The following is a 57,157-nucleotide window of genomic DNA, read 5'->3' on the forward strand; positions in this document are numbered from 1 at the left end:
TGATCGAGTTGCGGTCGCGCGCTCGCGAGCCGAGCAGCCCGATCAGCAGCGCCGCGACCAGCGAGCCGACGATCGAGCCCTGCACCACGCCGACGCCGAGCAGCAGCCCGGCCGAGGCGCCTGCGAAGGACAGCTCGCTGATCCCGTGCACGGCGAAGGCCATGTCCCGCGACATCACGAAGACGCCGATCAGCCCGCCGACGACGCCGAGGACGGCGCCCGCGATCACGGAGTTCAGCAGCAGCGCGAGCAGCGCGCCGTAGTCGGAGAAGTCGAAGATCTGCGACCAGACGTCGTCGGTCATGCGCGCTCCTCCTCGTGCTCGTGCACGTGCGAGTGGTCGGGGGCGCCGACCACGATGACGCGGCCGCGCGCGCGGATCACGTCGACCGGCGCGTCGTAGAGCTCGCTGAGCACCTCGGAGCGCAGCACCTCGTCGGGGGTGCCGATCCGGAAGCGGCCGCCGGCCAGGTAGAGCACCCGGTCGACCATCCCGAGCACGGGATTCACGTCGTGGGTGACGAAGAGGACGCCGAGGTTCCGCTCGCGCCGGTGCCGATCGATCAGCTCGCTGACCGCGCGCTGGTGCGCGAGGTCGAGGGCGATCAGCGGCTCGTCGCAGAGCAGCAGGGCCGGGTCGCCGGCGAGGGCCTGGCCGACCCGGACGCGCTGCTGCTCGCCGCCGGAGAGGCTGCCGATCGGCGCATCGGCGTAGTCGGTGGCGCCGACGGCGGCGAGCAGGGCGTCGACCTGCGCGCGACGCGAGCGCGAGGGCAGCGGCAGGCCGAAGCGGTGGCCGTCGATGCCGAGGCCGATCAGGTCGCGGGCGCGCAGCGGGGTCCCCTCGTCGGCGAGCTTCTGCTGCGGGATGTAGCCGATGCGGCGGTTGCCGCGGTGCACCGGCTCGCCGAGGACGCGCAGCTCGCCGCTGCTGAGCGGCTGCTGGCCGAGGACCGCGCGGAGGAGGCTGGTCTTGCCGGAGCCGTTGGCGCCGAGCACCGCGACGAACTCGCCGGCCCGCACGTCGAGGTCGACGCCGCCCCAGAGCTCGCGGTCGCCGAAGCGCAGACCGGCGCCGCGCAGCTGCAGCACGGACGCCGAAAGGCCCGCCTCCGAGGAGGCGGGCGCTGACGACGGACCGGACGGGGTCGAGGAGGGTGGTGTCACGACGAGAGGGCTCCCTCGAGGGCGTCGAGGTTGGCGGTCATCCAGCCGACGTAATCGTCGCCCTCGGGCAGCGTCTCGGTGACGCCGACGGTCGGGACGCCGGCCGACTCCGCCGCGTCGAGCACGGCCTGGGTCTGCGAGCTCTCGGTCTGCTCGTTGAAGACGAGCGCGTCGACGGTGCCGTCGGAGAAGAGGGCGAGCGTCTCCTGCAGAGTGGTCGCGGGGACGTCGGTGCCCTCCTCGACCGCCTCGCTGAACGCCTCCGGAGTCGCGTTGACGAGCCCGAGCGCATCGGTCAGGTAGAGCGGGACGGGCTCGGTGATGGCGATCGAGCGGCCGCCGAGCGTGCCCTTCAGCTCCGCCTCGCGGTCGATCAGGGCGTCGAGGGAGCCGCCGAGGGTCTCGGCGTTCGCGGCGTAGGTCGCGGCGTTGTCCGCGTCGATCGTGGACAGCTCGTCGGCGATCGACGCGACCGTCTCCCGGACGGCGGACAGGTCGTACCAGACGTGCTCGTTGTACTCGGCGTGCTCGTGGCCGGCCTCGTCGTGATCGGCGTCGGCGCCCTCGTCCTCGTGGTCGTGCTCCTCCTCGAGCCCGGCGACGACGGTGGCGGTGATCACGGGGGCGGTCGAGCCGGAGGCGTCGATCATGGTGTCGACGAAGGAGTCGTAGCCGCCGCCGTTCTCGATCACGAGCGCCGCGTTCGAGAGGGCGAGCTGGTCGCGGGCCGTCGCCTCGTACTCGTGCGGGTCCTTGTCCGGGCTGTCGATGATGCTCGTGACGTCGACCAGATCGCCGCCGATGCTGCGGACCAGGTCGCCGTAGACGTCGGTCGACGCGACGACGGCGACCCTCCCCCTGTCGGCGGAGGCGCCGGTCGAGGAGGCCGTGCCGGAGCAGGCCGAGAGGGCGAGCGCGGTGCTGCCGAGCAGCGCGACGAGGGCGAGGGAGCGGGTCTTCACGGGTGAGCCGATCTGGGTCTGGAGCGGGGCGGTCGGGATGCTGACACGGTAGCGACTATTGATAACGATTGTCAAAGTCACTGCGGAGTACCTGCGTCGCGAGGAGTCGCCCGGGTCGCGTCGCGCGGAGTCACACGCGGTCACGGGTCGTCGCAATCCGGGAGGGCACCCGCCGCGGCTGCCACAGTCGCCGCAGCACCCCGCGATCGCCGCCTCCGCGGCGATCGCCCGCACCGGAAGGAACCACCGTGAGCAGCACCGTCTCGACCCCGAAGCTCGACAGCCGACTCCCGCTCGACAGCCCGCCCCCGACCGATCGCTGGGCCCGCTCCTCGCGCCCCGCCACTCCTGGTGAGTGGCTCGCCCGCGCCGAGGAGACCGCCGCGGTCCTCGCCGTCGACGCGCTCGAGCGCGACCGCGCCGGCGCCGCGCCTGTCGCCGAGGTCGCCCTGCTGAAGAGCGCGGGCCTGGTCACCCTGCTCGGCCCGCTCGAGCACGGCGGCGGCGGCCAGGAGTGGAGCGTCGCCCTCCGCGTGATCCGCACGATCGCTCGCGCCGACGGCTCGATCGGCCAGCTGCTCGGCTACCACTACCTCTGGGCCTGGGCGGCCCGGCTGGTCGGCACGCCCGAGCAGATCGCAGCCGTCGAGCAGCAGGCGACCGAGGGGAACCTGCTCTACGGCGGCGCGGTGAACCCGCGCGACTCCGATCTCACGGTCCGCGAGGAGGGCGACGAGCTGGTCTTCACCGGCCGGAAGTCGTTCTCGACCGGCGGAGTCGTCAGCGACCTGACCGTGCTCGAGGGCGTCCTCGAGGGGACGGACACCCACGTCTTCGCGATCGTGCCGACCGCGCAGGACGGCATCGTCTTCGGCCGCGACTGGAACAGCCTCGGGCAGCGCCTCACCGAGTCGGGCTCGGTCGAGATCCGCGGCGTGCGGGTGCCGTGGGCCGCGGCGGCGGGCTTCGTCGACCGGGTGTTCCAGCCGCTGGTCTACAACACCCTCAACGTGCCGACGATCCAGCAGGTGTTCGCCGAGTTCTACCTCGGCATCGCGCAGGGCGCACTCGAGCGGGCGGCGCAGTACACCCGCGAGTCGACGCGGGCGTGGCCGTACGGCGGCGACGACAAGGCCCGCGCGAGCGAGGAGTGGTACATCCTCGAGGGCTACGGCGACCTGCAGTCGCGCCTCTGGGCCGACGAGGCGCTGATCGACGCGACTGGCGCCGCCCTCTCGGCCGCGCTGCACGCGCCGCGCGAGGAGCTGACCCCGCGCCGCCGCGGCGAGATCGCCGTGCGGATCGCGGCCGCGAAGGCGCGCATCGTCGAGGACGGCCTGGCCGCCGCCACCCGCGTCTTCGAGCTGACCGGCGCCCGGGCCTCCTCGAGCTCGGTCGGCCTCGACCTCTACTGGCGCAACCTGCGGACCCACTCGCTGCACGACCCGCTGCCCTACAAGCGCCGCGAGGTCGGCGTCTACACGCTGCTCAACGAGGTGCCGGAGCCGAGCTGGTACACCTGATCCGCGGCGGCGGCGCGGACGGCGTCAGAGCAGGCCGTGCCGTCGGAACGCCGCCAGGACGCCGTCCTCACGCACGGAGGCGGTGACCTCGTCGGCGGCGGCGAGGGCCCCGGCGGAGGCGTTCCCCATCGCGATGCCCAGGCCCGCCGCGGCCAGCATCTCGACGTCGTTCGAGCTGTCGCCGATCGCCATCGTGTCCGCCAGCGGGTGGCCGAGGCGCTCGGCCAGGCGCACCAGCGCACTGCCCTTGTCGACGCCGCGGACGCTGACCTCGCCGCCGGCGTCGCCGAGGGACGGGATCGTGCCGGTGATCACGTGGAAGCGGTCGCCGAGGCCGTCGCGGACGAGGGCGAAGGCGGTGCCGTCCTCGCCGAAGAAGGTCGCCTTGGCGATGCCCTCCGTCGGGACGGTGCCGTAGCCGCCGCCCACCCCGCCGCTCGTGAAGACGTCGTCGTAGGACTGCAGCGAGTAAGCGATCCGGTGCGCCTCGAAGAAGCCGGCGATCGCCTCGACGTCCTCGGGCGCCATCGTCCGCGACTCGAGCAGGACGCCGTCGAGCTCGACGAAGCCGCCGGCCGCCGAGACGACCCCGTCGAAGCCGAGGTCGAGGACCTGCTGCGGGATCTCGGGACGCGAGCGGCCGGTCGCGACGAGGACGAGGTGGCCGTTGCTCCGGGCGCCGGTGATCGCCTCGCGCACCGACGGCGCGACGACCCCCTCGTCCAGGAGCGTGCCGTCGACGTCGAGCAGGACCAGTCGGGTGCGTGTCACCCGCGGAGCCTACCGGCCGGGTCCGACGCCCTCGCCGGCCGGCCCGCGTCCCGGGATCAGCCGAGCGTGCGCGGCGCCCGCCACTCCCAGGAGCGGTCCTCGTCGCCGATCGGCCGCAGCACCCGCGCCGGCACGCCGCCCGCGACCACCATCGGCGGCACGCTCGCCGTGACGACCGCGCCCGCCGCCACCACGGAGCCCGCGCCGATCACCACGCCGGGCAGCAGGATCGCGCCCGCGCCGATCCAGACGTCGTCCTCGATCACGACGGGCGCCGAGAACTGCGTGCCGTCGCGGCGCAGCTCCGGATGCACGGGGTGCCCGGTGGTGCTGATCGTGACGTTCGGCGCGATCATCACCCGGTCGCCGATGACGACCTCGACGTCGTCGACCAGCGTCAGCCCGAAGTTCACGTAGACGTCCGCGCCCAGGCGGACCCGGTTGCCGTAGGCGACGTGCAGCGGCGGCTCGACCCAGGCGCCCTCGCCGACCGCCTCGAACAGCTCGTGCAGCAGGCGCCGGCGCTCGTCGACCTCGCGGGGGCCGGTCGCGTTGTAGGCGTGGGCGAGCTCCTTGCCGCGGATCCGCTCCTCCTCGAGCGCCTCGAGGCCCTCGCCGGCGTCGACGTACAGCTCGTGGGCGTCCATCCGCCGGCGGACCTCGTGCTCGCGCGCGTCCATCGCGTCCCCTCTCGTCGTCACCAGCCTGGCACGGGGCGCCGACGGCCCCGGGTGCGCGGCGATGGGAGGAGGGACGGGGCATGCAGGGAGGAACGGGGGCGCTCACGAGGCGCGAGGTCGCCCGCGCCGCGTCAGCAGGCGCAGATCTCCCGGCGGATCCAGTCGCCGGCCTCGGCGACCGGCAGCTCGCCGCGCCGCAGCAGCCGGCTCCACTCGACCGCGCGCCCGGTGAGGCGGTCGTCCGCGGTGCCGCGGTGATCGCCGCCGGCCGTGCGCATCAGGAGGTGCGCGATCGGGCCGCCGAGGCGCAGCGTCGCGCCGGCCACCCCGGCGAAGTGCCGGGCCTGGCCGCGGGTGTCGTCGTCGTAGGGCTGGGCGAAGCCGCGGCCGCGGATCCGGTTGCTGCCGCCGGAGGCGAGGTCGATCAGCCCGAGCGGCCAGGGACGGATCCCGGCGACCTCGCGCGCGACCGCGGCGATCAGGACGCGGGGGCGGGGCGAGGTGGCGGCGAGGGCGTCGACGCGGTCGGCGAGGGCGGAGCAGGCGTCGTCGGAGGCGGGCACCCGCCCAGTGGAGCACAGGACGACTGGGCGGCGGCGGAGAGCAGCGGCCTTGACACCCGCGGCTCGCGCCAGCACCATCGACGGTACAACGTTAGAAACAGCGGGCGGCGATCGCCGACGATCACCCCGTCCGGCCCGGCCGGAGCCCGCCGACGCCTCGGAAGGGCCCCGAATGACCGACTCCTCCGCCACCTCCTCCCCCGCCGCCGCCGCCGCCGCGCGCGTCTTCCTCGATCCGGCCGCGGTGGTCGCTCCCGTGAATCCGCGGCTGTTCGGCTCGTTCGTCGAGCACCTGGGCCGCTGCGTGTACGACGGGATCTACGAGCCCGGGCACCCGACCGCGAACGAGGACGGCTTCCGCCTGGACGTCGTCGAGCTGGTCAAGGAGCTCGGTTCGACCACCGTCCGCTACCCCGGCGGGAACTTCGTCTCCGGCTACCGCTGGGAGGACGGCGTCGGACCGCGCGAGGACCGCCCGCGCCGCCGCGACCTGGCCTGGCACTCCCTCGAGACCAACGAGGTGGGCCTGGATGATTTCGCGAAGTGGGCGAAGCTGACCGGCAGCGAGATCATGTACGCCGTGAACCTCGGCACCCGCGGCGTCCTCGAGGCCCTCGACGTCCTCGAGTACGCCAACGGCAAGGCCGGCACGTTCCTCGCCGACCAGCGGATCGCGAACGGGTCGCCGGAGCCGCACGACATCCGCATGTGGTGCCTGGGCAACGAGATGGACGGCCCCTGGCAGGTCGGCCACATGAACGCCGACGACTACGGCAAGCTCGCCTCCCGCACCGCCAAGGCCCTGAAGATCGCCGACCCGTCCCTCGAGCTCGTGATCTGCGGCTCGTCCGGATCCTCGATGCCGACCTTCGGCGAATGGGAGCGCGTCGTCCTCGAGCACGCCTACGACGACGTCGAGTACGTCTCCTGCCACGCCTACTACCAGGAGTACGACGGCGACCTCGGCTCCTTCCTCGCGTCCTCCGTCGAGATGGAGTACTTCATCGCGACCGTCGCGGCCACCGTCGACCACGTCAAGCACAAGCTCCGCAAGACCAAGGACATCAAGCTCTCCTTCGACGAGTGGAACGTCTGGTACCTCCAGGAGTGGACCGAGAAGGAGAAGGCGGACGCCGAGGGCGACCAGAGCACCCGCGAGTGGGCCTACGCGCCGCGCCTGCTCGAGGACGTCTACTCCGTCGCCGACGCCGTCGTGCTCGGCAACCTGATGATCACGCTGCTGAAGAACTCCGACCGGGTCACCTCGGCGTCGCTCGCGCAGCTCGTCAACGTCATCGCGCCGATCATGACCGAGCCGGGCGGAGCCGCCTGGCGGCAGACCACGTTCTTCCCGTTCTCCACCACCGCGCGCCTCGCGTCGGGCTCGGTCCTGAAGCCGCGGATCGAGGTCGGGTCCTACTCCACCGCGCGGCACGGCGACGCGCCGCTGGTCGATTCCGTCGCGACGCTCGACGACGGCCGCGCGGCCGTGTTCCTGGTGAACCGCTCGACGACCGACGCCCTAGAGGTCACGGTCGACGTGAACGGCCTCGGCGTCTCCACCGTCGCCGAGGCGGTCGCCCTCTTCGACGAGGACGTCTACGCGAAGAACACCAAGGACGACCAGAACCGCGTCGGCCTCAAGCCCGTCGACGCCGACCTGGCGGACGGCGTGCTGACGCTGACGCTGCCCCCGGTCTCCTGGACGGCCGTCGCCCTGACGGCGTAGCGCCCGGACCGGGTGGGTCTCGATACGCGGGCCTTCGACCCGCTACTCGACCAGCATGGAAGGCGAGCTGCGCTCCCTGTTCTCCACGGGCGCGGGCGCTCCCTGTTCTCCAAGGGCGCGGGCGCTCCATGCTGATCGAGTAGCCCGCGCAGCGGGCGTATCGAGATCCACCCACGTCAGCACGGAGGCCTGCAGACCGGGACTGCTGAGCACGGCGGGTCTCGATACGCCGCTCCGCAGCTACTCGACCAGCATGATGGGGAGAGCTGCGCTCCCTGCACTCCGCGGGCGTGGCGCAGGCCCTCCCTGCTGATCGAGTAGCCCGCACCGCGGGCGTATCGAGATCCCCCACCGCCGACGCCCTCAGCGCAGCAGCGCCTCGAGGTCCGCGACACCGCGCCCGGCGAGCGTCGGCCAGAGCGTGCGGTCCGCGCCCGGCGCGAGCTCCGCATCGTGCGGCACCCCGACCGCGCACGCCCCGGACGCCACGGCCGCCGCGAGTCCCGTCGGCGAGTCCTCGATCGCGACACAGTGCGCGATGTCGACGCCGAGCGTCGCGGCCGCCAGCAGGTACGGCTCCGGATCCGGCTTGCCGCGCGACACGTCGTCGCCGGTGACGAGCGCGGCGAGCGGCACCTCCGCCGCCAGCGCATCGACGACGACCTGCGCCATCACGCGTGACGACGTGGTCACGATCGCCTGCCGCACCCCCGCCCGGTGCACGTCGCGCAGCAGCTCGCGCGCCCCCGGCCGCCACACCAGCCCGCGGTGCATCTCCGCGAGCACGTCGCGCTCGAGCGCCGCCTCCACCTCGGCGTCCGGCAGCTCGACCCCGGCGGCCTGCAGCGCCCGCACCGTCTGCTCCATCGTGCTGCCGATCAGCGCGAGCGCGTCGGCACGCGTCCACTCGCGGCCGAAGCGCCCGGCGAGCACCTCCTGCGCCCGCACCCACGCGGGCTCCGAGTCGACGATCGTGCCGTCCATGTCCCAGAGCACCGCCTCCAGGCCGGTCGCACCCTCCGGGCCGGGCACTGCCTCGAGCCCGGTCACGACGCGGCCCCCGCCGTGCGGCTCCGACCGAGGACCCCGGCGAGCAGCACCGCCACGACCCCCGCGATCGGCACCACCAGGAGCCCCACCCGCAGCCCCGCGCCGTCGGCGACCAGCCCGACGATCGGCGGCGAGAGCAGGAAGCCGAGCCGCATCAGCCACGAGACGATCGTGACTCCGGTGCCCGCGCGCAGCCCCCGGATCTCGTCGGCCTCGTGCATCGCCGCGGGGACCGTCGTCGCGAGCCCGAAGCCGGCGGCCGCGAATCCGGCGATCGTGCCCGGAACGGACGGGAACGCCAGCGCCGCCCCCATCCCGAGCGCCGCGATCGCCCCGCCGATCCGCAGCACGGTGCGCTGGCCGAAGCGGTCGACCAGCCGGTCGCCGAGGATGCGCCCGACGAACTGCGCGCCGACCAGCGCGACGAAGCCGTACGCCGCCACCGCCGCGGTCGCCCCGAGCGAGCCGCCCAGGTAGACGGCGGCCCAGGTCGACGCCGCGTCCTCGACGAGGGTGCCCGCGATCGCCACCGCGACCATGGCCGCGAGCAGCAGCACCACCCGCGGGCGGACGCGAGCCCGCACGACCCGCGCGGCCCCCGGCTCGGCCGCGGTCTCGTCGTCGCGACCCCGCAGGAGGAAGCGCAGCGCGGTCAGCGCGACCACCGCGAAGAGCACCCCCGAGATGCTCAGGTGCACGGCGCGGGGCAGGCCGAGCGCGATCGCCCCGGCCGCCATCGAGCCGCCGAGGACCGCGCCGATCGACCAGATCGCGTGGAAGGAGTTGATGATCGAGCGCCCGTAGCGGCGCTGTACCCGCAGACCGTGGCTGTTCTGCGCGACGTCGGTGATCGCATCGGTCGCGCCGGCGAAGGCGAGAGCCCCGGCGAAGACCAGCAGCGACGGCGAGAAGCCGGCCAGCACCGTCCCGATCGCGGTGAGGATCGTGCCGAGCACCGCGGCGCGGCCGCTGCCGAGCCGCCGGATCACGACGGCCGCGGCGAGCCCGGCGACGACCGCGCCGGCCGGGAACGCGGCGATCGCGACCCCGTAGGCCGCGTTGTCGAGCGCCAGGTCGGCCTTGATCTCGGGGAAGCGCGGGACGAGGTTGGCGAAGAGCGCGCCGTTGGTGAGGAAGAGCGCGGCGACGGCGGTGCGGGCGCGGCGCGACTCGGTGGACGGCGGCGCGAGGGCGGTGGACATGCGTACGACCGTACACGCAGTGTGTACGATCGTGCACATGGACAGCACCGACCACGTCGCCGCCGAGCATGTCGCCGACGAGCATTTCGCCGCCGACCACTTCGCCGGCGACGAGCGCAGCAACCGCGAGCGGATGCTCGCCGGCGACCTCTACATCGCCGACGACCCGGAGAGCACGCGCCTCGCGCAGCGCGCCGCGCGACTCGCCGACGCCTACCACCGCGCCGCTCTCGCCGACGAGGCGGCCGCCCGCCCGCTGCTCGAGGAGCTGCTCGGCTCCCTCGGCGAGGGCGCGTTCGTGAAGCCGCCGCTGTTCGTCGACTACGGCGAGAACATCACGATCGGCCCGCGCACCTTCGTCAACTACCACCTGACCGCGCTCGACGTCGCGGCGATCACCATCGGCGCCGACTGCCAGATCGGCCCGAACGTCCAGCTGCTCACGCCGACGCACCCGGTGGAGCCCGGTCCGCGCCGCGACAAGCTCGAGGCCGCGCGGCCGATCACGATCGGCGACAACGTCTGGCTCGGCGGCGGCGTGATCGTCTGTCCCGGGGTGAGCATCGGCGACGACAGCGTGATCGGAGCGGGTGCCGTCGTCACCCGCGACATCCCGGCCGGCGTCGTCGCCGTCGGCACTCCGGCACGCGTGATCCGGAGCGTCACCGAGTGACCGAGACCGCTGAGAGCGCGCCCGTCCCGCGCGCACCACGCCGCACCGACCCGCACCGGCGCGACCGCATCATCGACGCCTGCCTCGACGTCATCGCGGAGGAGGGGGTCGCCGGCACCTCGCACCGCCGCGTGGCCGCCGCCGCCGACGTGCCGCTCGGCTCGATGAGCTACCACTTCGCCGGGATGGACGAGCTGCTGCACGAGGCGTTCACCCGCTTCGCCGACTCCGTCGCCGAGCAGACCCTGCGGCGGATGACCGACGCCCGCACCCCCGACGAGGCGCGCGAGGCCGTCGTCGACGTCGTCCTGCACGACATCTTCGGCAGCCGCCGCGAGCTCGTGATCACCCACGAGCTCTACACCCTCGCCGCCCGACGTCCGGAGTACCGCAGCATCACGCACACCTGGATGGCCCGCTCCCGCGCCGCCCTCGAGCGCCACGTCGACCCGATGACCGCCCGCATGCTCGACGCCCTGATGGAGGGCCTGACCATCCACCGCGCCCTCGACGAGGAGCCCGCCGACGACGCCGTCGTCCGCGAGGCCGTCCGCCGCATCCTCGGCTGACCCGTCCCTCCCCTCCCCCTCCGCGAGATGCCACTTGTGCACGCTTCTCACGGCGTGTCGCGTGCACAAGTGGCATCTCGCGGAGGGGTCAGGCGGGGGTGGCAGGGTGGAGGGATGGCTTCTCCCCAGGACTTCGACCTCGACGAGCTGCGGGGGCGCGTGCTGGAGGAACGCGGCGGGGAGGTGGACGACAGCATCCCGGAGCTCGCGGCGGCCGACCCGGAGCTGTGCGGGATCGCGCTCGCGCTGCCGGACGGCACCGTGCGCTCGAGCGCGCAGGCGGACGTGCCGTTCAGCATCCAGTCGGCGGTCAAGCCGTTCCTCTTCGCGCTCGCGCTGCTCGACACCGACGGCGACGCGCTCGACCGCGTCGGCATCGAGCCGACCGGCGAGGCGTTCGACGCCCTCAAGCTCGAGAGCGGCACCGGCCGCCCGCCGAACCCGATGGTCAACGCGGGCGCCCTGCTGACCGCTGCACTCGTCGACGGCGGCGACGCGGAGGGCCGCGGCGAGCGCATCCTCCGCGGTCTCTCCGCCTTCGCCGGCCGCTCGCTGGAGGTCGACGAGAGCGTCGCCTCGAACGAGCACCTGCTCGGCGACCGCAACCACGCCCTCGCGCACCTCATGCGCGCGGAGGGGACGCTGCAGCTCGGCGCCGACGACGCGGTCGCCGCCTACGCCCGCGCCTGCGCCGTGCTCGTCGACGCGGAGGCCCTCGCGGTGATGGGCGCGACCCTCGCGCTCGGCGGCGTGAATCCCGCGACCGGCGAGCGCGTCGTGCCGGCCCGCGTCGCCCGCGACGTCGTCTCCGTGATGGCCACCTGCGGCGTCTACGACGGCTCCGGCCGCTGGATGCGCGCCGTCGGCGTCCCCGCCAAGTCGAGCGTCTCCGGCGCGATCGTCCTCTCCGCCCCCGGCCGCCTCGGTGCCGCCGTCGTCAGCCCGCCCCTCGACTCCCAGGGCACCAGCGTCCGCGGCGCCGCCGCGAGCACCCTCCTGTCGGCCGAGCTCGCCCTGCACTCCTTCGACCCGACCCCCCGCTGATGCTGATGCTGATCGAGTAGCGCCCGCAGGGCGCGTATCGAGATCCGCCCGCACTGAACACGTGGGTCTCGATACGCCGCTCCGCGGCTGCTCGACCAGCATGGGTGGGCCGCTCCGCGGCTACTCGACCAGCGGGGTGGACCGCTCCGCGGCTGCTCGACCAGCGGGGTGGACCGCTCCGCGGCTACTCGACCAGCAAGGAGGGGCCGCTCTGCGGCTACCTGACCAGCGTGGAGGGGCCGCCGCGCGAGACCCGCGACCGCGAAGCGGAGCCCCTCCGAACAAGCACGCCCTGCCTGCTGATCGAGTAGCGCCCGCAGGGCGCGTATCGAGATCCGCCCGCATGGAGCACGTGGGTCTCGATACGCCGCTCCGCGGCTACTCGACCAGCATGGGTGGGCCGCTCCGCGAGAGCCGCGACCGCGAAGCGGAGCCCACAACACGAGCCCGCCACTGCCCGCGAAAGGCCGAGGTCACCGGCGAATCGCGTGCTAGCGATTCGTCGTAGCGGTAGGCGAGACGCTCTGCGGTACCCGGCCACGCACCCCAGCCGACTGCGGAGCGCGTGACGACGAAGGAGGAACGTGCTCGTTCAAGCACCGCCCGCTCAATCGAGCAACAGCGCAGGCTCCTCCAGCACGCTCGCGACGTCGGCGACGAAGCGGCTGACGACGTCGCCGTCGACGACGCGGTGGTCGAAGGAGCCGCCGACGGTGGTGACGAAGCGGGGGCGGACCTCGCCGTCGACGACCCAGGGCTTCTGCTTGATGGTGCCGAGGGCGATGATCGCGACCTCGCCGGGGTTGAGGATCGGGGTGCCGGTGTCCATGCCGAACACGCCGATGTTGGTGATGGTGATGGTGCCGTTCTGCATGTCGGCGGCGGAGGTCTTGCCGTCGCGGGCGTCGAGGGTGAGCTTCTCGAGGGCCTGGGCGAGCTCGAGGAGGCTCATCGACTGGGCGTCCTTGACGTTGGGCACGAGCAGGCCGCGCGGGGTCGCCGCGGCGATGCCGAGGTTGACGTAGTGGCGGACGAGGATGTCCGTGTCGGTCCAGGCGGAGTTGACCGTCGGGTTCCGCCTCACCGCCCAGATGATGGCCTTGGCCATGATCAGCAGCGGCGAGACCTTGACGCCGGCGAAGTCGGGCGAGTTCTTCAGGCGCTTGACGAACTCCATCGTGCGGGTCGCGTCGACGTCCACGAAGACGCTGACGTGCGGCGCGGTGAAGGCGCTGCGCGACATCGCCGAGGCGATGGCCTTGCGGACGCCGCGGACGGGGATGCGGTCCTCGCGGGAGTCGCCCCAGGCGGGGGTCTGGATGTTGCGGAAGACACTGGCCTGGGAGGCGTGGCGGATGACGTCGTCGCGGGTGACCTCGCCGGCGAGGCCGGTGGCCTGCACCTCGAGCAGGTCGACGTCGAGGTCCTTGGCGAGCTTGCGGATCGGCGGCTTCGCGATGACGGGCAGCGCCGACGAGGCGGGCACCGAGGTCGGTCGCGGCGGCGACGCCGGGCGGGCCGGCTTCTCCGGAGCGGCGCCCGCGGCCGGACGGCGACGGCGGGTGGCGACGTGGCCGCCGGCGGTGCCATAGCCGACGAGTGCGGCGCCGGAGCCCTCCCCTGGCTCGGTGGTCGAGGGTGCGGGCGGGGCGGCGGGCGGCGCGGCCTGCGCGGGCATCGCCGGGATCTCGGAGCCGGCCGAGCCCGCGCCCTGCACGGTGATGATCGGCGTGCCGACGTCGACCGTCTGGCCCTCGTCGACGAGCACGTCGACGACGGTGCCGCTGAACGGCGAGGGCAGCTCGACGAGCGACTTGGCGGTCTCGATCTCGACGAGGACCTGGTTGACGCTCACCTCGTCGCCGACCTTGACCCGCCAGGAGACGATCTCGGCCTCGGTGAGGCCCTCGCCGACGTCGGGGAGGAGGAAGTGCTCTGTCATCGTCGGGACTCCTGGCTGTGCCGGTTCTGCATGAGGGAAGGGGGCGCGTGGGGACGCCGGGGCGTCGGCCGGTGCGTCAGTACGCGAGCGAGCGGTCGACGGCCTCGAGCACGCGGTCGACGTCGGGGAGGAAGAGCTTCTCGACCTTGGCGGGCGGGAAGGGCGTGTCGAAGCCCGCGACGCGGAGCACCGGCGCCTCGAGCGAGTAGAACGCCTTCTCGGTGACGGTCGCGGCGATCTCGGAGCCGAGGCTCACGTTCGCGGACGCCTCCTGGGCGACCACGAGCCGGCCGGTCCTGCGGACCGAGGCGAGCAGCGGCTCCCAGTCGATCGGCGAGAGCGAGCGCAGGTCGACGACCTCGACGCTGGTCCCCTCCTCGCCGGCGAGCTCGGCGGCCTGGAGCAGCACGGAGACCATCGGCCCCCAGCCCACGACCGTGACCTCGTCGCCCTGGCGCACGACGCGGGTCGCGTGCAGCGGGGCGGCGGACGCGCGGAGGTCGACGTCGCCCTTGGGCCAGTAGCGGCTCTTGGGCTCGAAGAACATCACCGGGTCGTCCGAGGCGATGGCCTCCTGGATCATCCAGTAGGCGTCGTTCGGGGTCGACGGGCTGACCGCGCGGAGGCCCGCGGTGTGCGCGAAGTAGGCCTCGTTGCTCTCCTGGTGGTGCTCCACCGCTCCGATGTGCCCGCCGTAGGGCACGCGGATGACGACGGGCATCGTGAGCGAGCCCTCGTGCCGGTTGGTCATCTTCGCGAGCTGCGAGGTGATCTGGTCGAAGGCCGGGTAGATGAAGCCGTCGAACTGGATCTCGCAGACCGGGCGGAAGCCGCGCATCGCGAGGCCGATCGCGGTGCCGACGATGCCGGACTCGGCGAGCGGGGTGTCGAGCACGCGCTGCGGCCCGAACTCGGCGTGCAGGCCCTCGGTGATGCGGAAGACGCCGCCGAGCGGTCCGATGTCCTCGCCCATCAGCAGGACGCGGTCGTTCTCGGTCATGGCGCGGCGGAGCCCGGCGTTCAGCGCCTTCGCCATCGACATGGACTCCAGCTGCGTGTCGCTCAGCGGCGGCTGGACGGTGGTGCTCGTGTCGATCGTCATCGCGGGTCGCCTCCCAGCGCGTCCTCGTAGCCCTGAAGCCACGCCTTCTGCTCCGCCACCTGCTGGTGCGGCTCCGAGTACACGTGGTCGAACATCACGTCGACGGGCGGCGCCTCGAGCGCGAGCAGGCGCTGCCGGATGTCCGCGGCGAAGTCCTTCGCCTCCTCGTCCACCTCGTCGAAGAACGACTGCGGGGCGCCGAGACCGCGCAGGTACGCGGCAAAGCGGGTGATCGGGTCCTTCGCGACCCACGAGGCGAGCTCGTCGTCGGTCCGGTACTTCGTGGGGTCGTCGCTCGAGGTGTGTGCGCCGATGCGGTAGGTGAGCGCCTCGATGAACTGGGGGCCGCCGCCGGAGCGGGCGTCGGCGAGGTGCTTCGCAGTGACGGCGTAGCTGGCGAGCACGTCGTTGCCGTCGATCTGCACGCCCGGGATGCCGAAGCCGGAGGAGCGGAGGTAGAGCGGGCTGCGCGACTGCGTGGCGACGGGCACCGAGATCGCGTAGTGGTTGTTCTGCAGGAAGAACACCTCGGGCGTCTGGTAGCTCGCGGCGAAGACCATGGCCTCGCTCACGTCGCCCTGGCTGGAGGCTCCGTCGCCGAAGTAGACGATGACCGCCGCGTCCTTCTCGGGGTCGCTCGTGCCGGTCGCGCCGTCGAAGGTGAGGCCCATCGCGTAGCCGGTCGCGTGCAGCGCCTGCGAGCCGAGGACCAGCGTGTAGAGGTGGAAGTTGCCGTGCGCGGGGTCGGCCGGGTCCCAGCCGCCGTGCGTCACGCCGCGCAGCAGCGCGAGGACTCGGAGCAGGTCGACGCCGCGGACCTTGGCGACGACGTGCTCGCGGTAGGAGGGGAAGACGTGGTCCTGCGGGCGCAGCGCGAACGCGGAGCCGACCTGCGCCGCCTCCTGCCCGTGGCTCGGCACCCAGAGTCCGAGCTGCCCCTGACGCTGCAGGTTCGCCGCCTCGATGTCGAACCGGCGGACGACCGCCATCTCGCGGTAGAAGGAGCGGTGCTGCGCCTCGTCGATCCCGTCGAGGAGGGGGGCGTACTGCTCGGCCGCGGGGGTCGGCGCGAACCGGCCGTCCGCGGTGAGGAACTGGACCGTCGGCGTCTCGCTGGTGGCTGCCACCCGACTAACCTATCCGCCTCGCGGGATGCCCCTTCGGGAGGGTCCCGACAATCTCCGCCGCCGCCGTGAGGAGCTTGTCGACAGAACTCGCCTCGCCGACCGACACCCGGATGCCCTCGGGCGGGAAGGCGCGGACGACCACGCCGGCCCGCTCGAAGACCGCCGCGGCCGCCTCCGTCTGCTCGCGGGTGTCGAACCAGAGGAAGTTGGCCTCCGACTTCGGGATGGTCCAGCCCTGGTCGAGCAGCGCCTCCCAGAGGTGGTCGCGCAGCTGGGCGATGCGGCCGACGCGCTCGAGCAGCTCCTCGCGGTGCTCGAGCGAGGCGACCGCCGCGGTCTCCGCGAAGCGGGTGACCGAGAGGGGGATGGCGGTCGAGCGGGCGGCGTCGAGGATCCGCGGGTGCCCGATCGCGTAGCCGACGCGCAGCCCCGCCAGTCCGTAGGCCTTGGAGAAGGTGCGGGCGACGACGAGGTTGGGGTGGCGGCCGAGGAGGGTCGCGCCGTCCACCGCGCGCTCGTCCCCGACGAACTCGGCGTAGGCCTCGTCGAGCAGGACGAGGACGTCGGCCGGCACCTTCTCGAGGAAGGCCGCCACGTCATCCGCGGTGGCGACGGTCCCGGTGGGGTTGTTGGGGCTGCAGACGATCACCAGACGGGTGCGCTCGGTGATCGCCTGCGCCATCGCGTCGAGGTCGTGCGTGTCGTCGGCGCGCAGGGGGATGCGCACGCCGGTGGCGCCGGCGGTGGTGATGAGGGAGGGGTAGGCCTCGAAGGAGCGCCAGGCGTGCACGACCTCGTCGCCCGGCCCTGCGGCGGCGGTGATCAGCTGGGCGATGACGGCGACGGAGCCCGCTCCGACGATCACCTCCTCGATCCCGACGCCGTAGCTCTCGGCGAGCGCCGTCCGGAGCGCCGTGGCCGCGGCGTCCGGGTAGCGGTTGAAGTCGGTGATCGCCTGCACCCGCTCGAGCACCGAGGGCAGCGGATCGAACGGGTTCTCGTTGGAGGAGAGCTTGAACGCGTCCGCGGAGGCGGCGCGGCCCTGGCGGTAGGCCGGCAGAGCGAGGATCTCGGGGCGGAGGCGGACGGGTGGCTCCTGCTGATCGGTCACCCGGACCATGCTATTCGGGCGGCGGCCGGGCGAGCCGCGCGAGGCACCCTTCCCCGCCGCAGGTGCGCCCGGGTGGAGGCGGGCTGCGCCAGAGTGGAGGCATGCGCAGACTCCTCCTCGGCCTCGCCACCAACGCCGTCGCCCTCTGGCTGACCACGCTCGTCGTCGCGGGCGTCCGCGTCGATCCGTACGAGCAGGGGCCGACCGCCGCGGTGCTCACGTACCTCCTCGTCGCAGTGATCTTCGGCGTCGTCAACTCCGTGGTCGGCGGGGTGGTCCGCGTCGTGGCCTTCCCGCTGTACGTGCTGACGCTCGGTCTCGTCTCCTTCCTGGTGAACGGCCTGCTCCTGCTGCTGACGGCCTGGATCAGCGGCCTCTTCGGCTTCGGCCTGGTCGTGGACGGCTTCTGGTGGGGCGTCCTCGGCGCCCTGGTGCTCGCGATCGTCAACTGGTTCATCGGGCTGCTCCTGCGCCCCTTCGCTCGCGACCGCCGCCGGGACTGACCGGCACGGTCGTCAGCCGGGCGGCGACGCGCGAGTCCGGCGCTCCCCGCCAGAGCGGGAACAGGGCGGCCCCTGTCGCCGCGAGCCGGGGGTCGGCCGCCGCATCGAGGGCGTGCCCGGTCGCGACGTAGGCGTCGAGGGCGTGCGCGGGCACCGGAGTGTCGCGCACGATCCCCGCCGGGGAGTCGCGCTCGACCAGCACGACCCCCGGCTCCTCCGCCGCCGTCCGGCTGAAGCCGCTGAGCGCCGGCACCAGGTCGTCGGAGTGCTCGATCGAGAGCGAGCGCGTCCCCTCCGGCAGGTCCAGCCCGCGCACCGGACTGCCGAAGGTGACGACGTCGTGCACGTCGTAGCGCCCCGACTGCGCCACCCGGAGGGCGACCAGACCGCCCTGCGAGTGCGCGGCGATCGTGACGGGGGCCCCGGCGGGGATCCCGGCCGCCGCCATCGCCGCGAGCGCTCCCTCGACGGAGGCGGCGCGCCCGCCCGCCATCGCCTGCAGGTTCGACGGAGCCCCGAAGGCCTGCTCCGGGTCGGCGCTCCAGTCGGTGGTGCCGGAGAGCGTGACGAGCCACTCCCCTCCGTAGCGCTCGATCACCACCTGCGGACCGTCGGGATCGCTCGGCGGGATCCGCGCCGCGAGCTCCCCCCAGCCCGTCGGCGCGGCGAGCGGGTCCACCGGCGGCGGCACCCGCTCCACCCGCAGCTCCCGCTCACCCGGCGCCGGCAGCACGCCGAACACCGTCCCCAGGATGACGAGCGCCCCCGCGGCCGACTGCACCCCGTTCCCGATCACCTGCTCGGACGTCGGTCGCCCCACCGCGTCGGCCAGCGGCGGCGGGAGCAGCAGCACCCCGATCTCGGTGCCGAGGCCGATCGAGGAGATCACCCCGCGCAGGCCCTCGATCAGGAGAGGGTCGCCCAGCAGTGCCCGGACGAGGTCCTCTCCCTCCTCCTTCAGGTCGGCCTCGGCACCCTCGTCCCCCGCGAGGGCTCGCGCCGCCGCCGAGACCGACCCGAACGCGGCGTCGGTGACCGCCCTGACCAGCACCGCGGCGTCCTCGACGGCGCCGGGAAGCCGCCGCGCGAGGGACTCGCCCGCACGCCGCTCGAAGAGCGCGACGGCGGTCCGCGGTCCGAGGATCCCCGGCATCCCCGGCACCGCGTCCTCCTCCGCCCGCTCGTACTCCGCCGCCGCCGCGGCGAGCGCCTCCCGGAGCGCCACCGCGTCGGCCTCGAGCAGGCGGAGCCGATCGCCGAGCGCCGCCGGCTCACCCGCCCGGGCCGGCGCCGCGAGCATCACCGCGGGGACGAGCCCGTCGCCGAGCACCGCGCACTCGGCCAGCCCCGCCGCGAGCCCCTCGAGCGTCCGCCGGCGCTCGTCGAGCTCGGCCGTCTCCACCCGCACCGGGGACGGCGCCCTCATCCGCCCGCCCCCACAGCCAGCCCGCGCGCCGCCGCCTCCGCCGTCGCGAGCCCGGCCAGCAGCTCGGCCGCCCGCTCGGCGTACTCCCGCGCCGCCGCCCCCTCCCAGTCGGCGTCGGGCAGGAGTCCGCCCGCCTCCCCGCGGAGCACCCCGATCCGCTCGGCGAGCGCCGCCACCGCCGTGCTCGGCCACGGCGCCGCCGCGCCCGTCCCTCCCCCTGCAGCCGCCTCGACGCCCATCCGCCACCTCCCTTCTCTCGATGCCCGCGGCCAGCCTCGGGCACCGCGGTCGGCCGCGGGCGGGCGCTCCCCGGAACGGTGGAGAGGTTGAGAATCCGCCCGCTGTGGAGGACCGCCGGTGCGCCATGATGGGCGGGTGACCCCCTCTTCCGCGCCGTCGGCGTTCGCCGTGTGCTTCGTCTGCACCGGCAACATCTGCCGGTCGCCGATGGCGGAGGTGGTGCTGCGCTCCCTCGCCGAGCAGGCCGGGCTCGGCTCGGTCATCACGATCACCTCCGCCGGCACCGGCGAGTGGCACCTCGGCGAGCACGCCGACCACCGTGCCCTCGAGGCGCTCGATCGCCGCGGGCTCGACGGCGCCCCGCACCGCGCGCGGCTCTTCGACCCCGCGCTCTTCGAGGAGTTCGACCTCGTCGTCGCCCTCGATCACGGCCATGAGCGGGCACTGCGCTCCTGGGCGCGCACCGACGTCGACCGGCAGAAGATCCGGCGCCTGCTCGCCTTCGAGCCGGGCCTCTCGGCGCAGGGCGACGTCCCCGACCCCTACTATTCCGATGCGGCGGCGTTCGACTCGGTGCTCGCGCTGATCGAGCGCGCGTGCCGGGCGCTCTTCGCCCAGATCGAACCGGGACTGCGCGGCAACCGCACGGTCCGCACCGACCCGCGATCGAGCCTCCAGACCGCGCGGGACCCCCGAGAACCGGAAGGCACCACCGCATGACCTCGCTCCCTCCCCAGCCGCTCAGCCCGCTCGACGGCCGCTACAGCGCCGCCGTCTCCGCCCTCGGCGAGCACCTGTCGGAGGCCGGGCTGAATCGCGCCCGCGTGCACGTGGAGGTGGAGTGGCTGGTCGCCCTCACCGACCGCCGCCTCTTCGGCTCCGAACCGGTCGAGGCCGCCGCCGCCGAGGAGCTCCGCCGCCGCGCCCGCGACTTCGGCCAGCCCGAGATCGACCGCCTGGCCGAGCTCGAGGCCGTCACCCGCCACGACGTGAAGGCGGTCGAGTACCTGGTGCGCCAGTGGCTGGCCGAGCTGGGCCTGGACCGCATCGCCGAGCTCACCCACTTCGCCGCGACCAGCGAGGACATCAACAACCTCTCCTACGCGCTCGTCGTCCGCCGGGCCATCGAGGACGTCTGGCTGCCGAAGCTGCGCACGGTCGTCGCCTCCCTGCGCGAGCTCGCCGTCCGCTACCGCGACGAGTCGATGCTCAGCCGCACCCACGGCCAGCCCGCGACGCCGACGACGATGGGCAAGGAGTTCGCCGTCTACGCCTTCCGCCTCGAGCGGGTCGTCGTGCAGCTCGAGGCCACGGAGTACCTCGGCAAGTTCAGCGGAGCGACGGGCACCTTCGCGGCGCACCTCGCCGCGGATCCGGACACCGACTGGGCGGCCCTCGCGGCGGAGTTCGTCGGCTCCCTCGGCCTCGTCTTCAACCCGCTGACCACCCAGATCGAGTCGCACGACTGGCAGGCCGAGCTCTACGGCAAGGCCGCGCACGCGAACCGGATCCTGCACAACATCTGCACCGACGTCTGGACCTACATCTCGCTCGGCTACTTCCGGCAGATCCCGCAGGCCGGCGCGACCGGTTCGTCGACGATGCCGCACAAGATCAACCCGATCCGGTTCGAGAACGCCGAGGCGAACCTCGAGCTCTCCAGCGCGCTGCTCGACTCGCTCGCGCAGACCCTGGTCACCTCGCGGCTGCAGCGCGACCTCACCGACTCGACGACCCAGCGCAACATCGGCGTCGCGTTCGGCCACTCCCTCCTCGCGCTCGACAACATCGCCCGCGGCCTGCTCGAGATCGACCTCGACCCGCGCGCCCTCGCCGCCGACCTCGACACCAACTGGGAGGTGCTCGCGGAGGCGATCCAGACCGTCATCCGCGCCGAGGTCGTCGCGGGACGCTCCTCGATCACGGACCCGTACGCGATGCTCAAGGACCTCACCCGCGGCAAGCGCCTCGGCGCCGAGGACCTCGCGGTCTTCGTCGACGGCCTCGACATCGGCGCTGCCGCGAAGGCCCGTCTGCTCGCGCTGACGCCCGCCGGCTACACCGGGCTGGCCTCGGAGCTGGTCGACCGCCTGAGCTGAGACGCCGTCGAGCTCGCCTGCGGGGGAGCTCGATGGAGACGGCCCCCGGCGCGGATGTCGGGGGTCGTGCCTAGGGTCGGAGCATGTCCCCCGATGCGGTCCCCCCGGACTGCGCCCTCGACGGCTGCCGCACGGCCGCCGAGTCAGGCGCGCCGGTGGCGCTCTGCAGCGCGCACCTCGGGCTGGCGCACGACTGGGTGGCGCGCGAGGACGGCGTCGTCGACGCCCTCCCCTCGCCGTGCCTCGTCTGCGGCTCGCGACTGGGCGTCCGGCACCCGTCGGGCTGGCTCTGCGCGGCCTGCGAGTGGCGGCTCGGCGACGCGCCCGACGGCGAGCTGCCGCCACCGCGGGTCGAGGTCGTCTACTACATCCGCTTCGCCGGGCGGATCAAGATCGGCACCAGCGGGAACCCCCGGCAGCGCCTGCACCGCCTGCGGCACGAGGAACTGCTCGCCTTCGAACGCGGCGGGCGGGCACTGGAGCAGCACCGCCACGCGCAGTTCGCCGTCGAGCGGCTGGAGCGGACGGAGTGGTTCACCCGCAGCGCCGCGCTCGACCGGCACGTCGAGGCGGTGCGGGCGGGCGAGCCCGACCCGTGGGCCCTGTACCGACGCTGGTGCAGCGAGGCGCTCGCGCTGCGGACCTGACCCGCCGCGGGGTCGCGCGGCCGGCCGGCACGCCCCTCCGACCGGGCAGCGGGTCCAGGCGCCCGGTCAGCGCGTCCAGGCGTCGACGAGCAGCGACCCGCGGATCTCGCGCAGCTCGTCGAGCAGCCGGTCGACGAGCCCCGCCGAGACGCCCGACGCGAGGACGTCGTGCGGCCCGAGCGGAGGCAGGCGCCCGGTCCGCACCCGCACCACCTCCCAGCCGACGGCCCGCAGCGCGCGGTCCTTCCGCCGGTCCGCCTCCTCGCGATGCCCCACGTGCTCGAGCCCGTGCCGCCCCGTGGAGTCGTACTCGATCGCCACCCGCAGCTCGCTCAGCACGATGTCCGGCCACGCCTCCAGGTGCTCGAAGAACGGCCGGCCCAGACGCACCGCCGTGAAACCCGGCTCGAACTCGAGCCGCTCGGCGAGCAGCGCGCGGAGCCGCGCCTCGACCGCCGACGCGGGCGGAGGCGCGCAGGCGCTGACGAAGGGCTCTCCCGGTGGGAGCTGCGGGGTCTTCGAGCAGATCCGCGGCGGGCGCGACCTCGTCGGAGTGCGGGCGGGACGGGGCGACCGAGCAGCAGCAGACTCGGAGACCGGGGCCGACGGGCGCTCGATCACCGGCTCCGCCGCGGGCCGCGGCGTCCGGGGCTTCGCGAGCGCCGCGCAGTCGGGACACCAGGACGAGCGCCGCCGCTCCCGGCCCGGACGGTGCCGCTGCTCCTCGGGAGTCGCGACGAACACGTGTCCCGCGTCGCACAGCCAGCACAGATAGACGTCGGCCGCCGGCGGGATCTGGCTGAGGACGATCCCCCCGTTGTACTCGGGCCGGTACTGGAGCACGAGCACCGGGAACGACGCCCACGCCTCCCGGTAGGTGCCCACCGGGTACGGGACGTCGAGCCCCCGCGAGAACCGCCGCCGCTCCCACCACCGCCCGATCGCCTCCGCCACCCCCGCACGCTAACCCGGACCACCGACGCCGCGGCGTGCATGCTGATCGAGGAGCCCGCGGAGCGGGCGTCTCGAAGGGGATCGGCGGGAGAAGGGGAGTCTGCAGCCCGCCGTGCTGAGGACGGCGGGTCTCGATACGCCCCTGCGGGGCTACTCGACCAGCATGCAGGCCCCTACGGGGCTACTCGACCAGCAAGAGTTGGAGCCGCCCACCAGCAGGCCGGGGCGGGCGACGGCACGCGGGGCTACTCGTCGAGCGAAGGGCGGCGTCGGCGGGCGAGGAGGGCGGCGGCGAGACCGAGGACGAGGGCGGCCAGGCCGCCGCCGAGCCACGGGCCGGGGTCACCTCCGGTGTCGGCCAGCGTCGGAACGACCGGCGCGGGCGAGACGACGGTCGTCTCGCCCGGTGCTCCGCACTCCCCGCGATGGACGACCGTTCCGTCCTTCGTGGCGAGCGTCTCAACCCAGTAGTAGTCGCCGGGCTCGGTGAACCGGGTCTCACCGGACCAGTAGGAGACGTCCTCGTTCAGGCCGGGCGTCGTGGCGACGGGGCTGCCCGACCCGTCGAAGACGCGGTTCGCCGGCGTGCACGTGTCCTGGTCGCCGCTCCTCCTGAACGCCTCGAACGTGATCACCGCGTCGGCCGGGACCCAGCCGTTCACGACGGCCTCGTCCCGCACCGGGTCGCCCACCTGCACTGCCGGGGTGGCCCGGGTGTGGACGTCAGGGGTGTGCACCGTGGTCGTCTCGCCGGGCGCTCCGCACGCACCCTGGGCGAGGATCCTCCCGTCGTAGGAGTGCAGCTCCTCCACCCAGTGCACGGCGCCCGCGGTGGTGAAGACGACCGGGGGCGAGGTGTAGGTGCCTGCCTTCTCGACGACGACCGGGGTGCCGGTCGTGTCCGCCACCAGCGTGGACGCGTCGCAGACCGGCGGCACGCTGTCAGCGGCGGACCTCGTGCCGGCCGCCGCCCGGTAGGCCTTCCACACCAGGTAGGCGCCCTTCGGCGTCTCCCCGGTGACGATCGCATCGTCGGTCGCACCGTCGTGCACCGCGCTGTCGGCCTGCGCCTTCGACGTCACATCGGGCACGGTCACCTTCGTGGTCTCCCCCGGCACTCCGCACTCACCGCGGTGCAGGACGCGGCCGTCCTTCGTCCGCAGCGTCTCCACCCAGTGATGAACGCCGGGCTCCGTGAAGCGGACCTCACTCGACCAGTACGACCTCTTCTCGTTCCGCCCCGCGGCGACCGCGACGGGCGACGTCGAGCCGTCGTAGACCCGGGACTCGACCGTGCAGGAGGCCCGGTCGCCGGTCTGCCGGTACGCCTCGAAGGTGATCACGGCACCCTCCGGCACGTCGCCGTCAACGACCGCCTCGTCCTTCGCGGTGTCCGACAGCGGCACGGAGGGCGTCGCCTTCGTGCGGACCTGCGGGGTCGTCACGCGCACGACCTCACCCTTCGTGTTCCACCCGTCCGCCCAGCCCGTGCTGAAGAGCGTCTCGGAGGCGGACCAGACCCAGACGATGTGGCCGGCCGAGTCCGCCGGCGCGGTCACCGCCTCCGAGGTGAAGGTGCCGGGACCCTCGACGAGGATGCTCGACGTCGTCAGGACCGTGGCGTTCTCCGGCCTCGTCGCCGGGACCGCTCCGGTGCCGGGCACCCAGTAGGCGGTTCCCGTGAAAGTGACGGGGACGCTCCTGCCGTCCTTCTTCAGCCAGGCTCCGGTGTCCTTCACCGTGAGGGTGTCCGTGGAGGTCGCGGAGACGGGGATCTCCTCGTCGGTGACCTGCGTCTCCGCCGCGACCGTCGTCGGCGAGAGGTGCGTCTCCGCGACCAGCCCGAACCCGTCCGACCAGGTGTAGCCGTCGGGGAGGAACGGCTTCACCCGGTCCGGCTGCGACGCCTCCTCGACGCGCCAGACCCAGGTGTAGAACCCGGCCGAGGGGACCGTCACTCCCGGGGACGTGTAGGTTCCCGGGCCGGTCGCGGTCAGCTCGACGCTTCCGGCGACGGGCGCGCCCGGCGGCACCGCGTCGGACTGCACCGGCTGCTCGGCGTACGGACCGTGGAGCGTGCCGCGGTAGACCACCGGCACGGGCGCGCCGTCGAGGGTCCGCCACTCCCCCGACCCGGGCGCGACGCCTGCCGTGACGGTGTCGGTCGCCTGCGTCCCGGCCTCCACGCGTCGTGTCGAGACCTGCGTCGATCCGATCGGCGAGAACAGGTTCGGGATCGGCGCGGAGGCCGCCGTGGCGGCGGCGATCGTGAACGAGCCGTCGATCTTCTGCCCCTTCGACGCGGTCCACTGCTCGGAGGTCACCCCCGGAGCCCAGGTCATGATGTTCCCCAGGTAGCCGGAGGCACCCGCCACCCGGATCTCGTCGGACCGCGCCTCGACGGCGAAGGAGGGGCCGGCGCTCGGGACGACGCGGAGCGTCCGCGACTCCCCGTCCTTCATCGTCGACTGCCCGGATCCGGTGTCGTCGAACACCGCGTTCGTCAGATGCACCGTCCCCGTCTGCCCGGGCGGATCGGTCCGAGCCGTGACCCGGCCGGTGCCCGCGCTCGACTGCATGTCGAGACTCAGCGACGCCGAGCCGGACGTCCGTCCCGGCCGCACCGCCGTCACGCCGGCGGCCTCCGCCCGGTACTGCCTCAGCAGCCCGAGCACGGCATCGCGATTCCCGCCGGCGCGGGCGCTGTAGTAGAGGTCGCCCGGCATGCCGTTGCCGTTGTACGCCGCGTTGTCCGCCACGTCCCACACGTACAGCGCGACGGCGGCCGCGGTGTTCGCATCCTCCGTGTTCCCGTGGACGTCCATGACGTAGCTCAGCCGTGCGAGCTGATCCGGCGACAGGGAGTTCCAGTCGCTGTTCAGCGACGGACCGGCCGTCTGGCTGTAGGGGATCGACGCCCTGATCTGCAGGCAGTACGCCAGCGTGCCGTCCGGGTGACGGTACGCGCCGAGGAACCCGCTCCCCAGGTCGTAGCCCGCGCCGTGCGTGGCCGCCGATGCCGACAGCGGCGCGAGGAACGACGAGGTCACCGCCAGTGACGTGCCCGCCCCGCCGACCAGTCCCGCCGCCAGGAGGCCTGCGGCCAGTCGGCGCCCCACCCGCATCCGGCCGCGGTGGGCGCCGCTCGGCCACACCACCGCTCGGTTCCGGTCACGCTGCGCGCCCACCGTGCGTCTCGCGGGCTCCCCCGCCCGTCGTCGTCGATCCATGCCGCTCTCTCCCCTGCGTACGTCGAGGCTCGCGCCTCACGCGAGCGCCGGATGCGGTCGCGTACCGGCACACGAGAGGCGTGCCGACGGACACCAAGGTAACCGTTCCATGGGATCATGATTCCGCTGGCGCGAATCATCCGGTACCCAGACGGTGTGGCAATACGCGCCTGTGGGATCCCGAGAGGGCCCCGTGCGGGAGGATGGGCGTCATGCCTTCGTCAGCGTCGTCCACGAGGAGCCGAGCGACCCCGGAGGAGGCCGACCTGGCCGTCCGGGTGGTCGGCAGCGAGATCAACAGGGGGATCCTGCGATCGCTGTCCCGGGCGGAGCGTCCCGAGCAGGGCCTGCTCTTCGGCGAGCTCGTGGAGGCGATCGGCCCGGAGCTGCCGACCGGCCGCGCCACGACGACGAGCCTCTACCGGCACCTCATCGAGCTGGAGGACGCCGGAGTGGTCCTCGGCAACCTCCCGCGCGAGCAGCGCCGCGGCCGCTCGGTCCAGTACCGCATCGTCGCGTCCCGCCTCGAGGAGATCTACGCCCGCAGCCTGGCGTACGCGCTCGGCGAGACCGCCCGCGACGACGTCTCCTCGTAGACCGGCCTGGTGACGAGGCGAGCGTGCTGCCGCGCCGCTGACGACGGCGGGTCTCGATACGCCCCTCCGGGGCTACTCGACCAGCATGAACGAGGGCGGTGCAATGCACCTGCCTCCCCGTCGCAACCGAGGCATGCAACCGCACTGCCGGCGACGGCGGGTCTCGATACGCCCTTCCGGGGCTACTCGACCAGCATGAGGCGGGGGCGGTGCAATGCACCTGCCTCCCCCTCGCGGCCGAGGCATGCAACCGCACTGCCGGCGAGGGCGGGTCTCGATACGCCCCTGCGGGGCTACTCGACCAGCATGGGCGCGGACGCGTCCGCAGTGCTCCACCGCAGGTGCGAGCGCACCGCGGAATCGCGTGCCAAGCGATTACGCGCAGCGGACGCGACACGCTCTGCGGGACCAGGCCGCCTCAGGAAGCCGACCGCGGGGAGGAGCGACGCAGTCGCACCGACCTAATGAGCACCGTCCTGCTCGTCGAGGTCGGCGATCTCGGCCTCGTCGGGCTTGAAGGTCAGCGAGAACATCGCGATGGCGACGAGGACGACGATGAAGGCGACGCCGAAGCCGATCAGGGCGACGACGAACTCGCGGGTCGACATCAGCACGACGACGCCGACGAAGGCCGCCATCACGGCGGAGAGGCCGACGAGCTCGAGCGGACGCAGGCGGTCCTTGCGGGTGGGGCGGAAGGTGCGCGGCGCGAAGTCGTCGTCGGAGGGCGACGGCTCGGAGGAGGCGGGGTCGGGGGCGGTCATCGGTCTCCTCCGGTGGTGGGGGTGGAGGGTGCGGCGGCATCGGCGCCGGCGGCCCACTTGAGCGAGAACGCGGCGATCGCGAGGAACACGGCGAGCATCACGGCGTACGCGCCGAGGAGTCCGACCGAGACGACGGGGTGCGGCGGGAGGAGGGCGAAGACCGCTCCGAGCAGGGCCGTGCCGAGGCCGACGATCACCGCGTCGCGGGCGGCGAGGCCGGTGCCGCGGCGGCCGCTGGAGAACTCGAGGGAGCCGGAGACGAGCGCCCAGCCGGCGATCAGCGCGATGAAGGGCAGGAGGGCCGCGACCGGCAGCGCGACCAGCGCGAGCACGCCGGCGGCGAGGGTGACCCCGGCGGAGGCGAGGGCGAGCGTGCGGCCGCGACCGGCGAGGGCGCGCAGGCCGATCACGAGGGCGACGGCGCCGCTGAGGAGCGCGAAGCCGGCGAAGACGGCGAAGCCGAAGGCGGGGCCGTGGTCGGGCGAGAAGGTGATCACCACACCGGCGACGGCCGCGACGGCGGCTCGCGCGAGGTGGAGGGTCCACAGTCGGCTGGCGGTGTCGGCTTCGGCCACGGTCGAGCCTCTCTGGTGGTGCGGGCGGGTCGGGGTCGCGCGAGGGCGGGGACCGAGCGGCGTCGCCGGGTCCGTCGGTGCGGTGTCCCGCACGATCCGGAGGACGCGCCGGCCCGGGAGCGGGCGGCCGCCTCCGCGGACCCTGCGATTTTACGCTCCCCGGGGCGCTCCCGGCGCCGGGAGCCTCCCGAGCGCCGGGATGCTCGGCCACCGTGCAGGTGAGCACCCCCGTTCTGAGCACGCACCGCGCGCGCCACGGAGAGCACAGCGTGTTTCCGAGTCGTAAACACCCGGGGTCCGATCCGCACGGACTCGTGGCGCACAGGAGGCGCTCGCTATCGTGGGTCAGACCCGCGCGCCTCACCCCGGGCGCGATCACCACACCCCCCCAGGCCCAGGACGACCACCCCCGCCGTCCGGCCCGCCGCTATCCCCTGGAGTTGATGCCTTGAACGGACTGGATCTCGCGATCCTCGCGCAGCGAGCACGCGATCTGGCCTTCAGCAAGCTGGTCGCCGGCGGTTTCCACCGCTTCGGCAAGGGTTCCCGCATCTGCCTGCCCTTCCGGATCGGACCCGGGCAGGGCAAGCGGATCTCCATCGGCGAGAACGTGCTGATCAGCGCGAACTGCATGCTGATGGTCCCGACCGACGACGCGCCCACGCCCGCCCTGATCATCGGCGACCGCGTGCGGATGAACATGACCGCGATCAGCGCTGTGCAGAGCGTGGTCATCGAGGAGGGCGTCGGCATCGCCCGCGGCGTCTACATCTCGGACCACTCGCACGGCTTCAAGGACCCGACGCGCTTCATCCGCGACCAGGGCGTCGACCGGATCGCCCCGGTCCGCATCGGCCGCGGAGCGTGGCTCGGCGAGAACGCCGTCATCATGCCCGGTGTGACGGTCGGCCGCGGCGCGGTGATCGGCGCGAACGCCGTCGTCCGCGAGGACGTGCCGGACTACTCCGTCGCCGTCGGCGTGCCCGCGCGCGTCATCCGGACCTTCGCGTGAGGAGCGCCGTGCCCGACCAGACCGTGCCCGACCAGACCGTTCCCGACCGGACGGCGCCCGACCGGACGGCGCCCGAGCCGACCGCGGACGGCGTCGTCCGCGACGTCGTCTTCACCTTCTCCTACGAGACCTACACGGACGCGGCCCGCCGCGGGATGATGCGCCCGCCGGACCGGATCCTGCACTCGCTGATGGAGAGCCCGCAGGTCGGGCGCCTGATCGTGGCGAACCCCTTCCGCTTCCTGCCGACGACGCTCGTGCGCGGGGCCCTGGGCCGCGAGGTCGAGTTCCCGTCGACACCGCAGCGCGTCCTGCACACCCCGCTGCGCCTGCGCCGCTCCGACCCGACCGACATCGCCGGCCTGGAGAAGGAGTACCGCGCCTACGACCAGGGGATCGCGAAGCTCGCCGACGAGATGGAGCTCGTGCGCCCCGTCGTCGTCACGACCAGTCCCGTCGTGGCCGGCTTCTCGCCGTTCGAGTGGGCCGAGCACGTGATGTTCTTCGCCCGCGACGACTGGACGACCTCGACCCGCTGGAAGGGCCACTGGCCCGCCTTCCAGGAGGCCTACCGCCGCGTCGCGACCAGCGGCCGCTCCGTCACCGCCGTCTCGCAGGAGATCATCGACCGCATCGCGCCGACCGGCCCGCACGCCGTCGTCCCCAACGGCGTCAGCCCGGAGGAGTGGGCCGGCCCCGTGCCCGACGCCCCCGAGTGGCTCAGCCGCATCCCCGGCCCGCGCGCCCTGCACGTCGGCACGCTCGACGACCGGCTCGACGTCGAGGGGATCGTCGCGGTCGCCACCGCGCACCCCGAGCTGCAGATCGTGCTGATGGGCCCGCAGCCCGACCCCGGCTACCTCGCCCCGCTCGCCCCGTTCGCGAACGTGCACCTGCACCACTCCGTCGGCCGCCGCGAGCTGGTGGCGACGATGCGCAACGTCGAGCTCTGCCTCCTCGCGCACCGTCGCACCCCGCTGACCGAGGCGATGAGCCCGCTCAAGCTCTACGAGTACGTGGCGAGCGGCTGCCCGGTGATCTCCGTCGATCTGCCGCCGATCCACGGCATCAGCGACCGGATCCGCATCGTGCCGACCATGGCGGAGTTCGCCGCGGTCGTCGACGACGCGCTCGCCGACGGCCCGGCCACCGAGGACGAGCGCCTCGGCTGGATCCACGCGAACTCCTGGGCCGCCCGGCACGAGACGGTGCTCGACATCCTGCTCGACCGGAACGACGGCCGCGCCCGCGCGGGCGGACCCGCCGCGTCGGCGCTGCAGGCGGGCTAGGTCAATCCACCCAGGGGTCCGACTCCGAAGTAGCCAGGGAACGGGCGCCTCACTATCGTGGGGGTGGCACCGCGGCCCGTTCCGCTGTGCCCTCGTCCTCGGACGGCGAGCACTCGCCCAGGCGCAGGAGCGGATCACGCCGCGCCGGCACCGCGTCGCACCCGACGTCACGATCCTCACCCGCCCGAGAACCACCCGACCGACCAGGACCACGATGCAGCGCAGGCTCCCCGCCCCACCCCGCGCGCGTCCCCCTGGTCGTCGACCCGCCGATGCCCGGGACGCCCCCACGTCCTGACGCACTCCGGGGAGAGCGCGGTCACGACGCCGCCGGATCTCCCTCCCACCGGGCCGCTCCAGTGCAGAGCGGGGCGCCCGCCCGGCTCCGCGCCGCCCCAGCACCACCAGCACCACCAGCACCACCAGCACCACCCACCCCCCACAACACCCAGCCCTGCACTACCGCCTCAGTCAGCTTCCGCCGGAGGAGAGCCCGAGAGCTCCCCCGGACGCAAGAAGGGTCGCCATGTCACAGTTCCTGTTCGTCTGCTCCGGTGGAGGGCATCTCAAACAGCTCTTCACCCTGTCCTCCCGCTTCGGGATCGACCCCGCCGACCAGCACTGGGTGACCTTCGACAACGGCCTCAGCCGCTCCCTCCTCGAGGGCCGCCGCGTGACCTACAGCCGCTTCGCCGCTCCGCGCGACGCCCGCCCGATCGCCGAGAACGCGCTGATCGCGCACCGGATCCTGGCCAAGGGCGACTACTCCGCCGTCTTCAGCACCGGCTCGAGCCCCGCCGTGTCGTTCATGCCCGAGGCCTCGCTGCGCGGCATCGAGTGCCACTACATCGAGAGCGCCGCGCGCGCCGACGGCCCCTCGATCACCGGCAAGATCATGGCCCGTCTGCCGGGCGTGAACACCTACACGCAGTACCCGGTGTGGGCGGACGAGCGCTGGCTCTTCGGCGGCTCGATCTTCGACGCGTACACGACCGGTCCCGACGAGCCGGTCTCCGCGATCCGCCGCGCGGTGATCTCCGTGGGCACCCAGGACCTCTACCCCTTCGACCGGCTGATCGCCGCGTCGGTGCCGCTGCTGAAGGACGCCGAGGTGCTCTGGCAGACCGGCCTCGCCGACGTCTCCCCCTACGGCATCGAGGGCCGCGCGAGCGTGCCGCACCACGAGCTGCAGGAGGCCGTGAAGGAGGCGGACGTCGTCATCGCCCACGCGGGCACCGGCGCCGCCATCACGGCCATCGAGAACGGCAAGGTCCCGATCCTGGTCCCGCGTCTCGTCGCCCGCGGCGAGCACATCGACGACCACCAGATCCAGATCGCCCGCGAGCTCGACCAGCGCGGCCTGGCCATCGCGGCCGCGCCGGAGGAGCTGACGGAGGAGCTGCTGCTGCGCGCCGCGAGCCGCACCGCCGCGCTGGCCCCCACCGTGCCGCCGTTCCGCTTCAGCCCGTCCCGCGCGCGCTCGCGCCGCCGCGCCTCCGCGAGCGTCCCCTCCTGGCGCCCCGAGCGCGGCGACACCCGCTTCGAGACCGCCTGACGCGGGGGCCGCTGCGCCCTCCGCGCGCCGGAGCACCTCCGGCACGCCGCACCACCTCCGGCTCGCCGAATCCCCACGATTCCGCGAGCCGGAGCTGTCTCCACGTGCCGAGCGCCGCCTCGGAGACCTCCGGCACGCGGGACGACCCCCGGCACGTCAGAAGCACCGGCTCGCGCGAGCCGGGCGCGAGATCGCGAGCCGGACCGGAGCCGCCGGGACCTCCGGCCCGCGGAAGCCGGCCCGGCACGCCGGAATCGCCGGACCCCGCGAGCCCGAGCCGGAATCACGTGCCGGACCTCACCCCCGGCACCTCCGGCACGCGGGAAGACCCCCGGCACGTCAGAAGCACCCGGTCCAGCGAGCCGGGCACCGGATCGCGAGCCGAACCGGCTCCGTCGAGACCTCCGGCACGCGGGAACCGGCCCGGCACGCCGGATCCACGGGTTCCGGCGAGCCGGAGGAGGAATCGCGAGCCGGACGAGCGCGCCGTCACCACCACCGCCACCGGCGCACACCAGAAACCGCCCGCGCACGCAGAAGGGCGGAGGAGCCGCAGCTCTCCCGCCCTCGTCCTGCCCCCTCAGCGGGCGCAGGCGGCGCTCTCAGCGCCTCAGGAGGCGTTCGCGAGCAGCGCCGTCCAGGCGATGTCTGCGAGCTTCGCCTGACCCGCCAGCGACGGGTGGAAGTGGTCGACGTCGGAGATGTCGTCCGAGGTGACGTCGAAGTCGTGCAGGGCGCCCTGGTCGTAGACGCAGTTCGCGGTAGCGCCGCAGACGTCGGCGAGGACGTCGTTGTAGGCGTCGATCGTCGTCGAGACGTTGTCGCGGCGGGCCTGCGCGTCCGCGTCGTCCGAGGTGGGCTGGTAGAGCAGCGAGTTGCAGTTGGAGCTGCCGGCCCAGCGCGAGACGGCCTCGGCGTCGCCGCGCTCGGTCTCGAAGAAGTCGAGCAGGTTCGGCACGGAGGAGACGAAGATCGTCGCCTCGGGAGCGCCGGTGGAGAGCGTCGTCAGCGCGGTCGTGACGTTGGCGCGGAAGGCGTCCGGCGTGGTGATGTCGGCGCTGTTCTTGCGGCAGACGTCGTTCGCGCCGATCAGGATCGTGACCAGGTCGGGCGCGGCGGCGACCGCCTTCTCGGCCTGGCGCGGCAGCTCGGCCGAGGTCGCGCCCTTGGAGGCGACGTTCTCGATCTCGGGCACGGCGCCGACCGACTCGCCGGCGCGGCGGGCGACCGAGTCGACCGTCTCGTCCTCGCCGGTGGTCCACGACGCGCTGGGGCAGGGCTTGTTCTGCCCGCAGGCGGCCACGCCGACCGAGATCGAGTCGCCCATCGCGGCGATCGAGCCGGCCGCGAAGGGCAGCTCGCCCGAGGCGGCGGGCTCGGTCGTCTCGGCGGGAGCCGGGGCGGAGGTGCAGCCGGCCAGCAGCGCGGCGGCGACGGCCACGACGGCGAGGACGCCGGCGCGACGGGAGCGGGTGGTGCGGGTCATGCGGTGCCTCCCTCGGCCGGGGTGGTCTGCGACGCGGGCGCGGCGGGGGTCGCCGGGCCCTTGGGCTTGGGCTTCCGGACCTGCTTCACGAACGCGAGGATCTGGTTCATGTCGCGGCGGTAGGCCGGGATCGCCATCGCGAGCGCCAGCGGCACCAGCGACGCGAGTCCGCCGACGAGCAGGTGGACGATCGCGGGCAGGTCGGTGTACGCGCCGACGGCCCAGGCCGCCCCGAACATGAACGGCACGACGAGCGCGGGGCGCAGGACGGGCACGATCACGTCGGAGCCGCGCACGAAGGTGCCGCGGATCGCCAGCCAGAAGCCGGGCACCAGCAGCGCCAGGGTGGTGAGGCCGTAGAGCAGCGCGAGGCCCTCGACGCCGTTCCACCACAGGCCCACGAAGAACGAGCCGATGACGAGCGGGCGGGTGACGACGTAGTAGATCAGCTGGCGGTGCACGCGGCCGAGCGAGATGTAGATCCAGCCCTGCACGTTGCCGATGCCCTGAGCGATGCCCGCGATGGACAGCAGCGACAGGATGACCGCGGACGACGTCCACTGCGAGCCCAGCAGGAGCTCCACCAGAGGTCCGGAGAGGGCGGCGAGGACACCGAAGGTCGGCAGCGTGAGGTAGCCGATCACGAGCAGCGCCCCACGGACGTAGCGGCGGTAGCGCTCGCCGTCGTCCTGGAGCGAGGAGAGCACCGGCAGCGCGACGCGGCCGAGCGGGCCGTTGAGCTGCTGGAGCGGCAGCAGGAAGAGCGAGTACGCCTTCGAGTACTGACCGAGCGCGTTCGCGCCGAGCTGCGAGCCGACGAGCACGTTGTCGACGTTGCGGGCGAGGTAGTTGAGCAGCTGGACGCCGAAGATGCTGCCGCCGGTCGTGACGAGCGGGACGACCTCGCGCGAGATCCGCGGGCGGCCGAACTTCGGCCGCGCCGCGACCCAGAGGGCGATCAGTCGGTAGATCAGCGCGCCACCCTGAAGCACGACGAGCGACCAGACGCCCCAGCCGAGCAGGCCGGCGATGATCGAGCCGACGACGCCGACGAGCATCGAGACCACGTCGATCTGAGCCATCAGGCCGAACTTCATCTCCTTCTGCACGCGCGCCTGGAGCGGCATGCAGAGGCTGTTGACGAGGAGCGTGGGGGCGACGGCGATCGTGAGGACGATCAGTGCGTCGTTCTGGTAGATCCCGGCGATGAGCCAGGCCGAGGCGGCGATGACGATCGTGCCGACGACGCCGAGGGCGACCGACAGCCAGAGCACCGACCGCCAGACGGTCTCGCTCAGCTTCTTCGACTGGATGATCGCGCCGGTGAGGCCGAAGTCGCGGACCAGGTCGGCCACGCCGACGATGGCCGTGACGGCCGCGAGCAGACCGAAGTCGCTGGGCGACAGCAGTCGTGCGAGCACCACCGTGGAGATGAGCTGGATGCCGGTCTTGCCCCACAGCCCACCCAGGGTCTGGATGACACCGCGACTGGCTTTGTGCCCGAGATCGGACCCGGGACGCGTCGGCGGCAGGTTCGGCCCGTCCCCCACGGTCGGCGACTGCGCGATCGCGTCGGTCGCCAGCGTCTCGGTGGTGTGCGCGGTGTCGTCGATCGCCGCCTCAATCTGGGCGTCGCTCGCCGTGGTGCCGTGGCGGGTGGAGGAGCCGCCCGCGGGGGTCGACCCCGTCACGCGCGCGTCGTCTCGTCGCGGTTCCATTCGGGTACGCCTCCTCGAGCGATGATCGACCGCGCCTCGAGGCGGGGTCGCAGATAGCCGTAGCAGTAGATCGGGAAGGCCGGCCACAGGGCGGGCCGGCGCAGGACGCGCTTCAGCAGCGCGACCGGGCCGCCGCCGCCGGCGCCGGTCTGCTCGGGCACGAGCCCGGAGGCCGCCAGCTGGGCGTTGCCGATCGCGATGCGGACGGTGCGCTTGATCTGGTTGCGCATCCGGCGCGGCGCCTTCACGGAGAAGGACCGGCCGGGGAGCGTCAGCCGCTCCTCGGGGGTGAAGAGCTGCTGGACGAAGCGGTCGTCCGCGATGATCTCGGGGAAGGCGCCGAACCGGCTCCGTCCCTCGGCCGACAGGCCGTAGATCCCGGAGCCGACCAGGCCCGGGGCCCGGTAGTCGGAGAGCTCCCAGATCAAGTAGTGCGCCCGGACCGGCCAGGAGGCCCCGCGGGTGTCGACGCGGAACTCCGGCGCCGCGGCGAGCGGTCCGCCGGGGCGGGCCAGCTCGTCGCCGAGCGCCAGGAGCGTCTCGGCCGAGACCGAGACGTCCGCGTCCACGTAGATCCTCGGGAGGACCGTGGCGAGCTCGTCGGCCGCGTTGAGGCCGGCGATCTTCGAGGCCCGGGGCGTCTCCGCCACCAGGATCCGCGGATCGACGGCCCGCGCCACCGCGGCGGTGTCGTCGGTGCAGCCGTTCGCGCCGACGACGATCTCGAGCCGGCCCTCCGGGTCCCCGGCCACCAGGGCGCCGAGGAGCCGGGCGATCACCGCCCCCTCGTCGTGCGCGGGGATGACGACGCTGACGCGTGCGCTCACGACTCGATCTGCGTCGGCTTGCGGACGACGTGAGCGCCGACGTGCGAGCCGAGGGCGGGCTGCCCGACCGGGATGTGGGGGCCCCCGCGGGTGAAGGCGGAGACGTGCCCCGCCTCCTCCGGCGACAGGCGCCGGCGGGTCGACTTCCGTGGTGCCTCCGTGAGCACCCAGGCCCCGACGGCCAGGAGGATCCAGAAGAGCATGAAGGACTGGAAGAAACCGAAGGCGTCGTAGAAGTACGCGGCGATCGTGTAGCCGAGCAGCAGGACCGCGATCGCGAACGCGAGGCTCGCGTACTGCGGCGTCGTGGTGCTCTTGAACGAGTAGCGCAGCAGCATCACGATCGGGACGAGGAACAGCACGGCCAGGCCGATGACGCCCACGGCGCCGCCGTCGAGCAGCGTGCCCAGCCACTGGTTGTCGAGGATGAACGCGTTCTTGTCCTCGCCCACCACGATGCGGCTGCCGACTCCCGTTCCGAAGAAGGGGTGCTCGCGCACGATCGCCATGGCCGGCTCGAGGTCGGCCAGGCGGCCCGCGCCCGCCATGCCCGCGGAGGTGTACTGCGAGGCGATGAGCGCGTCCGGGTCGAGGAACGACCCGATCATGTCCGTGAGGATCTTCGGGATCAGCACGAAGCCGAGGCCGAGCACCGGGACCATGCCCAGGAGCAGGTAGCCGCCGATCTTCGGGCGCAGGATGACCGTCAGCAGGAACATCACGCCGAGCGTGACGATCGCCGTGCGCGAGACCGCGGTGACCACGCCGAGCAGCAGGGCGAGGATCGTGCCGTAGTAGATGATCCGGCGGTTGATCTCGTTGAAGGGCCAGCGGGCGTACTTCGAGAGGTAGATCGCGATCGGGATCATCATGGTGAACATGACGGCCAGCGCGATCGGGTGCTGCGACGAGCCGAACGAGCGGTAGCCGCCGGCCCGGTAGGCCTCCTGCTCGGCGCCGAGGCGCTCGAGCGGCAGGAACTTGTCGAGCATCGTGAAGACGTTCTGCTGCGTCGCACGCTCGATCACCGCGAAGAAGGCGACGACGACGGCCGACCAGACCAGGAAGGTCAGGAAGGCCTCGACGAGCTTCTCGTTGCGCATCACGAGCCGGGCGACAAAGTAGACCGAGAGCATCAGCAGGTCGTTGACGATCGCGCCGGCGACACCGGAGCCGAGGGCGCCCTCGGAGATGAACTGCACGTTCGCGGCGATCGAGAGCAGGCTCGAGGCCACCCAGATGCCCAGCGGCCAGCCGAACGCGGCCGGGCGCCAGACGAAGGTCGGGTCGATCATCAGCGCGACGATCGCCGCGACGACCATCAGCACGATGACCAGCCGGTACGGCTCCAGAGCGAAGCCCAGCGGGATCGGCAGCGCGTAGTAGCGCACCGGGATGAACATGATCACGCCGAGCAGGACGATGAACGCGCCGTTCCAGTTGAAGACCAGCTTGCGCGTCAGGTACAGGAACGAGATCCCGAAGAGGATCGCCCCCGCGTACAGCGGATTGAGGTAGTAGACCGCTGCGACGGCCACGGCCGCCAGCAGGACGGTCGACAGGACGGCGCGGACCGTGAAGGTCCGGCGGACGAGGATCTCACCCGCGTAGGGGTCGTCGTTCCCGGGGACCCCGAGCGGGGTCCCCTTCAGCGTCGGCGTGCTCATCTGCTGCGACCGCCTCAGGTGGCGCTGCGCTTCCCGGAGGAGGCCAGCTCACCCGGCCCGGCGGTGTTCTCGGGGGCGGTGCCGAGGGCGGCGGGGCGCTGGCCGTTCTCGGACGCGGTGCCGGTCAGGGCCGGGCCGCGCCGGAAGGACTCGCCGCGGCGCTGATTGCCGCGGTTGGCGGTGACCCGCTCCCGCGAGATGCGGATGTTGTAGAGGATGAAGGCGAGCGCGATGAACGCGAGGAAGACGCCGAGACCGGTGATCGCGATCGGGATGATCGGGTTCGACCCCTCCTGCTCGACGGCCGCACCCTGGTCGGTGACCTGGAGGGTGACGCGGAGCTCGGGGGCGACGCCCTGGGCCTCCTGCTGCGAGGTGATGTAGGTCTGGAAGATCTGGGTCGCGGTCTGCGAGATCAGGACCGCGCGGGCCGGATCGGTCGACTCGCCGACGATCGAGAGGATCGGGAGGCTGAAGCGGCCCGGGTTCTGCTCGGTGCCGGCCGGCTGGGTCGTGCGGCGCACGGCGCTGAGGGCCTCGGTCGGCGAGAATCCGCCGATGGCGGCCTCGACCTGGGTGCGGATCTCGGAGCCGCTGACGAGGTACGCGTAGATGACCGCGGTGTTCGTCAGGTCGTTCTGCTGTGCCTCGGACGTGCCCTCGGTGAGGGCCTGACCGGGCTCGACGGCCTGGAGGGGGTTCCGCGAGCCACCGCCGAGAAGGATCGTGGTGTCGGAGCGGTAGGCCGACTCGGCGCGCGAGACGATCTCACCGTCCTTCACGGTGTAGCCGGCGACCATGGCGGCCAGGACGGCGACCACGAGGCCGACCGCGAGGAGCCATTTGTAGCTCCAGAGCACTCGAAGGTAAAGGGGGACGGACATCTCGGTCTCGACTTCCAGACGGCGAGGTGTGGGACCTCGGGGCGACGCGCCGCGTGCTCGGAGGTCGCATTGCTGCTGCAATCGTTGGAGCAACGCCTCCGTCCATCACGGCGGTGATGGCGGAACGGGTTTTGCGGCTGTCGAGGTGTCGACGGAGCCTGGTGCGAAGGGCGGTTTCGGAGCGGTGCGGTGCTGCTTTCGCACCGGCCTTCGGGCATGCCTCGATGGGGCCGGAACGAGCACAGAACCGGGACCCCGCGAGTGCGGTGCCCCGACACACTCATTGTGACCATAACCCACGGCATGCGGATGCCGGAAGTATTGCGGCTGTGTTAAGTCTGCGGGACCGACGACTCGCCGAGCCGGGAGTGGACTTGCGTTCCTCTCAGGTGGTCGAGGATGGTGGCTATCGTTCATTCCTGAGCGCGCCGCCCTCACGACAGGAGACGCATGGATGATGAGCACCAGTGCTCCACCACTGCCGCAGGCCCACCCGACCACCGAGACGACCCCGAGCACGACCGCACCGACCGCGACGCTCGTCCGCTGACGAGCGTCGCCTCCGGCGCGCCCGCCGGAGCTCCGCTGTCGATCCTGTACTCGTTCCCGCACGGCATCGGCTCGCCGGGCATCGGCTGGACCGCGCTGCAGCAGGTCCGCTCGCTCGTCGCCGCGGGGCACCGCGTCACCGTCGTCGCCGCCTCGATCACCGAGCCGCTCGGCCCGGTCGCCCGCGCCGTGACGACCCTCACGGTCGGCGGCGTCCGCCTCCCGCACCGCCTCTTCGGCCGCAGCCGCTCGATCGCGCACCACGACCGCGTCACCGCGCGGATCCTCGCCGAGGGCGACTACGACGTCGTGCACGGCTGGCCGTGGGGCTCGGCCCGCACCTTCGACGAGGCCGCCCGCCAGGGCGTGCCCGCGGTCCGCGAGGCCCCGAACACGCACACCGCGCACGCCTTCGAGGTCGTCGCCGAGGAGTACGAGCGCCTGGGCATCACGCCCCCGGTCGGCTCGCCGCACACCTACAACGCGGTGCGCCTGCGCCGCGAGGAGCGCGAGTGGGCGTCCGCGACCGCGATCCTCGTGCCCTCCGCCTCGGTGGAGCAGACCTTCCTCGAGAAGGGCTTCTCGCCGCGCAAGCTCCTCCGCCACCGCTACGGCGCCCTGGTCGACACGACCCGCAGCTTCGATCCCGACCCGCGCGACGAGCCGGACCACGTCTTCACCGCGGTCTTCGTCGGCCGGATCGAGCCGCGCAAGGGCCTGCTCTACGCGCTGCAGGCCTGGCAGCAGTCGAAGGCGAGCAGCACCGGGCGCTTCCTGGTCTACGGCGACTTCACTCCGGGCTACCAGGAGCGCCTCGCCGGACTGCTCGAGCAGCCGAGCGTCGAGCTGCGCGGCTTCACGGGCGACGTCGCCGGGGTCTTCGCGAGCGCCGACGTGCTGATCCTGCCGACCATCGAGGAGGGCAGCGCCCTGGTGACCTCGGAGGCGCAGGCCGCCGGCTGCGTGCCGCTGGTCTCCTCCGCCGCCGGCGCCAACCTCGAGGACGGCGTGCAGGGGCTCGTGCACGAGCCGCGCGACGTCGAGACGCTGACCGCGCAGATCGACCTGGTCTCCTCCGACCGCGCCCTGCTCGCTCGGATGCGCCGGGCCGCGCTCGACAACCGGGCGAACCTGACCTGGGAGCGCGCGAGCATCGACCTCGTCGCCGCCTACCGCGCCGCGATGGTGCTCGTCCGCGAGGACCTGGCCGGCACGGGCTCAGCGGGCACGGGCTCAGCCGGCACGGGCTCAGCCGCCGACTCCGACGACCGCTCCGACCAGCCGAGGACAGACACGCCGTGAACCCCTCCGTCCTCACCCCGGGTGACGTCTCGATCATCCTGTGCACCCGCGAGCGCCCCGACATGCTCCGGGAGGCGCTCGCGGCGATCGCCGCCGGCACCGACCCCGAGGTCGAGGTGATCGTCGTCGACTCCGCGTCGACCGACTCCCGCACCCGCGAGGTCGCCCTCGCCGCGGGCGTGCGCTACGTCCGCACCGACACCAAGGGCCTCTCGATCGCGCGGAACCTCGGGCTCGACTCGAGCGACCGGCCGATCGTGGTCTACACGGACGACGACTGCTCGCCGACGCCCGGCTGGATCGAGGCGCTGCTGCGCGCCTTCGAGGAGGAGCGGGTCACCGTGGCGACCGGGCGGATGCTCGACCACACCCTGGTCGACACCGACGTGCCGCCGACCGACCGCATCGTCTACCGCTCCGCCGTCCGCGGCCTCGACGCGGGTCACGGCGCCGTGATGGCCTTCCGCCGCGACGTGCTGCAGACCCTCGGCGGCTTCGACGACACCCTGGGGGCCGGCCGCTACCTCGCCGGCGCCGAGGACCTCGACATCTTCTGCCGCGCCCTCGCCGCGGGCGGCACCGCCGTCTTCGTGCCCGACAGCGTCGTGCTGCACGTCAACACCCGCAACCCCGTCGCCTACCGCCGCCTGATGCGCGGCTACGGACTCGGGCTCGGCGCGCTCGTCGGCAAGTGGTGGCGGCTGTCGCCCAAGGTCGGCGCGCGGCTGACCGCGACCCTCGCCGTCCGCAGCGGCCGGCGCCTGGTGCGCTCGGCCAAGCGGCGCGGCCGCGGTGCGAAGGACGAGCTCGCGATGGTCGAGGGGATCCTGCGCGGCTACCTGCGCTCGCGCCACCTCCGCCTCTCCGGCTCGACCTTCGTCGACGAGTACCCGCCGACGCCGATCCGCCTGCCGGCCGCCGACCAGCGGCCCGCCGGCACCCCGAGCTGACCGCTCCCCTCCGCCGCCTCCGACCAGGGAGCACCGCCATGACCCGACCCCCTCGCCGCACCGGGCGACCGCACGCCGAGCCTCTGCGCACCCTCGACGAGAAGTTCGTCTCGAACGCCGTCGTCTACGAGGTCGCCCGGCCGACCGGCTCGATGATCGTCGACGGCGCCCCGTTCCGCCGCGCGGACGGCTCGCTCGACCGCGACCTCGTCTACTCCGCCTGGGAGGCGTTCATCCGCTCCTCCCCCTCGGTGCGGCAGCGGCTCGCCCGCGCCCCGCTCGGGCTGTTCACGCCGTCCTGGGTGTCGGTCGACGAGATCGACGTCCGCGACCACGTGCGCTTCCACCCGGGCGTCGTCGAGTGGGACCCGCGACACGTCGAGCTGCTCACCGGCGCCTTCAACGGGCCGATGGACCCGAAGGGCCCGCTCTGGGACATCCTCGTCATCGAGCTCTCGACCGGGCAGCTGGGCTTCGCGGTGCGCATCCACCACGCGCTCGGCGACGGGATGTTCGGGCTGGTGCTGATCCAGGCGTTCACCTCGGGCGAGCCGATCGAGTTCGCGCCGTTCAGCCGCGCGCCGATGCGCTTCCCGGACGACCCGCGGCCGCCCCGCGGCCCGATCGCGCTCACGCTCGCCGCCCGCCGGCAGATCGCGTCGACCCACGCGTCGCTCGCGGACGAGTGGACCGAGTGGAAGCGCAAGCCGCTGAAGAAGCGGATCACCCGGGTCGGCGGCCGCAACATCCGCGCCGCCCGCGACTGGTGGATCCGCCGCTCGGGACTGCTCGAGCGCAGCATCAAGCCGCGCGACGCCGCGATCCTCACCGCGGACCTCAAGACCGCGAAGGCGGCGGCCCGCGCGGCCGGCGGCTCGGTCGCGGACCTGACCGTCGCGCTGGCCCTGCACGCCTTCGCCGCGCTGCACCCCGAGCGCGCGGAGATCGCGACGCTCGTGCCCGTGTCGCCGCGCCGGGACAGGAACGAGGTCAAGCGCAACCACGTGTTGATGGTGCGCGTCGCCGTGCCGGTGTCGCTCGGCCTCGCGGAGACGGTGGCGAGCGTGCGCGAGCAGGTGCAGCTCGCCGTCGAGACCGGCGAGAGCGGCATCACCCGCGGCCGGAAGGACTGGCAGGGCTACGCGTCCTACCTCCCCGTCTTCCTGCGCCCGCGCTGGTTCGGCGGCGCCGAGCTGGCCTCGATGACCCTCTGGCCGGTGACCGAGCCGGACGACGAGGCCGCGGTCTTCGCGAGCTCCTTCACCAAGCGGCTCGACATCGCGATCTCGGTGCGCTCGGACCTCGACGCCGACCTCTTCATCGGCTCCATCGCGGCCTCGCTGACCGAGATCGGCGCACCGGTGATCGACCCGCTGGCCGAGCAGACCCCCGCCGGATCGCCGGACGACCTCGAATCGAACGGAGCCGGCCGATGAGCCAGGGCGGCGGACCGCTGCGCACCCTCACGAAGGTGCGCACCTACCTGCAGGCCGTGCGCCTGCTGCACTTCCACGCGTACAGCCACGCCGACCAGGTGCCGCGCCTCACCCGCGGCGCCGACGTCTCGTTCGCGCCGAACGTGTCGTTCCGGAACGCCGAGCGGATCACCCTCGGCGCCGGCACCCACATCGGCGAGAACTCGCTGCTCTGGGCCGGCAACAGCACCGGCCGGGTCACCCTCGGCGCGAAGTGCCTGCTGGCGCCGAACGTCACGATCACCGCCTCGAACTACGGCATCGTCCAGGGCACGCCCGTGATGGACCAGCCGAAGATCGAGAAGGACATCGTGATCGGCCGGGACGTCTGGCTCGGCGCGAACGTGGTCGTCGTCGCCGGCGTCACCATCGGCGACGGCGCGATCGTCGGAGCGGGGGCCGTGGTCACCAAGGACCTGCCCGCGAACTGCATCGCGGGCGGCGTGCCCGCCAAGGTCATCGGCCAGCGACCGGAGGCCGATCGTGCCTGAGTCGGTGGACACCAGCCTGGCGATCGTCGTCGTCAGCTACAACACCCGGGAGAAGACGCTGGCCTGCCTAGCGTCGATCCCGCTCGGGGACGCGCCGACCCCGCCGCACGTGATCGTGGTCGACAACGGCTCCGAGGACGGCAGCGCCGAGGCGATCCGCGCCGCGCACCCCGAGGCGACCGTGATCGAGGCGGGCGACAACCTCGGCTTCGCCCGCGGCGTGAACCGCGGCGTCGCGGCGGCGACCGAGCGCTTCGTGCTGCTGCTGAACCCCGACACCCTGGTGCTCGAGGGCTCCTTCCGCGCGCTGCTGGAGTTCGCCGTCGCGAACCCGCGCTACGGCGTCTACGGCGGGCGCACCCTGCGCCCGGACGGCTCGGTCGACCCCTCGTCCTGCTGGGGCGCCCCGAGCCTGTGGTCGCTGCTGACCTACGCGACCATGCTCTCCACCGCCTTCCGCGGCAACCCGCTGCTCGACCCGGAGTCGCTCGGCGGCTGGCAGCGCGACAGCGTCCGCGAGGTGCCGATCATCACCGGATGCCTACTGCTGATGCCACGCGAGGAGTACGAGCGGGTCGGCCGGCTCGACGAGCGCTTCTTCCTCTACGGCGAGGACGCCGAGTTCTCGATCCGCGCCCGCCGCGCGGGTCTGCGCCCGGTCATCGTGCCGACCGCCGTGATCGTGCACGACGTCGGCGCCTCCACCCGCGACGCGGCGACCGCCGGGAACTCCGGCCGCAAGATGTGCATGGTGATGGCCGGCAAGGCCACGATGATCCGTCTCTCGTGGAAGCCGCTGCCCGCGCGGATCGGCATCGCGCTGCTCCAGGCCGGCGCGCTCGTGCGCACCGTGCTCGAGACCGCGACCCGCCGCAAGCGCCGCGCCTGGACCGAGGTCTGGCAGCGCCGGGCCGACTGGCGTGTGGGCTACCCGGAGGCCGAGCGCACGCTGTTCGGCCGGGTGCCCGGCACCGGCGCGGCGGAGGTCGCCCGATGATCGCCGGCGGGACCCGCACCCTGCGCGGCCGCCTGCGCACGCGCCTGCGCGGACTGCTCTCCGGCGAGGACGCCCGGAGCCGCCGGCTGCGGGTCGAAGCCGAGCCGGCCTTCCGCACCCGCTACGCGAACCCCTACAACGCGCGGCTCTACACGGCGATGACCGCGGAGGGCGTGCTCGTGCGCGACCTCTCCTGGCTGCGCCTGCTCGTCGCGAAGGTCGACGTGGTGCACCTGCACTGGCCGGACCTGACCTTCCTCAGCGGCGTCCGCCGCTACCGGATCGTCGCGCGGCTGGTCTTCTTCTTCGCCTTCCTCCGCGTCGCGCGGCTGCGCGGCACCCGGCTGATCTGGACCGCGCACAACGTCACCTCGCACGAGGAGCGCGGCACCCCGTTCCTGCGCAACTGGTACCGGCGGCTGCTGACCGAGAACCTCGACGCGATCGTCTGCCTCTCGGAGGAGGGCGTGACCGCGATGCGCCGCTCCTACCCCGAGCTCGCGGCGGTGCCCGCCTTCGTCACCCCGCACGGGCACTACCGGCAGGACTACGACTTCTCCGCGAGTCGCGCCGAGGCGCGCGCGGAGCTCGGTGTGGACCCGGACGCGCGGCTCGTCGTGTCGGTCGGCCAGATCCGGCCGTACAAGAACGTGCCGACGCTGATCGAGCGCTTCCGCGACCGCGAGGACGACGGCACGCTGCTCGCGGTCGCCGGCAACCCTGCCCGCGGACCGCTGCGCGGCGTGATCGAGGAGGCGGCGGCGGGCGATGCGCGCATCCGGCTCGAGCTGTCCTTCCTCAGCGACGAGCGGATGGCGCTCTGGCTGCGCGCGAGCGACCTGGTCGTGCTGCCCTACTCGGCGATCCAGAACTCCGGCTCGGCGATCCTCGCGGTCTCGGCCGACCGGCCGGTGCTGGTGCCCGACCTCGGTGCGATGCACGAGCTGGCCGCGCTGGTCGGCCCCGACTGGGTGCGGCTCTACGACGGCGCCTTCGACTCCGCGGCCCTCGACGGCGCGCTGGCCTGGCTCGACGAGCGCACGGTGGCGGACGACGCCTCGGCCGACCTCTCCGCGCTGGAGTGGGACGCGATCGCCCGCGCGACCATCGACGTCTACCGCCGCGTGCTGCGGGCCCCGCGCCCCCGCTGAGCTCCGTTCCTGCTGATCGAGCAGCCCGCGCAGCGGGCGTATCGAGATCCACCCTCCTCCACAGCCCCGTCCGCAGAAACAGCGCACTGAGAAATCACGAAGAGTAGTGCATCCCGAACCTGGGACCGCTAGCTTTGGCTCCTGATCCCCCTTGCACTCCTCCGTCGGCCGTTCCCAGCGTCCGACGGTCGTCGGTCACCGCTGCCCGGCGAGCCCTCCGGTTCCCCCGCCCCGCCCGCCGCACAGAAACACAGGACCTTCGTGATCCCTCGCTCCACCCCGTCGCGCCGCCCCGCCGGCCGCCTGCGCCGCTTCCTCGCGGCCACCGCCGCCGCTGCCGTCGTCACCGCCGGTCTCGTCGGCGCCTCCGCGCTCCCGGCGCAGGCCGCCGATGCCACGCAGACCGGTGCCGGCCGCTACGTCGTCACCGTCGACTCGAAGGCCGTCTCGACGACGCTCGCGAGCGCCCTCGGCCTCTCGCTCGACGCGTCCTACGGCGGAGGCGTCTCCGGCTTCACCGCGACCCTGACCGCGCGTCAGCACGCGATCCTCGCCGCCGACAGCCGCGTCCTCGGCCTCTCGCCCGCCGACCAGGTGGTCGAGGGCCAGGCGCAGACCATGCCCTCGCACGTCCTGACCGCGGAGGCCGACAAGGCCCCGGTCAGCGCCGGCGACGGCGTCACCAACTGGACCGGGCCCGCCGTCGCGGTCATCGACTCCGGCGTGAGCGCGCACCCCGACTACAACCTGGCCAAGCAGGTCAACTGCTTCGGCTCCGGCACCGCCGAGGACGCCAACGGCCACGGCACCGGCGTCTCCGGCTACATGACCGCGCTCGACAACGGCTCCGGCACCGTCGGCATCGCCCCCGGTGCGCCGATCTACTCGGTCCGCGCGCTCGACGCGAACAACAAGGGCAACATCTCGACCCTGATGTGTGCGCTCGACTGGGTGTCGCAGAACGCCGCGACGTACAACATCAAGGTCGTCAACATGTCGCTCGCCACGAACGGCGCCGACGACGGCAACTGCGGCCGCACCGACGGCGACACCATCCACCAGGCGGTCTGCGACCTCGTCGCGAAGGGCGTGACCGTGGTCTCGGCCGCCGGCAACTCCGCCGCCGACCTGTCGAAGTACATCCCCGCCGCCTACGACGAGGTCCTCGCCGTCACGAACTTCGCGAACTACGACGGCAAGCCGGGCTCGCTCGCCGCCGTCCCGTGCACGAACGTGACCACCAAGGACGACAACTACACGCTGAACAGCAACTTCGCCTCGCCCGTGGACGCCGGTCACACCATCGCCGCGCCCGGCACCTGCCCCTACACGACGAAGAAGGGCAACACCTACGCGTACATCCAGACCGGCACCAGCATGTCGACGGCCGCCGCCTCCGGTGTCGTCCTCGACTGCCTCGCGGCCGGCGGATCCTGCGTGGGCAAGAGCCCCGCGCAGGTCATCGCCCAGGTGATCGCCCAGGCCAAGTCGGCGACCGTCGATCGCGGTCGCACCTTCGCCGGCGACCCGACGCGTCCCGTCTCCGGCCGCTACTACGGCTACGGCGTGAGCACGATCCCCGTGGGCACGGTCGTCACCCCGACGCCGACCGCGACGCCGACGGCCACCGCCACGCCGACTCCGACCGCGACGCCCACGGCGACCGCGACGCCGAAGCCGACGGCCACTCCGACCGCGACGCCGACCCCGACCGCGACGCCCACCGCGACCGCCACGCCGAAGCCGACCGCCACGCCCACCGCGACCGCCACGCCGACCCCGACGCCGACCTCCGGCGCCGACACGGTGAAGCCGCAGGCGAAGATCGTCTCGCCCGCCAGCCAGACGACCGTGACCGGCACCGTGACCCTCGTCGCCAACGCGAGCGACAACGTCGCGGTCACGAGCCTCGCCTTCTGGTCCGGCTCGACCAAGCTCGGCGACGGCGTCAAGCAGGCCGACGGCAGCTGGTCGCTCACCGCGAACAGCAAGAACTGGCCGAACGCGACCTACGCCGTGGTCGCCCGGGCCACCGACGCCGCGGGCAACGTGGGCTCCAGCGCCTCGATCACCCTGGTGATCAAGAACTGACCCGCTCCGCCTGACCGGCCCGGTTCCCTCCTCGGAGGGGCCGGGCCGTTCGCGTTTCCCACGGGGCGGTCGCGACGTCAAGGGCGGGCGCTCCGGTGGCGCGGTCCGTAGCGTCGGAAGCGCGCGGTCGACCTCCGTCCGCGCGGAGAGGCAGCCATGAGCGACACCCAGAACGGCCCCGTCATGGACGGCGCCGAGGACGCGAGCAACGACGACAAGCTGGGCGGCCTGATCGAGCAGGTCGACCACGACCACGGCGACGAGGGCGCGGGCGCCATGGCCGACGCGCTCCGCGACCGCGCCGACGAGACCGACACCGAGATCACCTCCTCCGACGAGACGGAGACCCGCACCGAGACGGAGTGACGGCGGCGCCGGCGATGCCGGTCGAGCAGCCCGCGGGGCACTGCATGCAGGCTGAGTAGCCCGCGGGGCACTGCATGCTGGTCGAGTAGCCCCGGAGGGGCGTATCGAGACCCACCGTCACCAGCTCGGTCGGTCTGCAGACTCCTCCTCTGACGCCGGTGGATCTCGATACGCCCACTCCGCGGGCTACTCGATCAGCATGATGTCGCCTGCCCCTCGAGCAGCAGCCTCCGGCGGCCCTTGCACGCTGGCCGAGCAGCCGCGTCCGGCAGTCCTTGCATGCTGGTCGAGTAGCCCGAAGGGCGTATCGAGACCCACCTTCGCCGGGACACCTGCCGGCAAGCCTCCTCTTCGCCCCCCGTCGACGGCCACGGAACGATCACCTGGACGACCGCACCGGAAGGCCGGTCGGCACCCGAGTGCCCGCACTCCCCGGCCGCCCGTCCGTCCCGCCGCCGCAGCGCTGCGTCGACGATGCACCCGCGCCGTTCCGACGCTGGTGGATCGCCGGACACCCGCTCGGCGGTACGCTCGGCGAGCATGGAGGCGGTGCCGCCGACCGGGCGGCCGCTGGGTGCGGCGTCCCGATCACCCGGGATCTCGGTCGCGCGGGCCGATTCCGCCGTCCGCCGCGCACCGCTCACCCGCCCAATCCCTCCGAGAGGCAGCCGTGCCCGATGCTCTCCTCGTGCCGCTCCTGCTCGCCGCGCTCGTCACCAACGGCCTGGCGGCGGGCTTCTTCTACGCCTTCGCCTGCGCGGTGATGCCGGGCCTGAGCCTGACCGACGACGACGCTTTCGTCAGCGCGATGACCGCGATCAACACCGCCGTGCAGAACCCGCTGTTCGCCGTGTCGTTCGTCGGCAGCGGTCTCTCCTCCGCCGCCGCGCTGGTCGCCGCGCTCGTCGGCAGCGCCGGTGCCGCGACGACCAGCGCGGTCGCGGGGGCCCTCGCCCTCGCCCTCCTCCAGTACGTCGTCACCTTCGGGCGCAGCATCCCGCTCAACCTGCGACTGGACCGCGCCGCCGGCGGTCCGCTCTCCGACGCCCGGCGCGGCTTCGAGCGCGCCTGGGTCCGCGCCAACACGGCGCGCGTGCTCGCCTCAGGTGGTTCGCTCCTCCTGCTCGGGATCGCCCTCGCGACGACGTGACGGCCGCGCCGTCGATCCGCGAGTCCCTCGACTCCCGGAAGACGGCAGGCTGGTCAGCACCACCCCGATCCAGGAGAGACACCATGACCGCACCCCGCCGCGCCCTGATCCTCGTCGACGTCCAGCTGGAGTACTTCGCCGGGCCGCTCGAGATCCGCTACCCGCCGCACGCGACCTCGCTGACCGCCATCACCGCCGCGCTCGACGCCGCCACGGCCGCCGGTCTGCCGATCGCCGCCGTCCAGCACAGCAGCGGCGAGGGAGCCCCCGTCTTCGCACCGGGCACCCCCGGCTTCGAGCTGCACCCGGAGATCGAAGGCCGCCGCAGTGATGAGTGGAAGTCGATCACCAAGCGGTTCGGCACCGTCTTCGCCGGCACCGACCTGCTCGCCTGGCTGCGCGAGCGCGACGTCAACACGATCACCCTGGTCGGCTACATGACCAACAACTGCATCCTCGCCTCGTCCGCCGAGGCCGAGACGCACGGACTGACGGCGGAGGTGCTCTCCGACGCGACCGGCGCCATCGCGATCTCGAACGCGGCGGGCTCCGTGGACGCCGAGACCGTGCACACCACGCTGCTCGCCCTGCTGAACTCGAACTTCGCGGCCGTCGCCGACACGGAGGCCTGGATCGACGCCCTCGCCTCCCGCGAGCCCCTCCCTCAGAGCGACCTCGGCAGCTCGGCCGTCGCTGGCGCCGCGCTGCCGCCGCGCTGAGACCTCGGTCGACAGGACCTCGCTCAGCGCGACAGGAGGAGCTGCAGAGTCACCCTGCCCGGGTTGAAGGGGCTGGGGTGCTCGCAGTAGACCGTGAACGGGACTCCGCGGGCGTCGCTCTCCGCCCAGTCGACGACCTCGAGGACGTCCCGCGCGCCGGTGATCCGGATCTCGTCGACCATCGTCTCCGTCTCGGCGAAGTAGACGCGGTACACCGGCGTGGTCACTTCGGCGTCCACATCACGAGGATCCACGGAGCTGGTGCGCATCTTCCCCCCTCTCCTCCAGTCCAGCGTCGCAGAAGGCGCCGCGACGGGCGTCCGCGGCGCGTCAGCGGTCCGGCGGGGGCGGGAACGGGCGGGTCGAGCGCGGGGCGGCCGGGGGCAGGGCCGCGCGGGCGCGGTGCAGGGAGACGGCCGTCAGCAGCACGCGGGTGCGGGCCGGGGAGGCGTCGAGCGGGCCGATCAGGGACTCGATGCGGGCCAGGCGGTCGTAGAGGGTCTGCCGGCCGATGCCGAGGGCTACCGCGGTGGCCGTCTTGCTCCCCCAGTGCGACGCGAACGTCTCGAGGGTCGCGAGCAGCTCCGGGCGGCCGCGGCGCAACGGGCCGAGTACCTCCTCCACCAGAGCATCCGCCTCGGCGTCGTCGCGGAGCGTGCTGGCGAAGCGCTCGAGCCGGTGCAGCCGCGCGTCGACGACGCCGCTCTCGGTGCGGGTCCACTCCCGCACGCCGCGCACCTCCGCGAGCTCGCGCGGCACCCGCGCCACCGCGTCGGCGCCGCTGCCGACGCAGACCAGCGCGGACGCCCCGGCAGCGGGCGGCCACTCGCCGAGCAGCAGCACCCTCGCCCGCTCCCGCGCTACGGCGTCCGGGAAGGCCAGCAGCGCGAGCAGCTCGCCGCCCGCGACGCAGATCACGCTCGCGGAGTCCGCTGACCCCCGCACCGAGCGGTCGAGCGCGGCGCGGACCGCACGGAGGGTGCGCTCGTCGTCGCCGACGTCGGCCCAGACTCCGAGGAAGCACTCCCGCCCGCCGACGCCGAGCCGGCCGAGGAGCGCGTCGATCTGCAGCTCGGCGCTCGGGTCGGGGCGCGCGGACGGCGCCGTCGCGACCGCGAAGAGCTGCGCGGTGAGCCGCTCGCGCGCGGTCGGCGGCCGCCGCCGGAGCAGGGCGATCGCCAGCACGTCCGGCGCGCGGTCGAGCGCGACGGCCACGCCGTGCAGGTCGGCCTCGTCGTGGGCGCGGAGGTAGAGCGTGCCCAGGAGGGAGTCGCCGGCCCGCAGCACCCCGGATGAGGCGCCCGCGGTGCGCGCGGTGTCGACGCCGCGGCCGGGATGGGCGCGCACGATCTCCTCGCCCGCCGGCGAGACGAGCGCGGCACTGGCGCCCGTGGCGCTCGCGACGACCTTCAGCAGCTCGTCGATCCCGGCGTCTGCGGCCGCCGCCTCGCCGAGAAGTCCGGACACTCTGTCCGCCACCCGCAGGCTCCGGAACTTCTGCTCGGTGAGCCGGGTGTTGATGCTCTCGCAGACCTGCACGAACGGCACCCGCCGGGGCAGCGCGAGCACGGCGAGCCCGAGGTCGTCGGCCGCGGCGACGAGCGGGGCCGGGACGCTCGGCAGCCGCTCGGACAGCTCGACGGCCAGGGCTCCGATCCCCGCTGTGACCAGGGACTCCACATAGCGACGGCACTCCTGGGGATCCTGGTCCGAGGAGAGGTTCACGCCCTCCATCAGCAGCAGCTCGCCGCCCAGGAGCAGCGGCGCGACGTCGAGCTGCTCACTGGCGTGCGCCCAGCGGATCGGCACCCGCGCGGCGGCCTCCCCGCCGGCGACCACGACCGGTCCGGCGGCCGCGAGCAGCGGGTCGAGGAGCGCCTCGGACAGCGGGATCACCATGCAGAACGTCCTCTCGCGTCACGGCGAATTTACACGGCGAGGCGGCCGCCGAAACCGCCCGCCGGGAGGGTGGAGCCCGACCCGCCGCGCTCCTCCACAGCCCACGCTGCCGCGGCGCCGTCCACCGTTCCCCGCTCCGACTCCCCGCTCCACCTCACGCTTCGAGAGGATCCACCCATGAGCTCCGACACCCTGCACGGCACGACCGACACCGAGGACGCGCTGACCCCGCTCCCCGAGAGCCGTCGCAACGCGCGACTCGACGGCCAGTTCTGGATCTGGGCGGGCGCCAACATCGCGCCGATCAACTGGGTCCTCGGCGCGCTGGGCGTGAACATGGGCCTCGGCCTCTGGGACACGATCACCGTCCTCGTGCTCGGCAACGTCGTCGGCATGGCCGTCTTCGGCTTCTTCGTACTGCTCGGCCAGCGCACCGGCGCGACCGGGATGCTCGTCGGCCGTGCGGTCTTCGGCCGGCGCGGCAACTACGCGCCCGCCGTGATCCAGGCCGTCGTCGTGATCGGCTGGTGCGCGATCAACACCTGGATCGTGCTCGACCTGGTGATCGCGCTGCTCGGCTCCGTCGGCCTCGTCGACCCGGAGGCGGCCAACATCGGCTGGAAGGTCGCGGTCGCCGCGGTGATCATGGCGATCCAGGTCGCGATCTCGTTCCTCGGCTACCGGGCCATCGCCGCGTTCGAGCGCTGGACCGTGCCGCCGACGCTCCTGGTGCTGGCCGTGATGTCGATCGTCGCCTGGTTCTTCCTCGACATCGACTGGTCCTACGCCGGCCCGGCCGAGGGCGCCCTCACCGGCGGCGACCGGATCGCGGCCATGTCGATCGTGATGACCGCGATCGGCATCGGCTGGGGCCTCACCTGGCTCGCCTACGCGGGCGACTACTCCCGCTTCGTCAGCCCCCGCGCCTCGCGCAGGAAGCTCTACTTCGCCAGCGTGCTCGGCCAGTTCGTCCCCGTCGTCTGGCTGGGCGTGCTCGGCGCGACGCTCGCCACGAAGAACGGCTCGGTCGACCCCGGCCAGCTGATCGTGGAGAACTTCGGCGCCCTCGCGATCCCGGTGCTGCTGCTCGTGGTGCACGGGCCGATCGCGACGAACGTGCTCAACATCTACTCGTTCGGGATGGCCACCCAGGCGCTCGACATCCGTCTCGGCCGCCGCGCGCTCAGCCTGATCGTCGGCGTGCTCGCCTTCGTCGCCTCCGTCTTCTTCGTCTTCCAGGACGACCTGGCGACGACGCTGGACGCCTGGCTGGTCGGCCTGGTCGGCTGGGTCGCGCCGTGGGGCGCGATCGTGCTGGTGCACTACACGGTGTTCGAGCCGCGGGTGCGCTCGTTCGGGCACCTCTTCGCTCCGGTCGGCTCGCCGCTGCTGCCGGACGTCCGCTGGCGCGCGCTGCTCTCCTTCGCGATCGGCGCGACGCTGACCTGGCTGTTCATGAACGGCTCGGTGCCGGCGCTGCAGGGACCGGCCGCGACGGCGCTCGGCGGCGTCGACGTCTCCTGGCTCGCCGGCGGCGTCTCGGCGGGGCTCGCCTACCTGCTGCTCGGCCGGGGCGACGCCGCGTCCTGGGTGCGGAAGCGCGAGGCCCTGGAGCCGGCCGCGCGCGCGTCCGAGCCCGTCCTCGGGTAGCCGGCCCCGTCACTCCGCCCGCTCCTCTTCTCCCGCACCACCCGCTCCCGCACCACCCTGCTCCTGCACCACCGCATCACGAACGGAACCGCCATGCCCCTCCTCATCACCGACGCCGCCGTCATCACCATGGACCCCGTCTCGGGCGCCGTCCCGATCACGGCGAGCATCCGGATCGTCGACGACGTGATCACGGCGATCGGCCCGGGGCTCGAGCCCGAGCCGGGCGACGAGATCCTCGACGGGCGCGACCGGCTCGTGACGCCGGGCTTCGTCAACGCGCACACCCACTCGTGGGAGTACCTCTACAAGGGGCGCTACGACAACCTGCCGCTCGAGCTGTGGATGCTGCTGTCCTATCCGATCCTCGGCGACAGCCGCGTCGCTCCGGACCTGATCCGGCTGCGCTCGTCGCTGTTCGCACTCGAGTCGCTGAAGGCGGGCGTCACGACGCTCGTCGACGACGTGCTCGAGAACCCGGACCAGGACGCGGCGCAGCTGGCGGCGGTGTTCGACGCCTACGACGAGATCGGCCTCCGGGCGAACATCTCCGGGCACGTGATCAGCAAGCCGTTCTTCGAGACCATGCCGTTCCTCGAGGAGCACCTGCCGGCCGAGCTGCTCGACTCGGTCCGCGGGGCGGCGCGGCCGACCACCGAGGGCTACCTCGACTTCAGTCGCACCGCCTTCGCCACCCAGCACGGGCGGGGCGGCGGACGGCTGCGCTACATGGTCGCGCCCTCGGCCCCGCAGCGCGTGGGCGCCGACCTGCTGGTCGGCGCGACGGAGCTGGCGCTCGAGCACGACGCGGAGTGCCACATCCACGTCCTCGAGACCAAGACGCAGCTGGTGACCGGGGAGGAGCTCCACGGCTCGACACTGGTCGAGTACATGGCCGGGATCGGCGCCCTCTCCGCGAACACGACCTTCGCGCACGGGATCTGGCTGACCGACTCCGACATGGCGTCGATCGCGGCGGCGGGCACCTCCGTCTCGCACAACCCGATCTCGAACCTCAAGCTCGGCTCGGGCATCGCCCCGTGGCGCGCGCTGCACGACGCGGGGGTGAACCTCGGGCTCGGCACCGACGGCTGCTCGAGCAGCGACTCCCCGCGGATGCTCGACGTGATCAAGGCCGCGGCGCTGCTGCACAAGGTGACCGATCCGGACCTGTCGACGTGGCCGACCGTGGCGGAGGTGCTGACGGCGGGCACGATCGGCGGTGCGCGCAGCGCCGTGCTCGGCGACGTCACCGGCAGCATCGAGGTGGGCAAGCAGGCCGACCTCGTGCTCTTCGACCTCGAGACGCTCGCGTTCACCCCGCGCCAGCGCCTGGAGAACCAGCTCGTCTACTCCGAGAACGGCTCGTCGATCGACACCGTGATCGTCGCCGGGCGGGTCGTCGTCGCGGGCGGCGAATCGACGACCGTGGACGAGGCGGCGCTGCGGGCCGACCTGGCGGCGCAGCTCGGCGACATCGTCGCCTGGCAGGACGCCCTCGACCGCTCCAACGGCGTGCTGACCGAGCCGTTCCACCGGATGTACGAGCGGGCGATGCGCCGCGACGCCCCGATCGACCGCTTCAGCGGCAGGCGCCTGGTCTGACGGCGCCGGATCCGACAGCGCGCATCCCCGGCTCGTGGAACCACCTCCGGCACGCAGAACGTGCGCGGTTCCGCGAGCCGGACGCGATGTCGCGTGCCGGACGGCCCGCGCCACCGCCCGCGGTCACCTCCGGCACGCAGAACCCGCCTCGGCACGCCGGATCCGCCCGATTCGACGAGCCGGACGCACTTTCGCGAGCCGAACGCGCCCGCGCCGCAGCGCGCAGCCACCTCCGGCACGCAGAACCCGCCTCGGCACGCCGGATCCGGACAGTTCCGCGAGCCCGATGCGGTTCCGCGAGCCGAACGCGTCTTCGCGCTCGGGGCAGCACCGGGGGCCCGTGGCACCCGTCCGGGGCGGGATCGGACGGACCGGCGGCGCGTCGAGCCGGAGTGCGCCCCCTGAACGGGAACCCCCGTCCGGAGGAAGGTTCATTGCGAACGGGCGTTCGAACGCCCCGCCTAGGGTCGCAGCAGACGCGCCGGACTCCTCCGGCCGACCTCTCGAGCGACTCCCCCCACCGCAGTGCCGCGGTCAGGGCATGAGCCGCTCCTCCGCCCTCGACGCCCGGAAGGACGCCCGTGCCGACGACCCCCGCGACAGCCCGCCCGCGCCACTCAGGCGCGCGGCAGGCCGGCGAAGTTCGCGGCGCTGAGCTCCTGCACGGCGGGCAGCTTCGCGAGGATGTCGGCCGAGACGCTGTCGCGGTCGGAGAGGACGCGCTCGAGGGCGTCGCCCACGCGGCCGGCGAGACCGGCACCCGGCTCGACGCAGAGGTAGGGCAGCTCGAACATCGCCATCAGACCCTCGACCTTGCCCTGGGTGGCGAGCGTGATCGCTGGGACGCCCTTCATCAGGGACATGATCGCCAGGTGCATCCGGCCGGTGACGGTGACGGTCGCGCGCTCGGTGAAGCCGCGCACCTCCGCCGGGGTGAGGACGTCCTCGACGAAGGCGACGCCGGTGGTGTCCGGCAGGGCCGCGTAGACCTTCCGGCAGGCCGCGAGGTCGTCCGGTCCGTGCTTGATGACGTGCGGGAGCAGCACGACCGCGAGGCCGCGGGCGCGCAGGCCGCCGATGATCTCCACGTAGGCGCCGGTCTGGTCGGTGTCGATCAGGCCGGAGACGTTGACGATCGCGATGCCGCCGGTCGTGTCCAGCGCGGCGAGCTCGGTGCTCGCGCGGCCCTGGTCGACGGAGCGCGCCGAGAAGACGATGTCCGCCGAGGCCTTCGCGTCCAGGCCGTCGCGGCGGGCGCGCTCGACGGAGAGCGGGTCGCGGAGGAAGAGGGTCGTGCCGGCACGGTCCGCGTCGCGGAGCTGCGCGAGGGCACCGGGGTGCGCCTTGCCGTTCCAGCTGAAGCCGAGGACGCGGGTGTCCACGCCGGCCGACGCGGCGCTGCGGGCGACGAGCGCCCGGCTGGTCGAGGCGCGGAAGTTGTAGGCGCCGTCCATGATGTCGGCGCCGACGATCGAGACCGACGCGGCGCCGGGCAGCATGGCCCGGAAGCGGCGCAGGTCGCGGACGAAGCTCGGCAGTCCGCCGTAGAGCAGGGTGCCCAGCGAGACGATCTCGACGCGGTCGGCCTGCTCGGCCGGGATGCGGAAGTCGCCCTTGTAGCGGGTGATCACGGTGATCGGCCCGGCCACGTTCTCCAGGAACGCGCCGACCAGCGCGGCGTCGCCGATGTTGCCGGCGCCGGGGGGCGCGATCAGGATCGCGCGGCCCTGAGCACCACTGGCTCCGCGGGCCCCGCCGGAGCGGCGGGCGCTGCGCAGGCGAGGGGCGTCGAGGAAGACGCCGCGCGCGCCGAGCGAGAGCACCGCCGGGCTCTTCAGCAGCGGAGCGGTGCGCTTGCGCAGCCCGCCCAGCACCGTCCGGACTCGCGAACCTACTCCGCTCACAGCGATTCCGTTCCCGGCCCCGTCGCGGAGCCGTGCTCATCGATGGCGGAGGCGGCCCGTCGCCGCATCCGTCCGTCCGGGCGGGATCTCGGCGGCAGAGGCAGCGGTGCTGCCCGGCCGCCGGGGACGCTCCCGCCGCGCCCAGTGTACGGAGTCGTCCCCCGTTCGCCC

General features: G+C 73.2%; 51 protein-coding genes (1 of these 51 running past the window's edge). 25 read left to right on the forward strand and 26 right to left on the reverse strand.

What is annotated here, in order from left to right:
• From EDF43_RS01640 to EDF43_RS01650, 3 genes are all read right to left on the reverse strand, one after another.
• On the reverse strand, positions 1-304 hold the 5' end (the start) of the coding sequence (locus EDF43_RS01640) for a metal ABC transporter permease (RefSeq protein ID WP_123701428.1). It extends 581 nt beyond the left edge of the window; 304 of the gene's 885 nt are visible here — the first part of the coding sequence; the start codon lies at positions 302-304; the stop codon falls past the left edge of the window.
• Positions 301-1,092, reverse strand: coding sequence for an ATP-binding cassette domain-containing protein (locus EDF43_RS01645; RefSeq protein WP_243581136.1), 792 nt, complete (start codon positions 1,090-1,092; stop codon positions 301-303). The genes EDF43_RS01640 and EDF43_RS01645 overlap by 4 nt, the downstream gene beginning before the upstream one ends.
• A 71-nt stretch (positions 1,093-1,163) precedes the next feature.
• Positions 1,164-2,129, reverse strand: coding sequence for a zinc ABC transporter substrate-binding protein (locus EDF43_RS01650; protein ID WP_207901600.1), 966 nt, complete (start codon positions 2,127-2,129; stop codon positions 1,164-1,166).
• Positions 2,130-2,377: 248 nt separating this feature from the next.
• Here EDF43_RS01650 and EDF43_RS01655 point away from each other — a divergent pair, with 248 nt between their 5' ends.
• On the forward strand, positions 2,378-3,652 hold the full coding sequence (locus tag EDF43_RS01655; protein WP_132435038.1) for an acyl-CoA dehydrogenase family protein: 1,275 nt from the start codon (positions 2,378-2,380) through the stop codon (positions 3,650-3,652).
• Between the two features lie 24 nt (positions 3,653-3,676).
• On the opposite strand, the gene EDF43_RS01660 is transcribed toward EDF43_RS01655, so the two are convergent.
• The 3 genes from EDF43_RS01660 to EDF43_RS01670 all read right to left on the reverse strand — a co-directional run bounded on the left by EDF43_RS01660 (position 3,677) and on the right by EDF43_RS01670 (position 5,666).
• On the reverse strand, positions 3,677-4,423 hold the full coding sequence (locus EDF43_RS01660) for an HAD family hydrolase (protein WP_132435052.1): 747 nt from the start codon (positions 4,421-4,423) through the stop codon (positions 3,677-3,679).
• A gap of 56 nt (positions 4,424-4,479) precedes the next feature.
• Complete coding sequence (locus EDF43_RS01665; RefSeq protein WP_123734747.1) at positions 4,480-5,103, reverse strand: DapH/DapD/GlmU-related protein; 624 nt, start codon at positions 5,101-5,103, stop codon at positions 4,480-4,482.
• 131 nt (positions 5,104-5,234) lie between these two features.
• Positions 5,235-5,666 carry a hypothetical protein gene (locus EDF43_RS01670; RefSeq protein ID WP_132435054.1) on the reverse strand — a complete coding sequence of 144 codons (432 nt, stop codon included), beginning with the start codon at positions 5,664-5,666 and terminating at the stop codon, positions 5,235-5,237.
• Between the two features lie 172 nt (positions 5,667-5,838).
• Here EDF43_RS01670 and EDF43_RS01675 point away from each other — a divergent pair, with 172 nt between their 5' ends.
• The gene (locus EDF43_RS01675; RefSeq protein WP_132435056.1) at positions 5,839-7,395 is read left to right on the forward strand and encodes an alpha-L-arabinofuranosidase C-terminal domain-containing protein; all 1,557 of its coding nucleotides are present in this window, start codon (positions 5,839-5,841) and stop codon (positions 7,393-7,395) included.
• Between the two features lie 363 nt (positions 7,396-7,758).
• Here EDF43_RS01675 and EDF43_RS01680 read toward each other — a convergent pair whose 3' ends face one another.
• Together EDF43_RS01680 and EDF43_RS01685 are read right to left on the reverse strand one after the other, a co-directional pair.
• Positions 7,759-8,445, reverse strand: coding sequence for an HAD family phosphatase (locus EDF43_RS01680; protein ID WP_243646203.1), 687 nt, complete (start codon positions 8,443-8,445; stop codon positions 7,759-7,761).
• On the reverse strand, positions 8,442-9,647 hold the full coding sequence (locus tag EDF43_RS01685; protein WP_132435058.1) for an MFS transporter: 1,206 nt from the start codon (positions 9,645-9,647) through the stop codon (positions 8,442-8,444). Before EDF43_RS01685 ends, EDF43_RS01680 begins: the two co-directional genes overlap by 4 nt.
• 37 nt (positions 9,648-9,684) lie before the next feature.
• Here EDF43_RS01685 and EDF43_RS01690 point away from each other — a divergent pair, with 37 nt between their 5' ends.
• The 3 genes from EDF43_RS01690 (at position 9,685) to glsA (ending at position 11,933) form a co-directional block, all read left to right on the forward strand.
• Positions 9,685-10,320 (forward strand): sugar O-acetyltransferase, encoded by a 636-nt coding sequence (locus EDF43_RS01690; protein WP_132435060.1) that lies wholly within the window; start codon positions 9,685-9,687, stop codon positions 10,318-10,320.
• A complete protein-coding gene (locus EDF43_RS01695) occupies positions 10,317-10,889 on the forward strand; it encodes a TetR family transcriptional regulator (RefSeq protein WP_132435062.1) in 573 nt (190 codons plus the stop codon). The genes EDF43_RS01690 and EDF43_RS01695 overlap by 4 nt, the downstream gene beginning before the upstream one ends.
• 114 nt (positions 10,890-11,003) lie before the next feature.
• Positions 11,004-11,933, forward strand: a complete 930-nt coding sequence (gene glsA, locus EDF43_RS01700; RefSeq protein ID WP_132435064.1) for a glutaminase A — start codon at positions 11,004-11,006, stop codon at positions 11,931-11,933.
• 607 nt (positions 11,934-12,540) lie between these two features.
• Here glsA and EDF43_RS01705 read toward each other — a convergent pair.
• The 4 genes from EDF43_RS01705 to hisC all read right to left on the reverse strand — a co-directional run bounded on the left by EDF43_RS01705 (position 12,541) and on the right by hisC (position 17,215).
• Positions 12,541-13,875 carry a dihydrolipoamide acetyltransferase family protein gene (locus tag EDF43_RS01705; RefSeq protein WP_123734739.1) on the reverse strand — a complete coding sequence of 445 codons (1,335 nt, stop codon included), beginning with the start codon at positions 13,873-13,875 and terminating at the stop codon, positions 12,541-12,543.
• Between the two features lie 76 nt (positions 13,876-13,951).
• Positions 13,952-14,977, reverse strand: coding sequence for an alpha-ketoacid dehydrogenase subunit beta (locus tag EDF43_RS01710; protein WP_132435066.1), 1,026 nt, complete (start codon positions 14,975-14,977; stop codon positions 13,952-13,954).
• A complete protein-coding gene (locus tag EDF43_RS01715) occupies positions 14,974-16,104 on the reverse strand; it encodes a thiamine pyrophosphate-dependent dehydrogenase E1 component subunit alpha (RefSeq protein WP_132435068.1) in 1,131 nt (376 codons plus the stop codon). Before EDF43_RS01715 ends, EDF43_RS01710 begins: the two co-directional genes overlap by 4 nt.
• A 4-nt stretch (positions 16,105-16,108) precedes the next feature.
• Positions 16,109-17,215: a histidinol-phosphate transaminase gene (gene hisC / locus EDF43_RS01720; RefSeq protein ID WP_243581093.1), complete on the reverse strand. Its 1,107-nt coding sequence runs from the start codon at positions 17,213-17,215 to the stop codon at positions 16,109-16,111.
• A 101-nt stretch (positions 17,216-17,316) separates the two neighbouring features.
• Between hisC and EDF43_RS01725 the strand changes: the two genes are divergently transcribed.
• The gene (locus tag EDF43_RS01725; RefSeq protein ID WP_123705656.1) at positions 17,317-17,718 is read left to right on the forward strand and encodes a phage holin family protein; all 402 of its coding nucleotides are present in this window, start codon (positions 17,317-17,319) and stop codon (positions 17,716-17,718) included.
• Here EDF43_RS01725 and EDF43_RS01730 read toward each other — a convergent pair.
• Positions 17,669-19,144 (reverse strand): hypothetical protein, encoded by a 1,476-nt coding sequence (locus EDF43_RS01730; RefSeq protein WP_132435072.1) that lies wholly within the window; start codon positions 19,142-19,144, stop codon positions 17,669-17,671. The genes EDF43_RS01725 and EDF43_RS01730 overlap by 50 nt on opposite strands.
• Positions 19,141-19,383: a hypothetical protein gene (locus EDF43_RS01735; protein WP_132435074.1), complete on the reverse strand. Its 243-nt coding sequence runs from the start codon at positions 19,381-19,383 to the stop codon at positions 19,141-19,143. Before EDF43_RS01735 ends, EDF43_RS01730 begins: the two co-directional genes overlap by 4 nt.
• Positions 19,384-19,519: 136 nt before the next feature.
• On the opposite strand from EDF43_RS01735, the gene EDF43_RS01740 reads away from it, so the two are divergent.
• The 3 genes from EDF43_RS01740 (at position 19,520) to EDF43_RS01750 (ending at position 22,130) form a co-directional block, all read left to right on the forward strand.
• Positions 19,520-20,104 carry a low molecular weight protein-tyrosine-phosphatase gene (locus EDF43_RS01740; RefSeq protein WP_243581095.1) on the forward strand — a complete coding sequence of 195 codons (585 nt, stop codon included), beginning with the start codon at positions 19,520-19,522 and terminating at the stop codon, positions 20,102-20,104.
• Entirely contained in the window at positions 20,101-21,483 is a 1,383-nt protein-coding gene (purB, locus tag EDF43_RS01745) for an adenylosuccinate lyase (RefSeq protein WP_132435076.1), read from the forward strand. Before EDF43_RS01740 ends, purB begins: the two co-directional genes overlap by 4 nt.
• An 83-nt stretch (positions 21,484-21,566) precedes the next feature.
• Positions 21,567-22,130 carry a GIY-YIG nuclease family protein gene (locus EDF43_RS01750; protein WP_132435078.1) on the forward strand — a complete coding sequence of 188 codons (564 nt, stop codon included), beginning with the start codon at positions 21,567-21,569 and terminating at the stop codon, positions 22,128-22,130.
• 66 nt (positions 22,131-22,196) lie between these two features.
• Here EDF43_RS01750 and EDF43_RS01755 read toward each other — a convergent pair whose 3' ends face one another.
• Positions 22,197-23,084 carry a hypothetical protein gene (locus EDF43_RS01755; protein ID WP_243581096.1) on the reverse strand — a complete coding sequence of 296 codons (888 nt, stop codon included), beginning with the start codon at positions 23,082-23,084 and terminating at the stop codon, positions 22,197-22,199.
• A 245-nt stretch (positions 23,085-23,329) separates the two neighbouring features.
• Positions 23,330-26,242 (reverse strand): hypothetical protein, encoded by a 2,913-nt coding sequence (locus tag EDF43_RS01760; RefSeq protein ID WP_132435080.1) that lies wholly within the window; start codon positions 26,240-26,242, stop codon positions 23,330-23,332.
• Positions 26,243-26,526: 284 nt separating this feature from the next.
• On the opposite strand from EDF43_RS01760, the gene EDF43_RS01765 reads away from it, so the two are divergent.
• Entirely contained in the window at positions 26,527-26,910 is a 384-nt protein-coding gene (locus EDF43_RS01765) for a hypothetical protein (protein ID WP_132435082.1), read from the forward strand.
• A 461-nt stretch (positions 26,911-27,371) separates the two neighbouring features.
• On the opposite strand, the gene EDF43_RS01770 is transcribed toward EDF43_RS01765, so the two are convergent.
• Both EDF43_RS01770 and EDF43_RS01775 read right to left on the reverse strand, forming a co-directional pair.
• Complete coding sequence (locus EDF43_RS01770) at positions 27,372-27,674, reverse strand: hypothetical protein (protein WP_243581097.1); 303 nt, start codon at positions 27,672-27,674, stop codon at positions 27,372-27,374.
• Positions 27,671-28,249 carry a hypothetical protein gene (locus EDF43_RS01775; protein ID WP_132435084.1) on the reverse strand — a complete coding sequence of 193 codons (579 nt, stop codon included), beginning with the start codon at positions 28,247-28,249 and terminating at the stop codon, positions 27,671-27,673. Before EDF43_RS01775 ends, EDF43_RS01770 begins: the two co-directional genes overlap by 4 nt.
• A 448-nt stretch (positions 28,250-28,697) precedes the next feature.
• Here EDF43_RS01775 and EDF43_RS22465 point away from each other — a divergent pair, with 448 nt between their 5' ends.
• The 3 genes from EDF43_RS22465 (at position 28,698) to EDF43_RS01790 (ending at position 32,105) form a co-directional block, all read left to right on the forward strand.
• Positions 28,698-29,261: an acyltransferase gene (locus EDF43_RS22465; RefSeq protein WP_123734729.1), complete on the forward strand. Its 564-nt coding sequence runs from the start codon at positions 28,698-28,700 to the stop codon at positions 29,259-29,261.
• 8 nt (positions 29,262-29,269) lie between these two features.
• Positions 29,270-30,550, forward strand: a complete 1,281-nt coding sequence (locus tag EDF43_RS01785; RefSeq protein ID WP_123734728.1) for a hypothetical protein — start codon at positions 29,270-29,272, stop codon at positions 30,548-30,550.
• 526 nt (positions 30,551-31,076) lie between these two features.
• Positions 31,077-32,105, forward strand: a complete 1,029-nt coding sequence (locus EDF43_RS01790; RefSeq protein WP_123731824.1) for a glycosyltransferase — start codon at positions 31,077-31,079, stop codon at positions 32,103-32,105.
• A 610-nt stretch (positions 32,106-32,715) separates the two neighbouring features.
• On the opposite strand, the gene EDF43_RS01795 is transcribed toward EDF43_RS01790, so the two are convergent.
• Genes EDF43_RS01795 through EDF43_RS01815 form a run of 5 tightly spaced genes read right to left on the reverse strand, consistent with a single transcriptional unit; the run spans position 32,716 to position 38,687 of the window.
• Positions 32,716-33,591, reverse strand: a complete 876-nt coding sequence (locus EDF43_RS01795) for a GDSL-type esterase/lipase family protein (protein ID WP_132435086.1) — start codon at positions 33,589-33,591, stop codon at positions 32,716-32,718.
• The gene (locus tag EDF43_RS01800) at positions 33,588-35,309 is read right to left on the reverse strand and encodes a lipopolysaccharide biosynthesis protein (RefSeq protein WP_132435088.1); all 1,722 of its coding nucleotides are present in this window, start codon (positions 35,307-35,309) and stop codon (positions 33,588-33,590) included. Before EDF43_RS01800 ends, EDF43_RS01795 begins: the two co-directional genes overlap by 4 nt.
• Complete coding sequence (locus EDF43_RS01805; protein WP_165908976.1) at positions 35,279-36,136, reverse strand: glycosyltransferase; 858 nt, start codon at positions 36,134-36,136, stop codon at positions 35,279-35,281. The genes EDF43_RS01800 and EDF43_RS01805 overlap by 31 nt, the downstream gene beginning before the upstream one ends.
• A complete protein-coding gene (locus EDF43_RS01810; protein WP_132435092.1) occupies positions 36,133-37,803 on the reverse strand; it encodes an O-antigen ligase family protein in 1,671 nt (556 codons plus the stop codon). Before EDF43_RS01810 ends, EDF43_RS01805 begins: the two co-directional genes overlap by 4 nt.
• A gap of 14 nt (positions 37,804-37,817) precedes the next feature.
• Complete coding sequence (locus EDF43_RS01815) at positions 37,818-38,687, reverse strand: hypothetical protein (RefSeq protein WP_132435094.1); 870 nt, start codon at positions 38,685-38,687, stop codon at positions 37,818-37,820.
• Between the two features lie 450 nt (positions 38,688-39,137).
• Between EDF43_RS01815 and EDF43_RS01820 the strand changes: the two genes are divergently transcribed.
• The 10 genes from EDF43_RS01820 (at position 39,138) to EDF43_RS01865 (ending at position 49,928) form a co-directional block, all read left to right on the forward strand.
• Positions 39,138-40,538 (forward strand): glycosyltransferase family 4 protein, encoded by a 1,401-nt coding sequence (locus EDF43_RS01820; RefSeq protein ID WP_132435096.1) that lies wholly within the window; start codon positions 39,138-39,140, stop codon positions 40,536-40,538.
• Positions 40,535-41,488, forward strand: coding sequence for a glycosyltransferase family A protein (locus EDF43_RS01825; protein ID WP_132435098.1), 954 nt, complete (start codon positions 40,535-40,537; stop codon positions 41,486-41,488). Before EDF43_RS01820 ends, EDF43_RS01825 begins: the two co-directional genes overlap by 4 nt.
• A gap of 38 nt (positions 41,489-41,526) precedes the next feature.
• On the forward strand, positions 41,527-42,924 hold the full coding sequence (locus EDF43_RS01830; protein ID WP_132435100.1) for a wax ester/triacylglycerol synthase domain-containing protein: 1,398 nt from the start codon (positions 41,527-41,529) through the stop codon (positions 42,922-42,924).
• Entirely contained in the window at positions 42,921-43,454 is a 534-nt protein-coding gene (locus EDF43_RS01835) for an acyltransferase (protein WP_132435102.1), read from the forward strand. The genes EDF43_RS01830 and EDF43_RS01835 overlap by 4 nt, the downstream gene beginning before the upstream one ends.
• Positions 43,455-43,458: 4 nt before the next feature.
• Positions 43,459-44,451 (forward strand): glycosyltransferase family 2 protein, encoded by a 993-nt coding sequence (locus tag EDF43_RS01840; protein ID WP_165908977.1) that lies wholly within the window; start codon positions 43,459-43,461, stop codon positions 44,449-44,451.
• On the forward strand, positions 44,448-45,602 hold the full coding sequence (locus EDF43_RS01845; protein WP_132435106.1) for a glycosyltransferase family 4 protein: 1,155 nt from the start codon (positions 44,448-44,450) through the stop codon (positions 45,600-45,602). Before EDF43_RS01840 ends, EDF43_RS01845 begins: the two co-directional genes overlap by 4 nt.
• Positions 45,603-45,863: 261 nt before the next feature.
• Complete coding sequence (locus EDF43_RS21630; RefSeq protein ID WP_165908978.1) at positions 45,864-47,693, forward strand: Ig-like domain-containing protein; 1,830 nt, start codon at positions 45,864-45,866, stop codon at positions 47,691-47,693.
• 156 nt (positions 47,694-47,849) lie between these two features.
• Positions 47,850-48,059 carry a hypothetical protein gene (locus EDF43_RS01855; protein ID WP_123734716.1) on the forward strand — a complete coding sequence of 70 codons (210 nt, stop codon included), beginning with the start codon at positions 47,850-47,852 and terminating at the stop codon, positions 48,057-48,059.
• Between the two features lie 670 nt (positions 48,060-48,729).
• Positions 48,730-49,209 (forward strand): anthrone oxygenase family protein, encoded by a 480-nt coding sequence (locus EDF43_RS21635; protein ID WP_165908979.1) that lies wholly within the window; start codon positions 48,730-48,732, stop codon positions 49,207-49,209.
• Positions 49,210-49,292: 83 nt separating this feature from the next.
• On the forward strand, positions 49,293-49,928 hold the full coding sequence (locus EDF43_RS01865; protein ID WP_132435110.1) for an isochorismatase family protein: 636 nt from the start codon (positions 49,293-49,295) through the stop codon (positions 49,926-49,928).
• Positions 49,929-49,951: 23 nt separating this feature from the next.
• On the opposite strand, the gene EDF43_RS01870 is transcribed toward EDF43_RS01865, so the two are convergent.
• Together EDF43_RS01870 and EDF43_RS01875 are read right to left on the reverse strand one after the other, a co-directional pair.
• The gene (locus EDF43_RS01870) at positions 49,952-50,197 is read right to left on the reverse strand and encodes a hypothetical protein (RefSeq protein WP_132435113.1); all 246 of its coding nucleotides are present in this window, start codon (positions 50,195-50,197) and stop codon (positions 49,952-49,954) included.
• Between the two features lie 61 nt (positions 50,198-50,258).
• Positions 50,259-51,827: a PucR family transcriptional regulator gene (locus tag EDF43_RS01875; RefSeq protein WP_132435115.1), complete on the reverse strand. Its 1,569-nt coding sequence runs from the start codon at positions 51,825-51,827 to the stop codon at positions 50,259-50,261.
• Between the two features lie 177 nt (positions 51,828-52,004).
• Here EDF43_RS01875 and EDF43_RS01880 point away from each other — a divergent pair, with 177 nt between their 5' ends.
• Positions 52,005-53,477 carry a cytosine permease gene (locus EDF43_RS01880; protein ID WP_132435117.1) on the forward strand — a complete coding sequence of 491 codons (1,473 nt, stop codon included), beginning with the start codon at positions 52,005-52,007 and terminating at the stop codon, positions 53,475-53,477.
• Positions 53,478-53,570: 93 nt separating this feature from the next.
• A complete protein-coding gene (locus EDF43_RS01885; RefSeq protein WP_132435119.1) occupies positions 53,571-55,082 on the forward strand; it encodes an amidohydrolase in 1,512 nt (503 codons plus the stop codon).
• Positions 55,083-55,699: 617 nt separating this feature from the next.
• Here EDF43_RS01885 and EDF43_RS01890 read toward each other — a convergent pair.
• A complete protein-coding gene (locus EDF43_RS01890; RefSeq protein WP_132435121.1) occupies positions 55,700-56,986 on the reverse strand; it encodes a polysaccharide pyruvyl transferase family protein in 1,287 nt (428 codons plus the stop codon).
• Positions 56,987-57,157 lie beyond the last annotated feature (171 nt).

Origin of the sequence: Rathayibacter sp. PhB179, assembly GCF_004345345.1 — a bacterium.
Classification (GTDB): Bacteria; Actinomycetota; Actinomycetes; order Actinomycetales; family Microbacteriaceae; genus Rathayibacter; species Rathayibacter festucae.

What these genes read in the sequence shown, in the direction of transcription:
- EDF43_RS01665 (WP_123734747.1), bottom strand. Translation starts at nt 5,103, where the DNA reads ATGGACGCGCGCGAGCACGAGGTCCGCCGGCGGATGGACGCCCACGAG.
- EDF43_RS01675 (WP_132435056.1), top strand. Translation starts at nt 5,839, where the DNA reads ATGACCGACTCCTCCGCCACCTCCTCCCCCGCCGCCGCCGCCGCCGCG.
- EDF43_RS01685 (WP_132435058.1), bottom strand. Translation starts at nt 9,647, where the DNA reads ATGTCCACCGCCCTCGCGCCGCCGTCCACCGAGTCGCGCCGCGCCCGC.
- EDF43_RS01690 (WP_132435060.1), top strand. Translation starts at nt 9,685, where the DNA reads ATGGACAGCACCGACCACGTCGCCGCCGAGCATGTCGCCGACGAGCAT.
- glsA (WP_132435064.1), top strand. Translation starts at nt 11,004, where the DNA reads ATGGCTTCTCCCCAGGACTTCGACCTCGACGAGCTGCGGGGGCGCGTG.
- EDF43_RS01705 (WP_123734739.1), bottom strand. Translation starts at nt 13,875, where the DNA reads ATGACAGAGCACTTCCTCCTCCCCGACGTCGGCGAGGGCCTCACCGAG.
- EDF43_RS01710 (WP_132435066.1), bottom strand. Translation starts at nt 14,977, where the DNA reads ATGACGATCGACACGAGCACCACCGTCCAGCCGCCGCTGAGCGACACG.
- EDF43_RS01725 (WP_123705656.1), top strand. Translation starts at nt 17,317, where the DNA reads ATGCGCAGACTCCTCCTCGGCCTCGCCACCAACGCCGTCGCCCTCTGG.
- EDF43_RS01730 (WP_132435072.1), bottom strand. Translation starts at nt 19,144, where the DNA reads ATGAGGGCGCCGTCCCCGGTGCGGGTGGAGACGGCCGAGCTCGACGAG.
- EDF43_RS01735 (WP_132435074.1), bottom strand. Translation starts at nt 19,383, where the DNA reads ATGGGCGTCGAGGCGGCTGCAGGGGGAGGGACGGGCGCGGCGGCGCCG.
- purB (WP_132435076.1), top strand. Translation starts at nt 20,101, where the DNA reads ATGACCTCGCTCCCTCCCCAGCCGCTCAGCCCGCTCGACGGCCGCTAC.
- EDF43_RS01750 (WP_132435078.1), top strand. Translation starts at nt 21,567, where the DNA reads ATGTCCCCCGATGCGGTCCCCCCGGACTGCGCCCTCGACGGCTGCCGC.
- EDF43_RS01765 (WP_132435082.1), top strand. Translation starts at nt 26,527, where the DNA reads ATGCCTTCGTCAGCGTCGTCCACGAGGAGCCGAGCGACCCCGGAGGAG.
- EDF43_RS01770 (WP_243581097.1), bottom strand. Translation starts at nt 27,674, where the DNA reads ATGACCGCCCCCGACCCCGCCTCCTCCGAGCCGTCGCCCTCCGACGAC.
- EDF43_RS01790 (WP_123731824.1), top strand. Translation starts at nt 31,077, where the DNA reads ATGTCACAGTTCCTGTTCGTCTGCTCCGGTGGAGGGCATCTCAAACAG.
- EDF43_RS01795 (WP_132435086.1), bottom strand. Translation starts at nt 33,591, where the DNA reads ATGACCCGCACCACCCGCTCCCGTCGCGCCGGCGTCCTCGCCGTCGTG.
- EDF43_RS01800 (WP_132435088.1), bottom strand. Translation starts at nt 35,309, where the DNA reads ATGGAACCGCGACGAGACGACGCGCGCGTGACGGGGTCGACCCCCGCG.
- EDF43_RS01810 (WP_132435092.1), bottom strand. Translation starts at nt 37,803, where the DNA reads ATGAGCACGCCGACGCTGAAGGGGACCCCGCTCGGGGTCCCCGGGAAC.
- EDF43_RS01815 (WP_132435094.1), bottom strand. Translation starts at nt 38,687, where the DNA reads ATGTCCGTCCCCCTTTACCTTCGAGTGCTCTGGAGCTACAAATGGCTC.
- EDF43_RS01820 (WP_132435096.1), top strand. Translation starts at nt 39,138, where the DNA reads ATGGATGATGAGCACCAGTGCTCCACCACTGCCGCAGGCCCACCCGAC.
- EDF43_RS01830 (WP_132435100.1), top strand. Translation starts at nt 41,527, where the DNA reads ATGACCCGACCCCCTCGCCGCACCGGGCGACCGCACGCCGAGCCTCTG.
- EDF43_RS01835 (WP_132435102.1), top strand. Translation starts at nt 42,921, where the DNA reads ATGAGCCAGGGCGGCGGACCGCTGCGCACCCTCACGAAGGTGCGCACC.
- EDF43_RS01845 (WP_132435106.1), top strand. Translation starts at nt 44,448, where the DNA reads ATGATCGCCGGCGGGACCCGCACCCTGCGCGGCCGCCTGCGCACGCGC.
- EDF43_RS01855 (WP_123734716.1), top strand. Translation starts at nt 47,850, where the DNA reads ATGAGCGACACCCAGAACGGCCCCGTCATGGACGGCGCCGAGGACGCG.
- EDF43_RS01865 (WP_132435110.1), top strand. Translation starts at nt 49,293, where the DNA reads ATGACCGCACCCCGCCGCGCCCTGATCCTCGTCGACGTCCAGCTGGAG.
- EDF43_RS01870 (WP_132435113.1), bottom strand. Translation starts at nt 50,197, where the DNA reads ATGCGCACCAGCTCCGTGGATCCTCGTGATGTGGACGCCGAAGTGACC.
- EDF43_RS01875 (WP_132435115.1), bottom strand. Translation starts at nt 51,827, where the DNA reads ATGGTGATCCCGCTGTCCGAGGCGCTCCTCGACCCGCTGCTCGCGGCC.
- EDF43_RS01880 (WP_132435117.1), top strand. Translation starts at nt 52,005, where the DNA reads ATGAGCTCCGACACCCTGCACGGCACGACCGACACCGAGGACGCGCTG.
- EDF43_RS01885 (WP_132435119.1), top strand. Translation starts at nt 53,571, where the DNA reads ATGCCCCTCCTCATCACCGACGCCGCCGTCATCACCATGGACCCCGTC.